The organism is Micromonospora sp. LOL_023 (assembly GCF_048060115.1).
Classification (GTDB): domain Bacteria; phylum Actinomycetota; class Actinomycetes; order Mycobacteriales; family Micromonosporaceae; genus Micromonospora_E.
Map to the genome: position 1 here is coordinate 57,278 of NZ_JBHMIM010000007.1, position 57,671 is coordinate 114,948.

The following is a 57,671-nucleotide window of genomic DNA, read 5'->3' on the forward strand; positions in this document are numbered from 1 at the left end:
AGACGGCTCGGTGGCCGTCGACCGGCGGGTCGAGCTGGTCCGCGGCCTGCTCACCGGTAAAGCCAAACCCGCCACCATCCGCCTGGCGGACCAGGCGGTGCGCGGCTTTGGTGGGCGTTCCGTCAGCGCCGGGCTCAGCCGCCTGGTGGAGCTGGCCGCGCAGCGGCGGGACCGGCAGGTCGCACACGTCACGGTCGCCGCCGCGCTCACCGAAGCACAGGAGCAGCGGTTGGGCGCGACCTTGACCGGAATGTACGGTCGAGAAGTCTCCGTCAAGTTGACGGTCGACCCGGCTGTTCTCGGCGGGATGAGCGTACGGATCGGATCAGACCTGTACGACGGCACCGTACGGCGCCGCCTCATCGACACTCGTAAGGCGCTTGCTGGGCGCTGACCCAAGTCCATGCCGTTCCGGGAACCTCCGGGCCACTAGACATAGAGGAAGCAGAGGATGGCCGAGCTGACCATCTCGTCGGACGAGATCCGTGGCGCACTAGAAAGCTACGTCTCCTCCTACACGCCGGAGCTGTCTCGCGAAGAGGTCGGCACCGTGGCGGACGCCGGGGACGGCATCGCCCACGTCGAGGGACTGCCCTCGGCGATGGCGAACGAACTGTTGGAATTCGAGGACGGCACGCTGGGCGTGGCGCTGAACCTCGACGTACGCGACATCGGTGTGGTCGTGCTGGGTGACTACGCCGGCATCGAGGAGGGTCAGCGGGTCAAGCGCACCGGCCGGGTGCTGTCCGTACCCGTCGGTGACGCCTTCCTCGGCCGCGTCGTGAGCGCCCTCGGCGAGCCGATCGACGGCCTCGGCGAGATCACCAACGACGGCTACCGCGAGCTGGAGCTGCAGGCGCCGAACGTGATGGCCCGGCAGTCGGTCACCGAGCCGCTGCAGACCGGGATCAAGGCGATCGACGCCATGACCCCGATCGGTCGCGGCCAGCGGCAGCTGATCATCGGCGACCGCAAGACCGGCAAGACCACCGTCGCGCTGGACACGATTCTCAACCAGCGCGCCAACTGGGAGTCCGGCGACCCGACCAAGCAGGTGCGCTGCATCTACGTGGCGATCGGCCAGAAGGCCTCCACCATCGCCTCGATCAAGGGCGTGCTGGAGGAGCACGGCGCGATGGAGTACACCACCATCGTCGCCTCGCCCGCCTCCGACCCGGCCGGCTTCAAGTACATCGCGCCGTACACCGGTTCCTCCATCGGGCAGCACTGGATGTACGCCGGCAAGCACGTGCTGATCGTCTTCGACGACCTGAGCAAGCAGGCCGAGGCGTACCGTGCCGTGTCGCTGCTGCTGCGCCGCCCGCCGGGCCGCGAGGCGTACCCGGGTGACGTCTTCTACCTGCACTCGCGGCTGCTGGAGCGCTGCGCGAAGCTCTCCGACGCCCTCGGTGCCGGTTCGATGACCGGCCTGCCGATCATCGAGACGAAGGCCAACGACATCTCGGCCTTCATCCCGACCAACGTCATCTCGATCACCGACGGCCAGATCTTCCTGGAGACCGACCTGTTCAACCAGGGTCAGCGCCCGGCGATCAACGTCGGTACCTCGGTCTCCCGGGTCGGTGGTGCCGCGCAGGTCAAGCCGATGCGTAAGGTCGCGGGCCGGCTGCGGCTGGACCTGGCCCAGTACCGCGAGCTGGAGGCGTTCTCCGCGCTCGCCTCCGACCTGGACAAGGCGTCGCGTAACCAGCTGGACCGCGGTGGTCGCCTGGTCGAGCTGCTCAAGCAGCCGAACTACTCGCCGTTCCCGGTGCAGGAGCAGGTCGTCTCGGTCTGGGCCGGCACCGAAGGCAAGCTCGACGACATCGCGGTCGGTGACGTCCGCCGGTTCGAGACCGAGTTCCTGGAGTACCTGCGGCACTCGTACGCCGGCACCCTGGACTCGATCGCCGCGTACAACTGGGACGACGAGATCACCACCACGCTCAGCGAAGCGGTCGAGAAGTTCAAGGAAATGTTCCTGTCCAAGGACCCCAGCCGGGTGGTCAACGAGGCACCGGCCGAGGCTCTGGAGGGCGAGCAGGAGCGGGAGACCGTGACCCGCTACACCAGCGCCCCGCCGAAGCAGTAGGAAGGCGGACAGATGCCGGCCCAGGTTCGGGTGCTTCGCCAGCGGATTCGCTCGGCGAAGTCGATGAAGAAGATCACCAAGGCGATGGAGCTCGTCGCGACGAGCCGAGTCGCGAAGGCGCAGGCGCGGGTGGCGGCCTCGCTGCCGTACGCCAACGCGATCACCGGTGTGCTCTCCGCGTTGGCCTCCAACGCCTCGGTCGACCACCCGCTGCTGACCGCGCGTCCGCAGGTCCGCCGGGCCGGGGTGCTGGTGATCACCAGCGACCGGGGCCTGGCCGGCGGGTACAGCACCAACGCGATCAAGACCGCCGAGTCGCTGATCACGCGGCTCAAGGACGACGGTAAGGAACCGGTGCTGTACGTCATCGGCCGCAAGGGTGTGTCGTACTACCGGTTCCGCAACCGGCCGATCGAGGCGAGCTGGACCGGTTTCTCCGAGCAGCCGGGCTTTTCTGACGCCCGCGAGGTCGGCGAGACGCTGATCACGGCGTTCCGGCACGGCTCGGACGACACCGACGGCGGCAGCGGTGCCGACGGGGTGCTCGGGGTGGACGAGCTGCACATCGTCTCCACCGAGTTCAAGTCGCTGATGACGCAGACGCCGGTGCCCCGGATCCTCGGCCCGATGGAGGTCGAGGAGCGTTCGATCGACGAGGCACCGCGTGGTGTGCTGCCGGCGTACGAGTTCGAGCCGAACGCCGAGGCGCTGCTCGACGCGTTGCTGCCGAAATACATCAACACCCGGATCTACGCGGCGCTGATCGAATCGGCGGCGAGTGAGTCGGCGGCCCGGCGGCGGGCGATGAAGAGCGCCACGGACAACGCCGAGGACATGATCGAGAAGTACACGCGGCTAATGAACTCGGCGCGTCAGGCCGGGATCACCCAGGAGATCAGCGAGATCGTCGGCGGCGCCAACGCGCTCGCGGCGGCGGGAAGTGAAGTGTGATGACTGCCTCTGTAGAAACCCAGGCAACCGGAGCGACCAGTACGGCTGCCGGCCGCGTGGTCCGGGTCATCGGCCCGGTCGTCGACGCCGAGTTCCCCCGCGAGGCGATGCCGGCGATCACCAACGCCCTGCACGTGGACGTCGCGCTGGCCGGCGGTGAGCGGACCCTGACCCTGGAGGTCGCCCAGCACCTCGGCGACAACGTGATCCGGGCGATCTCGATGCAGCCGACCGACGGTCTGGTCCGTGGCGCGGTGGTCCGCGACACCGGATCGCCGATCATGGTGCCGGTCGGTGATGGCGTCAAGGGCAAGGTTTTCAACACCATCGGTGAATGCCTCAATCTCGCCGAGGGCGAGACGCTGCAGGTCACCGAGCGTCGGTCGATCCACCAGAAGGCGCCGGCGTTCGCCGACCTGGAGCCGAAGACCGAGATGCTGGAGACCGGCATCAAGGTGCTCGACCTGCTCGCCCCGTACGTCAAGGGCGGCAAGATCGGGCTGTTCGGCGGTGCCGGCGTGGGCAAGACGGTGCTCATCCAGGAGATGATCATCCGGGTCGCCAACAACTTCGGCGGTACGTCGGTCTTCGCCGGCGTGGGGGAGCGGACCCGTGAGGGCAACGACCTCATCCACGAGATGACCGAGTCGGGCGTCATCGACAAGACCGCACTGGTCTTCGGCCAGATGGACGAGCCGCCGGGCACCCGGTTGCGGGTCGCGCTGGCGGCGCTGACCATGGCGGAGTACTTCCGCGACGTGCAGAAGCAGGAGGTGTTGCTCTTCATCGACAACATCTTCCGGTTCACCCAGGCCGGTTCCGAGGTCTCCACGCTGCTCGGCCGGATGCCGTCCGCGGTGGGCTACCAGCCCACCCTGGCCGACGAGATGGGCGAGCTGCAGGAGCGGATCACCTCCGTCAAGGGCCAGGCGATCACCTCGATGCAGGCGATCTACGTGCCCGCCGACGACTACACCGACCCGGCGCCGGCCACCACCTTCGCCCACCTGGACGCCACCACCAACCTGGAGCGGTCCATCTCCGACAAGGGCATCTACCCGGCGGTCGACCCGCTGGCGTCCTCGTCGCGGATCCTCGCCCCGGAGTTCGTCGGCCAGGAGCACTACGCGGTCGCCACCGAGGTGAAGCGGATCCTGCAGAAGTACAAGGACCTGCAGGACATCATCGCCATCCTCGGTATGGAGGAACTCTCCGAGGTCGACAAGATCACCGTTTCCCGGGCCCGGCGGATCGAGCGGTTCCTGTCGCAGAACACCTTCGCGGCCGAGGTCTTCACCGGCATCAAGGGTTCCTACGTGCCGGTCAAGGACACCATCGAGGCGTTCCGCAAGATCAGCGAAGGGGAGTACGACCACTTCCCCGAGCAGGCCTTCTTCATGTGCGGTGGGCTCGACGACCTGGAGCGCAACGCCCGCGAGCTGATGAAGGACGACTGACCGCCCCGGCTGTCGATCGCACCAGCATCCCGAGCGCCCCGCCACTGAGGCGGGGCGCTCGTCGCGTTCACCCCGGCGGGGGTACGGGCGCGGCGTTTGCGCCAGCCTGCCCCGGGTACCCGGCCGGCTCAGCGGGCGGACGGGGGTCGGGGCAATGGCGGAGCCGGACCGGACCACGGATCAGGCACCGATCCCGGCGACGGTGGGGCGACGGGCCAGGATGCGCCGCCGGCACCCGGAACGCAACGCGCTGCTCGCGGTACTCGTCGGGCTGTTGCTCATTTCGGCTGCGGTCGTGGTACTCAGCCGAACCGTGGTCGACCGCTACACCGCCACCGTCCCGGTCGCGGACCTGTTCGGCGACGGAAGTTCGGCTTCGGCGCCGCCGGGCAAGCTCACCGGGCCGGTCAATGTGCTGCTGGTCGGCATCGACCGGCCGGCCGACCAGCCGGAGCGGACACCCCGGGCGGACACCGTGCTGGTCGTACACATCCCGGCGGAACTGTCCCGGGCGTACCTGATCTCGCTGCCCCGCGATCTGCTGGTGGAGATCCCGGCTTTCGGCGTCAGCGGTCACCCCGGCGGAGTCGACCGGATCAACGCCGCGATGGCGTACGGCAGTCGGGTGCCCGGTGCCGGAAAGCCGGACCCGGTGGCCGGCTTCCAACTGCTCGCCGCCACGGTTTCCGCCCGTACCGGGATCGAGCAGTTCGACGCCGGGGTCATCGTCAACTTCGCCGGCCTGGAACGCCTGGTGGACGCGATCGGTGGGGTGCGGATGCACATCGACTCCGACGTCCGCTCCCGTCACCGGCAGCCCGATGGCCGGCTGCGGCCGAGCAACCCCGACGGGCCGGGTTATGCCGGTCCGCAGGCCGAGTACCGGCAGGGTGAGCATCGGCTCAGCGGCTGGCAGGCGCTGGACTATGTGCGGCAACGGGAGAGCCTGCCGGACGGTGACTACGGCCGGCAGCGCCACCAGCGTCAGCTGGTCCGGGCGCTGGCGGAGCAGGTGCTCACCCGGGATCTGATCACCGATCCGACCCGGTTGGGCGCGGTGCTGGAGGCGACCGGCGACGCGGTGGTGGTCGGCACTCGGGGGCGGTCGGTGCTCGACTTCGCGCTCGGGTTGCGTCGGCTGCGGGCCGACGGCATCGTCCTGCTCGACCTGCCCGGCACCGCCGTCGCCGATCCGGTCGGCGAGTATCTCGGCGAACGGTTCACCGACGACGCCGACGACTGCTTCGGCGCGCTGCGCGCCGGAACTCTCGACCAGTTCGTGCTAACCCGTCCTGAACTGGTCAATCGCGAAAGGTGACGTCAGGTCCGCCGGGCACCCGGCTGGGAGCACGGTGGCCGCCCCGACTAAACTCGGGTTTGTCCTCGCCACCAAAGGAGACAGCGTTGGCCAAGCAACTGCACGTCGAACTCGTCGCCGTCGAGCAGATGGTCTGGTCCGGCGAGGCCGAAATGGTGACCGCCCGGACGACCGAAGGTGAGCTCGGCGTACTGCCGGGCCACGCGCCCATGCTCGGCCAGCTCGCCGAGCCGGGCCAGGTGCGGATCACCCTGCCGGATCGGGAACAGATCGCCTACGACGTCGCCGGCGGTTTCCTCTCAGTGACCAGCCACGGCGTGACGATCCTCGCCGAGGAGGCCACTCCGGCCGCTCCCGCCACCGTTTCCGGCCACTGAGCGGGCCGCCGATGTCGACCATCGAATGGTTCGGGATCGGCGCCATTGCCCTGCTCACCGCGATCCTGGTGTTGATCATCCGGCGTGCCCTGATGGCCCGGGTGAGTGGCACCATCAAGCTCAACTTCCGGGTCTCGACCATGATGGACGGGCGTGGCTGGTCTGCGGGGTTCGGGCGATTCGTCGGCGATGAGCTCCGCTGGTACCGGATGTTCAGCTTCGCCCTGCGGCCCAAGCGGGTGCTCTCCCGCCGGGGCCTGGCGGTGGAGAGCCGCCGCAGCCCACGCGGGCAGGAGCGGTTCTCCCTGCCGCACGACTGGGTGATCCTGCGGTGCACCAGCCATCACGCACCGGTGGAGATCGCGATGGCCGAGTCGACTGTCACCGGCTTCAGCTCCTGGCTGGAGGCCGGTCTGCCGGGCGAGGACTCGCGCAGCCTGGCGGCCTAGGCTCGCCTCACCCTGGCGAGACAGCCCCGTCTCATCCTGGTGCGACGAGTTCGACCTCATAGCCGTAGCCGTCAATCAGGTAGCCGGCGTAGGTGTCCGGCCCGCCGGCGTACGGATGCCGCTCGGCGAACAACAGCGACCACCCGTGGCCCGGCGCTGCCGCGACCAGTTCGTCCACCCGTTGCCGGGACCCGGCGTGAAACGCCAGGTGGTTGAGGCCTGGCGCGCACCGGTCGTGCCGCTCGGCGGTGAGCGCCGGTGACTGCTCGACCACCAGGTACGTCTCGCCGTAGCGCCAGGACCGGCCGGCCGGCCAGCGCTGGTACGGCTGCCAGCCGAGTTCACCCAGCAGCCAGGACCAGCCCGGTTCAGCCCCGGCCAGATCGGGTACCCAGACCTCGACGTGATGCAGACCGGGCATCGTCGGGTGTCCTGGTCAGCGTCCGCCGCCGGGCACCCAGAGCACGTCGCCGCCCGGGTTCGCGGTTCTCGCCAGGATGAACAGCAAATCTGAGAGACGATTGAGATACTTTGCCGGAAGGGTGCTGGTTCGTTCAGGTTCGCGATTGATCAGCGCCCACGCCGCGCGCTCAGCCCGCCGGGCGACGGTGCGTGCCACGTGTAGCAGCGCGGCGCCAGAGGTGCCGCCAGGCAGGACGAAGGAGTCGAGCTTGGCCAGCCGCGAGTTGTACTCGTCGCACCACCCCTCCAGCCGGGTGACATACGCCTCGGTCACCCGCAGCGGCGGGTACGCCGGCTCCGGCTCGATGGGATTCGACAGATCGGCGCCGACGTCGAACAGGTCGTTCTGGATCTGCCCCAGCACGCTACTCAGGCTCTCGTCGAGCCCGCCGAGCGCGATCGCCACCCCGATGGCGGCGTTGCACTCGTCGACGTCGGCGTACGCGCAGATCCGTGGGTCGGTCTTGGCGACCTCTTCGTTGTTGCTCAGCCTGGTCGTGCCGGTGTCGCCGGCCTTGGTGTAGATGCGGGTGAGGTGGACGGCCATGAGTGACAGGGTACGGATTCTCGGCCGCACCGGCGGTGCCGGTGTCGAGGCCGACCTGGGTTTGTCAGCGGCGGCGGACGTGGGCCGCCCGGCTACCGCCGACGAAGCAGACCGCTTGGCCGCCGCCGTGGCGCGTCCCTCGGTCACCGACGCGGTGGCCGGGGAGCCGGCGCTGGTACCCCCGCCGACGGCCGGGGACGTCATCCGGGTGACCGGCGGGGCTCGGCTGGCCGGCACGGTGCCGGTCGAGGGCGCCAAGAACTCGGCGCTGAAACTGATGGCGGCGGCACTGCTGGCCCCCGGCCGGTCCGTGATCAGCAACGTGCCCCGGATCACCGACATCGCGATCATGGCCGAGGTGCTGCGCGGGCTCGGCTGCCAGGTCACCATCTGCGAACCGGACGCGACCGGGCCGGGGCACCTGGTGGCCGGCTCGCCACGGGCCAGTACCGTCGTCATCGACGTTCCGCCGGTGCCCGGCTGCGAACCCGACTACGAGTTGGTCCGCCGACTGCGGGCGTCGATCTGCGTACTCGGGCCGCTGCTGGCCCGCTGCGGGCGGGTCCGGGTGGCCCATCCCGGCGGCGACGCGATCGGCTCGCGCGGACTCGACATGCACGTCGGTGGGTTGGCCCGGATGGGCGCGGACATCACCGGTGAGGAGGGTCTCGTCGTCGCGTCGGCGTCCCGTGGGCTGCACGGCGCCACCATCTGGCTGGACTTTCCGAGCGTCGGCGCCACCGAGAACCTCGTCATGGCGGCGGTGCTGGCCGACGGGGTGACCGAGATCGACAACGCCGCCCGCGAACCGGAGATCGTCGACATCTGCGCCATGCTGACCGGGATGGGTGCCCAGATCGACGGCGCTGGCACCGCCACGTTGCGCATCGAAGGCGTGCCGGAGCTACGGCCGGTCGAGCACGCGACCATCGGTGACCGCATCGTCGGCGGGACCTGGGCCTTCGCCGCCGCGATGACCTGCGGCGACGTCACTGTACGCGGGGTCGATCCGTCGTTCCTGGAGGTCGCCCTGGACAAGGTGGCGACCGCCGGGGCCACCGTCGAGGCGAGCGGCGACGGCTTCCGGGTACGGATGGGCCGCCGTCCGCGAGCCGTGGACGTCGTCACGTTGCCGTTTCCCGGGTTCGCCACCGATCTGTTGCCGATGGCGATCGGGCTGGCGGCGGTCAGCGAGGGCGCGTCCCTGGTGACCGAGAACATCTTCGACGGGCGGTTCATGTTCGTCGAGGAGTTGCTCCGGCTCGGCGCCGACATCAGGACCGACGGCCACCACGCAGTGGTACGCGGCAGAGAACGGCTGGTCGGCGCGCCGGTGCGGGCCACGGACATCCGGGCCGGTGCCGGGCTGGTGATCGCCGGGCTCTGCGCCGACGGGGTAACCGAGATCGCCGACGTACACCACATCGACCGCGGCTACCCGAACTACGTGGCCGACCTGTGCTCGCTCGGCGTGCAGGTGGAGCGGTGCGGCGGATGACCTACGGGCCGGTGCGGTGGGTGACCTACGACACCGTCAAATTGGTGCGCCGGAGTTGCCCGGCCGCTGGGGTTACCGATCGTTAAGTCCCGCACGTTAGAGTGCTAGCCACTGGTTGCGCCCGCGTGGACGAGGAGATGCAGATGGCTGGTCGGCTGGCAGTGATCGGGGCCGGGTTGATGGGATCGGGCATCGCCCAGGTCGCCGCCCAGGCAGGCTGGCAGGTCACCCTGCGCGACCTCGACGACGCCGCCACCGCCCGGGGCGTGGACGGCATCCGGCGGTCGCTGGAGCGGTTCGCCGGCAAGGGGGCCATCAGCACCGACGACGTCGAGTCGGCGATGGGCCGGATCACCACCACCACCGATCTGGCGGCGGCCGGCGACGCGGACATCGTCGTCGAGGCGGTCTTCGAGCGGATCGAGATCAAACACGAGGTGTTCCGGGCGCTGGACAAGATCTGCAAGGCGGACGCCGTCCTGGCCACCAACACCTCAGCGATCCCGGTGACCCAGATCGCCGCCGTCACCGAACGCCCCGAGTCGGTGGTCGGCACGCACTTCTTCTCCCCGGTGCCGATGATGAAGCTCTGCGAGCTGGTACGCGGCTACAAGACCTCCGATGCGACACTGGCCACCGCGAAGGCGTTCGCCGAGGAGATCGGTAAGACCTGCGTGGTCGTCAACCGGGACATCGCCGGCTTCGTCACCACCCGGCTGATCTCCGCGCTCGTCGTCGAGGCGGTCAAGCTCGTCGAGTCCGGCGTGGTCTCCGCCGAGGACCTCGACACCGCCTGCAAGCTGGGCTTCGGGCACGCGATGGGTCCGCTGGCGACCGTCGACCTGACCGGCGCGGACGTGCTGCTGAACGCGTCGAAGAACATCTACGCGGACACCGCCGACGAGAAGTTCTTCCCGCCGGAGCTGTTGCAGCGCATGGTCACCGCCGGCGACCTGGGCCGCAAGACCGGTCAGGGTTTCTACAGCTACTGACCCGGTGATCCCACTCAGCTGGACATGGTTCCCCGGCTTTCGGCACGCGACCCCGTGCGGGCTGATGTCGGTCGGGGGAAGTTTCCATGATCGTTGCAGGGAAAGGGATCCAGTCCTTGATCATATTAGGACTGTCCTTTTTTGCTCCCACCGCTGAGGGAGAGTGCGGTGAGTGTTCGGCACCCGACAACTCGGTTGGCTCGAGGCATGAGCGTCGATACCTTGTGCTCAAGAGAGCGATGACGTTCGCTCTGTTGGCTATCCGAGGAGGAAGGTATGCGTAGAGCAACACGGGGGGCGCTCGGGGTGGTCGCGCTGGCGGTGACAGCCCTGGTCGCACCGGTCGCGACCAGCAGTGCCGCGCTGGCCCACGCACCCTGCGGCAGGACCGTCAGCGACCGCGACAGCAGCAGCTGGCCGACGGGTGCGGACGCCGTCCGGCACCGCAGCGGCTCCAGCACGTCGTGCGACATCAACGGCATCGCCTACTCGTCGCACCGGCTGGACTACCACTGCTACACGGTGGGCAACGACGGGTACACCTGGACGTACGTCCGCAACGACGCGACCGGCGTGCAGGGGTGGACCCGCGACGACCTGCTGCCCGGCTACGGGAGCTTCGTCTACTGCGGATTCTGATCCCGCCGAAGTCGGCACGACGACACTGATCCGGCGTTGAGTCCGGCTCACGATCGCGCGGCGCGGCACGGGCTCGACACTGGTGGCGGCACGACCATGTCGTACAGGGGTCGAATCGATCGCACCTGGCCATGCGGAACTTGTACGGATGCGTCAGCTCGCCATGACCGGATCATCGAACATCGGGCGGCCCGTCGGTGCACCGACGGGCCGTCTGCCGCACCCGGCCCGACTCACCGTCGGACCGGCGCGGCGGCGGGCAGGACGAGCGTGACTGTGGTGCCGACAGCCGGCTCGCTCGCCGCCGTGATCGCGCCGCCGTGATTGGTGACGATCTGCCGGGCGATCGCGAGCCCGAGTCCGCTGCCGCCGGAGGCCCGACCCCGCGCGTGATCCGCCCGCCAGAACCGGTCGAAGATGTGTGGCAGGTCCTGCGGCGAGATCCCGGTCCCGGTGTCGGTGACACTCACCCGACCGCCGTCCGGCTCGGGGCGCACGGTCAGGGTGACCGATCCACCAGGCTGCGTCGCCGCCACGGCGTTGCGGATCAGGTTGCCCAGCACCTGCCGGAGTCGGTCGGGGTCGCCTGTCACGTGCACCGGCCCTGTGGCGTCGACGCGCAGCGTCAGGCCGGCCGCCTCGGTGTGCGCCGCCTGGCTGACCCGGCAGGTCTCCGCGAGCTCTGCCAGGTCGACCTGCGTGAGGTGCAGGGCCATCGCTCCGGCCTCGGCCATGGCAAGGTCCTGCAGGTCGTCGACGATGCGTTGCTGCAGCAGCGCCTCCTCGTGCAGCGAGGCGATCAGCTCGGGGCTGGCCGGCAGCACGCCGTCCTTGACCGCCTCCAGGTACCCGCGCAAGTTCGCCAGGGGGGTACGAAGCTCGTGAGCCACGTCGGCGATCATCCGCCGCTGCCGATCCTCGCTGCGTTGCAGGGATTCGGCCATGTGGTTGAACGTGCGGCCCAGCTCGGCGAGTTCGTCGTTGCCCCGTACCGGTACCCGTTCGTCGAGCCTGCCCACTCCCAGGTGCCGTGCTGCCTGGGTCAGCGCGGCGATGGGGCGTAGCACCCGGCGGCTCAGCAACAGCGCGCTGAGTACCGCCGCAGCCGCCACGACCGCCGCGGTCAGCGAAACGGAGCCTCTGGGCAGCGTCGGCGGTTCCTCGTCCTGCGCGCCGACGTACACCTGCACCGGCTGCGGTGCGAACGCTGCGGTCTGGGCGACGAAGACCCGTTGCAGGCACTCGGACCGGCGATCGGCGGTCATGGCGACACAAGGGCGCACCAGCGTCACCATGTGCGCTCCCGTCGTGTCGGGTGGCGGTCGGACCGTGCTCTGGCAGTTCCGCGCCGCCGGGTGGTCCGGATCCGTCGCGACGGGCACCGGGACCCCCTGGCTCGACTCCCCGGTCGTGACAGCGATTCCGGCGGCGGTCAGACAGGCGAGGTCACGCAGCGCCTTTTCGTACTGCACCGTCACCGCGGTCATCGTCTTCGCCAGTCCCTCAGTGGTCGCGTCCGCCGGTAGCCGGATGACCGGCCGAGGGTCCACGAGGGTGGGCGGGCCGGCGGTGGGACGGGCCGGCCGCCCGGCCAGCACGTCGGAGTCGGCCAGAACTCCACCGGTGTCGCTCGCCACCCGGATCCGTTCGCCGGTGGCCGCAGAGAGCTCGCTCACCCGTGTCGCCACGCCGTCCCAGGAGCCGAGGCCGCCGTACTCGGTGAGGCCCGCCGTGATCAGGGCCAACTCGTCCTGGTCGGCCGTGACCGTCGCGGTGAACTCCCGCGAGGCCTGCCGCAAGGTCAGCCATCCCGTGGCCACGGTGGCGGTGACGGCGATGAGCATGGTCATCAGCAGCACCCGCAGCCGAAAGCTCATCCCGGCTGCTCCGGCATGCGGTAGCCACGGCCGTACACCGTCTGTACGTACACCGGCTCCGCCGGATCGTCCTCGATCTTGCGCCGCAGGTTCATCACGTGCGCGTCGACGGTCCGCTCCACGATGTACCGGTCGAAGCCGAACGCCCTGTCGATGATCTGCGCGCGGGTGAACACCCGGCCCGGTTGCGCGGCCAGCGCCCGCAGAATGCCGAACTCCTTGGGGGTCAGCGACACCAGCTCGCCCCGGACCCGGACCTCGAACCGCGCCGCGTCGATGATCAGATCGCCGACGGCGAAGACCTCCGGGTCGGCGGCATCACGCCCCGTACGGCGCAGCAGCACCCGCACCCGGGCCGCCAGTTGCCGTGGGCTGTACGGCTTCGTGACGTAGTCGTCGGCACCCAGATCGAGACCAAGGAGGATGTCCTCCTCGGTGCTCCGCGCGGTCAGCAGCATGATCGGTACGTCGGACTCGCCCCGCAGGATCCGACAGACGTCGAGACCATCCACGGTGGGCATCATGACGTCCAGGATGATCAGATCGGGCCTGTTGCCGCGGCACCGGTCGAGCGCGGTCTGGCCGTCGGTGACCACCTGCACGCTGTGGCCCTCGCGTTCGAGATAGACGCGCAGCAGATCCGACTGCTTCCGGTCGTCCTCCGCGATCAGTATCCGCGCGGCCACAGTCTCCCCTCTCAGTGTGCTGGCGGCGCTGCGCGGCGTCCATGCGCGAAGCGGACAGTTCTCACGGATGGTCGGGCGCAGGCGTCGATCAGTGGCGGGTCGTCCGTCCGCGACCGCCCACCCGCCATCATCGCCCGCCGGGCCGTCCGCGACCGCCCCGCAACACCCGCGGCACCGTACGCCGTCGGATCCGTATGGTCATCACACAGCTTCTTGACGGAATCTTCATAGCTCACGCCATAGCCTGACGCTGCTTCGTCACAGTCGTGGGACCGATTCAGGGAGAGGCTATCGTGCCGGTTTCGACAGCAGTACATGCGACGCTCGGCGCGGCGGCGTTGGTGTTCGCCCTCGCCGGTTGCGGCACGGACGCGGGGGAGCCGACGGTCGCCTCTGCGGGCGGTACCCCCACAGTCGTCACCAGCGGCGACGCGGTGACCGCGTACGTGGAGGACGTGCGCAGGTACGTCGCCTGCCTGCGCGAGGCGGGTGTGGAGGTCACCGACCCGGACGCCCGGGGGAAGTTCGAGTACGGCGGTGACGCTCGGGCGATGAAGAGCGACCCCACGTTCCTCGAGGCGCAGACCGCATGCGCCGATCTTCTCCCGGCGATGCCGGAAGGGCTGGAGGAGAAACCGGTCCTGACCTCTGAGGAGATCGAGGCGAAGCGCAGCTACGCGCGATGCATGCGGGAGAACCGGGTGAGCGACTTTCCCGATCCGGGACCGGACGGGCACTGGCCGGACGTCAACGACGGCCAGCCGGCCTGGGACCAGAACGACCCCGTGGTCAAGCGGGCTGAGACGGCGTGCGGTCCGATCATCGGGGCACCCGCCAGCCCGGGGCCGGGTGTTGGCTGACCCGGGGCGATCCGATCGGGCATGGTGAGAGGGAGATGCAGTGAGCGTGCCGCAGGATTCAAGCGTCGGTAGGCGACACCGCCAACGCCGGCTCCGGGCACTGGCGGTCTCAGGCGCGGGGGCACTGGTCCTGGTGGTGGCGGCCACCGCCACCGTCGGGTTGGGCACCGGCCGGTCCGAGGAACCGACCGTCGACCCCCGCGCCTATCAGACCGTCGCGGTCACCCGTGGCGATCTGGTGGAGTACCGGGTGCTCGACGGCGAGGTGGGGTACGGCGTACCCGTGCCGGTGCGCTGCGAGCTGACCGGCACTGTCACCTGGATCGCGCCGGGTGGGACCGTCGTGGGGCGCGGAAAGGAACTGCTGCGGGTCGACGATGAGCCGGTGGTCCTGCTGTACGGGCAACTGCCGATGTTCCGTCCACTCGCCGAGGCGACGACAGGCCGCGACGTCGAGCAGTTCGAGCGCAACCTGCGGGAGCTCGGCTACACCGGGTTCACCGTCGACGACACGTACACCGATGCCACGGCCCAGGCGGTGCGGCGCTGGCAGGACGACCTTGGCAGGGACGAGACCGGGCGGGTCGAGCTGGGTGAGGTGTTGTACGCGCCAGCCGAGGTGCGGATCGCCAGCCACTCGCTGCGGGTCGGCGCGCCCGTTCCCGCGGACGTGTTGACCTGGACCGGCACGACCCGCGTGATCACTACTGAGGTGGAGCCCGCCGACGCGGGCTGGGCCACGCCCGGAGCGGAGGTCACGGTCACCCTGCTGGACGGGCAGAGCATGCCCGCCTCGGTGGCCCGGGCCGGGGATGTAACGTCCGGGGCCGGCCCGGTGGGCGATGCGGCAGCGGGCGACGCCGCCGCCCGGCATTCGGTCACGGTGACCGTCCCGGACCACGAACTGCTGGTGGCCGTGGACGCCGGCACCGTCGAGGTGCGGCGGGTCGTCCGGGAACGCCGGGACGTGCTGACCGTGCCGGTCAGCGCGCTGCTCGCCCTCGCCGAAGGCGGGTACGGACTGGAAGTCGTCGATGGCGAGTCCGTCGAGATCGTCGTCGTCGAGGCGGGCATGTTCGCCGACGGGCGGGTCGAGGTGGCTGGCACCGGCGTCGCCGCCGGGATGACCGTACGGATTCCGCAGTGACCCCGGTGGCGCGGCTCGAAGGGGTCACCCGGACCTACCCCGGCGGGGTGACCGCGATCGAGGGGGTCGACCTCACCATCGCCGCCGGGGAACTGGTCGGCATCGTGGGCCCGTCAGGGTCCGGCAAGTCGACCATGTTGCACCTGCTCGGCACACTCGACCGTCCCTCTGCCGGGACAATCCGCATCAACGGGCACGACGTGGCGCGACTGTCCGACCGTGCGTTGTCGGCGCTGCGGGCCACCACGATCGGGTTCGTCTTCCAGCAGTTCCACCTCGCCACCGGCACACCGGTGCTGGACAACGTCGCCGACGGACTGCTCTACTCCGGCGTACCGTTGCTGCACCGACGGCGCAGAGCTGAGGCGGCACTCGTCCGGGTGGGGCTGGGACACCGGCTCGAGCACCTGCCGCACGAGCTGTCCGGCGGCGAGCGCCAACGAGTGGCGATCGCCCGCGCGGTCGTCGGCGAGCCGGCGCTGCTGCTCGCCGACGAGCCGACCGGAAATCTCGATTCGGCGTCCGGGGGCAGTGTGCTCGACCTGCTCAGAGAACTACACGGGGCGGGAACAACCGTCGTGGTGATCACACACGATCACGACATCGCGGCGCAGTTGCCACGCCGGGTCGAACTGCTCGACGGACACGTCGTGCGCGACAGCGTTCTGGAGGTGCAGCGGTGAGTGCCCCGCCCCGGACTCGCCGACTGCCGTTGGCGGACATCGTGCGGCTCGGTGCGGTCGGCCTGCGGTCGCGGCCGCTGCGGGTCTTCCTCTCGGCGCTGGGCATCGCCATCGGCATCGGCGCGATGGTCGCCGTGGTCGGCATCTCCACGTCCAGTCGCGCCGAGCTCGACCGCACGCTGGACAAGCTCGGCACGAACCTGTTGACTGTCAGCCCTGGCCGTACCGTCGCCGGCGACGACGCCAAGCTACCCAGGGATGCCACCCTCATGATCGGGCGGATCGGGCCGGTGCAGTCCGCCGCCGCCACCGGGCAGGTCGATGCGTACGTCTACCGCAACGAGTTCGTGCCGGTGGGGCAGACTAGCAGTGTCGAGGTGCTGGCCGCCGACCAGGACCTGCCGGCCACGATCGGGGCTACGGTGTACGCCGGGTCCTGGCTGACCCCGGCCACCGGCAGGTATCCGGCGGTGGTGTTGGGCCACCAGGCCGCGGCACGTCTCGACCTGGCGACGCCGGGCCTGCGGGTGTGGCTCGGGCAGCGGTGGTTCTCCGTGGTGGGTGTCCTCGGCCCAGTGCCGCTCGCACCGGAGCTGGACAGTGCCGCGTTGGTCGGTTGGCAGGCCGCTGAGACGTACCTCGGCTTCGATGGCCATCCCACCACCGTCTACGCGCGTGCGGTGGAAAGCCAGGTCGCCGCCGTACGGATGGTCCTCGGTCGCACGGCGAACCCGGCGGCACCCAACGAGGTGGCCGTCTCGCGGCCCTCGGACGCGCTGGTAGCCAAGCAGGCGACAGACGACGCGCTGACCGCCTTGCTGCTCGGGCTCGGCGCGGTCGCGCTCCTGGTCGGCGGTGTCGGCGTGGCGAATACGATGGTCATCTCGGTGATCGAGCGGCGTACCGAGATCGGGTTGCGCAGGTCGTTGGGCGCCACTCGGGGGCACATCCGGGTGCAGTTCCTCGCCGAGTCGCTGATCCTCTCGGCGATCGGTGGGGGTGGGGGGATCCTGCTCGGTGTGGTCGCCACCGGCGGGTATGCGCTGACGCAGGGGTGGCCGACCGTCGTACCGCCGTGGGCCACCGCCGGAGGCCTGGGCGTCACGCTGGTGATCGGGGCGCTGGCTGGGCTCTACCCTGCGCTGCGAGCCAGCCGGATGGCACCGGCACAGGCGCTCGCCGGAGCATGACCGGCGGATCGTGCGACGACACCGCGCCGAAGCTCGGCGGGCGGGCGGGTCGGCCCGAGGCTTGGGCGCGGTGTGTGCTCAGCCGTCGCGTCTGGTGGTCCAGCGGAAGGTCGTCATGCACAGCACCAGGCCGATGACGCACCAGATGGCGAGGACCAGCGCCACCCTGCCGAGCTCGAAGGAGCCGCCCGGCTCCTGGGTGCCGAAAGCCTCCGGCAGGAAGACCGAGCGCAGCCCCTGGCACATCCACTTGAGCGGGAAGAGCGCGGCGATCTGCTGCATCCAGCCGGGCAGGGCGGTGAAGACGAAGAAGACGCCGGAGGTGAACTGCAGCACCAGCGAGATCGGGGTGGCGACCGCCGACGCGCTGCGCCCGCTCCTCGCCAGCGACGAGAAGGCGATGCCGCAGAGCGTGCAGGCGGTGATGCCGAGCACCGACACCCAGGCCAGGGTGAACCACTTGAACGCCGTGTCCGGAAGTTGCAGGTCGAACAGCAGGGTCGCCATAGCCAGCAGGAGCACCGTTTCGGCGAAGCCGATCACCGCCACCATGATGACCTTGCCGGCGAAGTAGACCCACTTCGGCATCGGGGTGCCGCGCAGCCGCTTGAGCACACCCCGGTCCCGCTCGATCGGGATCTGGATGGCGAGGCTCTGGAAGCCGACGGTCATCAGCCCGGTGGCGATCATGCCGGTGATGAAGTACTGGGTGAACCGGACGCCGTCGGCGATCTCCCCGGTGAAGATCGACGCGAAGATCAGGATCATCAGGACCGGGAAGGCCATCGTGAAGACGACCGACTCGCGACTGCGCATGAACTGCTTGATCTCCAGCCGGCCCTGCCGCAGCCCGAGCCGCGCCGGACCGATTCGGCGGGCGGCCGGCACCGGGGCGCCTGGAACGGCGGTGCCGGCGCCCGCAGCAGTGGCAGCGTCCGCGGCGCCGCCGGTGGTCATGTTCATTTGTGTCCGATCATTCGCAGGTAGATGTCTTCGAGTGAAGGCCGGGTGACGGCCAGTCCGGGGACCTCGCCGTCGAAGCGCGCGGCCAGGTCGGCGACCAGTGCCGTCGGCGTCGCGCTCTCCTCGTGCCGCGTCGTTCCATCGGTGGTACGCCAGGAGACGGTGGCCAGCGCGTCGCGCCGCCCGCCCAGCTCAGCCGGCGGGGCGACCTCGACGAGCCGGCCGGCGGCGATCACCCCGACCCGGTCGGCGAGGGCTTCCGCCTCGTCAAGGTAGTGGGTGGTCAGCAGGATCGTGGTGCCGGCGGCAGCCAGCGCCCGGATCAGTTCCCAGAACTCGCGGCGGGCCTCGGGGTCGAAGCCGGTGGTGGGTTCGTCGAGGAAGAGCAGCTTGGGGCGGCCGACGATGCCCAGCGCCACGTCGAGGCGGCGCTTCTGCCCGCCGGAGAGCGTGTGGGTGCGGGCCCGTGCCTTGTCGGTCAGTCCGACCTGGTCGATCACCGCCGCCGGGTCGTCCGGAGCCGGGTAGAAGGCGGCGAAGTGGTCGACGACCTCGGTGACGGTCAACTCGTCGAACTCGCCGGTGCCCTGCAGCACGATCCCGACCTGGGAGCGCCAGTGCGGCGTACCCGGGTCGGGGTCGACGCCGAGCACTCGGACCTCGCCGGCGTCGCGGCGGCGGTAGCCCTCCAGGATCTCCACGGTGGTGGTCTTGCCGGCACCGTTCGGGCCGAGCAGGGCGAAGACCTCGCCACGGTGCACGGTGAGGTCGACCCCGTCCACCGCGACGTTGTCCCGGTACGCCTTGCGCAGTCCGCGTACCTCGATCGCTGGCGCGGCTGTCGCCTCGTCGGTCATCAGAGTCCTTCCGTGGATGCTCCGGCCGTCAGACCGGAGAGGAAACGAAACCCGTGCGGTGCCGTGCCGTGCCGTCGACGGTGACGGTGTCGCAGGACGGGGCGGTCGTCGGTGAAACAGGGAACCCGAGGGTGACCAGGGGAATCCCCGTTCCTTCAGAGCGGGGGAAGTCAAGGCTTCACTATCGCCCCTGCCGTGTGGGGTGCCGGCGCTGGGGTGTCGCGGTGGTGGCAGGCGTCGCTGGCGGGCTGGACCGCCGGGTTCGTCGGTGCTACGGTTCATTACGCGAGTAACGAACCAGCGAACCAGAGGTGCTCCCGTGTTCGATGATCGAAGTCCGATCTATCAGCAGATAGCCGACAAGATCAAAAACGACATCCTGAGCGGGGCCCTGCAGGAGGGCGAGCAGGTCATGTCCACCAACCAGTACGCCAGCTACTACCGGATCAACCCCGCCACCGCCGCCAAGGGCTTTCACCAGCTCATCGACGAAGGTGTGCTGTTCAAGAAGCGCGGCATCGGCATGTTCGTCAGCCCGAACGCCCGTCAGGCCCTGCGCGGCGAGCGTCGCGACCGGTTCTTCGCCGAGGTCGTCGACCCGATGGTGACCGAGGCCCGGATCATCGGCATCCCGCTCGCCGACGTCGTCGCCCGCATCCAGCAGACAGTCGCCCACGTGCAGGACACAGGGGAGGAGCAGAAGTGACCGGCCTCGGTATTTCCACCCGCGACCTCACGATCCGCTACGGCGACACGGTCGCCGTCGACTCGCTCGACCTGACCCTCGCGCCCGGCAAGATCTACGGACTGCTCGGCCGCAACGGCTCCGGCAAGACCAGCCTGCTCGCCGTACTCGCCGCGTTCCGGTCCGCCACCAGCGGGACGGTGCGGGTCGGCGGTGAGGACCCGTTCGAGAACGCGGCGATCATGTCGCAGATCGCGTTCGTCCGGGACAAGGTCGACGCCCAGGACAGCGACAAGGTCAGCTCCATCCTGGATCTCGCCGCGACGCTGCGGCCCAACTGGGACGCCGGGTACGCCGAGCGCCTGATCGAGCGCTTCGACCTGCCGCGGCGTAAGCGGCTCAGCGCGCTGAGCCGGGGCATGAAGTCGGCGCTCAGCGTCACCCTCGGCCTGGCCGCCCGGGCCCCGCTGACCATCTTCGACGAGGCCTACCTCGGCCTCGATGCCCCCAGCCGGTACGCCTTCTACGACGAGGTCCTCAACGACTACCTCGCCCACCCGCGCACCATCGTGCTCTCCACCCACCTGATCGAAGAGGTCGGTTCCCTGTTCGAAGAGGTGGTGATCGTGCACCGGGGTCGGCTGGTCGCCCACGAGGAGTCCGAGGCGCTGCGGACCCGGGGCACCGCGGTGACCGGCCCGGCCGCCGCCGTCGACGCGTTCGTCGCCGGGCGGACCGTGCTCGGCAGCCAGCAACTTGGCGGCACCCGATCCACCACCATCCTCGGTCCGCTCGACGACACCGACCGGGCCGCCGCCCGGACCACCGGGCTGGAGCTCGGCCCGGTCGGCCTGCAGGACCTGTTCGTCCACCTCACCGCCACCGCCGGCAGCGCCGAGATCGTCGACAAGGAGGCCGGGCGATGAACGCCACCACCTGGAAGGTCACCCGTACGCTGCTGCGCCGGTCCCTGCCGTTGGCCGGCTGGTACTGGGTGATCATCTACCTGGTCTGGGCCTTGGTCGTCAGCCTGATAGCGCGCTTCGGCACGGTCGAGGCGAGCATGTGGCAGAACATGGGCCTGCAGGCACCGCGCTGGTTCACCTTCGTTTTCGGCATCACCGCCATCGGTGCCTACCTGCCGATGTTCGTCGCCCAGGGCGTCACCCGGCGGGATGCGCTGATCGGTGCCTGGGGTTTCCTGGTGCCGTACGCCATCGGCTTCGCCACCCTGACGACCGCCGGGTTCGGCCTCGAACGTCTGACGCTCGATGTGTTCGGCCTGTTCGACGGACTGACCGAGCCGTACCTGGTCGGTTCGGTCGGTGACGCGGCGGCGATCTGGCTGGAGCACAGCCTGGTCAACCTGGGCTACATGGCGGCCGGTGCCCTGTGTGCGGTGGCCTACCACCAGCTCCATGCCTGGTGGGCGACGCTGCTGCTGCCGCTGGTGCTGCTGCCGGCGTTCGCGGTCGAGACCGCCTTCCGTACCGAATGGACCGGGGTCGGCTTCGCCAGGATGCTCGGCCTCGACGACGAGGCGCACCTCGGTACCGGTGCGGTGCTCGCCCTGCCTGCGCTGCTGGTCGCCGGTGCCGTCACCTGGCTGCTGGTCCGCCGGCTGCCGCTCAAGAAGATCACGGGGTGAGCGACGCCATGTCCGTCATCGAGATCGAGCACCTGCACAAGCGGTACGGCGACCTGGTCGCCGTCGACGACGTGTCGTTCACCGTCACGGAAGGGGAGATCTTCGGGATTCTCGGCCGCAACGGTGCCGGCAAGACCACCACGGTGGAGTGCGCACTCGGGCTGCGCCTGCCGGACCGGGGGAAGGTGCGGGTGCTCGGACTGGACCCGCAGCGCGACGGAGTGCGGCTACGCCGGCAACTCGGGGCGCAGCTGCAGGAGAGCCAGCTGCCGGAGCGGATGAAGGTGTGGGAGGCGCTGGAGCTCTACAGCTCCTTCTACCGCCAGCCGGCCGACTGGCGGGAACTGCTCGACCTGCTCGGCCTGTCGTCGCGGCACGATGCCCGGTTCGGCCAGCTTTCCGGCGGGCAGAAGCAGCGGCTGTCGGTCGCCCTGGCCCTGGTCGGGAATCCGAAGGTGGCGTTCCTCGACGAACTCACCACCGGGCTGGACCCGGCGGCCCGGCGCGACACCTGGGGACTGATCGAATCGGTCCGTAACCGCGGCGTCACCCTGGTGCTGGTCACCCACCTGATGGAGGAGGCGGAGCGGCTCTGCGACCGGGTCGCGGTGCTCGACGGTGGCCGGGTGATCGCCGTCGACACCCCGGCCGGGCTCGCCGCTGGGGTCGACGCCGGGCAGCGGATCCGGTTCGTCCCGGACCGGCCGCTGGACCTCGCCCTGCTGACCGAACTGCCGCAGGTCACCACCGCGACCGCCGACGGTCGGGAGGTTGTCGTCGAAGGCAGCGCCGGGCTGTTCTTCGCCGTCGCGGCAGCCCTGGCCCGGCACGGCGTCGTCCCGCGCGAGCTACGCCTGCAACAGTCCAGCCTGGACGATGCATTCCTCGCTCTCACCGGAGGTTCGAAGTGACCGCGCTGCGCCGGCTCACCGTGATGGAAGCGAAGTTGTTCATGCGCGACCCGGCGGCCGTGGTGATGGCGCTGGCCTTCCCGGTACTGCTGATCATCGTCCTCGGCGGGGTGATGCCGGGCTTCCGGACCGCCGTCGCGGAGTTCGCCGGCCTGCGCCCGATCGACATCTACCTGCCGGTGGTGGCCGCGCTGGCGGTCGCCACCGTCGCGATCAACTCGCTGCCGACGACGGTTGCCGGGTACCGGGAACGCGGCGTGCTGCGTCGCATGGCCACCACACCGGTCCGCCCGGCGAAACTGCTCGGTGCCCAACTGCTGGTCTCGGTGGCTGCCACGGCGCTCGCGGTCGGTCTGGCCGTCGTCGCGGCGGTCGTCGCGTTCCGGGTGCCGTTGCCCGAGCATCCGGTGAGCTTCCTGGGGGTTCTCCTGCTCGGTTCGGCGGCCACCTTCGCGGTCGGACTGCTGATCGCGGCGCTGGCGCCGACCGGACGGGCGGCGAACGCCATCGGCATGCTGGTCTACTTCCCGATGCTGTTCTTCGCCGGGGTCTGGACGCCCGGGCCGATGATGCCCGAGACGATCCGCCGGATCAGCGACCTCACGCCGCTCGGCGCGCTGAGCCAGACCATGCAGGCCAGCTGGGCCGGAGATGTCGTCCGTCCGCTGCACCTGCTGGTGATGGCCGGCTACCTGGCGGTGATCGGCACCCTGGCGGCCCGCTTGTTCCGCTGGCGGTGAACGGCCGCTGTCCGGCGAGCGCCGCTATCCGGCGAGCACCTCGGACAGAGTCGCCGGGGTCAGACCGCGCTCGCGCAGGCCGGCGAGGATGTACGGCAACGCCTCGTCGGTCATCGCCGCGTTCGCCTCGGTGACGTGCAGGACCACCACCGAGCCGGCCCGCACCTGGGACAGCACCGCCTCGACGATCGGCTGCCAGGCGGTGGCGAACGGGTCGCCGCTGATCACATCGCCGTCGACCACGGTCAGGCCGATCGGCGCCAGGGCGGCCAGCGCCGTCCCGTCGTGGCACAGCCCGGGGAAGCGGAAGTAGCGGGTCTGCCGGCCACCGTAGGGCTCGATGACGTCGAAGGTCTTCGCGACGTCGGCGGCCATCGCGTTGGCCGGCAGCTGCGGCAGGCCGTAGCAGTCGCTGGTGAAGGCGGCATGCCCGTACGTGTGGTTGGCCAGCTCGAACCGGGGGTTGCCGGCCAGCCGGCGGGTGAGGTCCGGATGCTCCTCGACCCACATCCCGGTGAGGAAGAAGGTCGCCGGGACCTGCTCACGTTCCAGCATCTCCACGATCGCCAGGTTGGCGTACGAGCGGACATCGCCACTGCGCAGGCTGTAACGCATCGCCTCGGTCATGTCCGCGTCGAAGGTCAACGCGACCAAATTTCCGCCGCGCGGCCCGTGGTCGACCACCGGCGGGCGGGTGCCCGGCCGGGTGGCTCCGGGACGATCGGCCGGGCCAGTGGCGGTCGGGGCGGGCCGTGCCGACGGGGTCGAACCGTCCGGTGCGACCGGGGCGGGACCGCCGTGCGCCGCCGGTGGATCGGCCGTCGCGTCGTCACCGGCGGAGACCAGGCCGAAGGTCATCGTGGCGACGCCCAGCACGGCGATGGTCGCGGCGGCGGTCGCCAGCGTGGCCGGCGACAGCCCCGGGCGTCGACGAGGTACGGGCTGCGGGCCTGCCGAACGCGAATCCACGGCGCAGATCGTCGCAGAAGTCGCGGGTCGCTTGCGAACCGGCGCTCGCGTACCCGCCCCTTCGGTCCGGGATCGGGTGCGATCAGCAGCCGCTGTCCGCCCGGTCAGACCCGGTATCCGGCAGCTCGGGCGGCTTTGCGCTCCCGGCGGCGTTCCCGGGCCCGGTGGACCAGCCAGGGACCCCCGATCACCAGCACGACCAGGAAGAACAGGACAAGGACCGGCAGCAGGATCGCGACGACCGACATCACCACGCTGGTCGCGTCCTCTGCGGTGCTCGCCACCGGTGCCCCGAGCCCGCCGGTGGCGGTGTTGATCACTGGTCGGATGGTCGACTTGAGCAGATGCACTCCGAGGGCGATCAGGACGCCGACCACTATCGGGATCCACTGGTTGGAGCTGAAGAACTCCCCCGGGTCGCTGACCGTCACCGTCTCCGACGACGAGCCGGCACCGAACGCCAGGCCACCCGCGGTCGGCCGGATCACGGTCTGCACCACGTCGTTGACGTGGTCGACCACCGGAATCTTGTCCGCGACCAACTCCACCGCGAGCAGGCCGGCGAGGATCGCCAGTACCCAGCCGTTGCTGATCCACTGCCAGCCGTCCGGCGGGGCGATCAGGCTGGTGTAGCGGGCCAGCACCCCCACGGTGAGCAGCGGAATGTACGCGTTGAGGCCGGCCGATGCGGCCAGCCCGGTCCCGGTCAGCAGTTCGAACACATCCACCAGGATCGCACCGCCGCGCCAGCCCTGCGCGGTACGCGTACCCCGCTGGCGTACCCTCGTCGGGTGCGGCTGGTGATTGCGCGTTGCTCGGTGGACTACGTCGGTCGGCTCTCGGCGCATCTGCCGCTGGCGACCCGACTGTTGATGGTCAAGGCGGACGGGTCGGTGTCGATCCACGCCGACGACCGGGCGTACAAGCCGTTGAACTGGATGAGCCCGCCGTGTCGGCTGCAGGAGGCGCCGGGCGTCTGGCGGGTGGTCAACAAGGCCGGCGAGGAGCTGCGGATCACCCTGGAGGAGATCTTCCAGGACACCTCGTACGACCTCGGCGTCGACCCCGGCCTGCGCAAGGACGGCGTGGAAGCGCACCTGCAGGAGTTGCTGGCCGCGAATCCGACCACCTTCGGCGACGAGTTCACCCTGGTACGCCGCGAGTACATGACCGCGATCGGCCCGGTCGACCTGCTGTGCCGCGACGGCTCGGCCACCGTCGCGATCGAGGTCAAGCGCCGTGGTGAGATCGACGGTGTCGAGCAGCTCACCCGCTACCTGGAGCTGCTCAACCGGGACCCGCTGCTCGCCCCGGTCGCTGGTATCTTCGCGGCTCAGGAGATCAGGCCGCAGGCCCGGGTGCTCGCCGCCGACCGGGGCATCCGCTGCGTGGTGGTCGACTACGACAAGCTGCGGGGGATCGTGCGCGACGAGCTCACGCTGTTCTGACAGTGATGTCGAGCCCCGGCCGTGTCGCTGACGACAGGACGACGTGCTGACGACCAGGACGACGTCGCTTCGAGGTATCTGAGGGGAGGCGCCCAATGGGTGTCCGTAACCAGCAACGCCGCGCCGCCAAGAAGAAGGCCAAGGAGCAGCGTCAGCGGCTGCGGGCCGAGTCGACGGGTACGACGTACCCCGGGTCTGGCGGCTTCGGCGCGCCCACCGAGGCCGACCGGGTCGAGGCGGTGTTGCGCCTGGCCGCCCACGCGGCGTCGCGGGATCTTCCCGACGAGCTCGACGACCGCGTCGCGGAGCTGGTGACCGCCGACGGCCGGGTGGTGGACCTGGTGCTGGGTTCCGCGTTCCAGCAGTGCGTCACCGCGCTGTGGCAGCACGGCTGGATGCCGGCCGACCTGCTGCGGGTCGTCCGCCGCGAGTACGGCAAGCGGGCGGTGACGCTGATCGCCGGGCAGGCCGAGACGCAACTGCGCGGCTACGCGGCGGCGACCGTGTCCGACCGCTGGCACAGCCAGCTACGGGAGCACGACATCGAGCCATGGTCGACCGACCGGCCGGACCAGCGACTCACTTCCTGGGCCGAGCGATCCAAACTAGACCGTTTCAGTGCGCTGATCCTCGCGGTGCGGGTGCTCACGCTGATGGTCGAGTTGCCGAGGCTGGAGCTGGTGGCGCCGCTGCCGGGCTCGGTCCGGCCCGGCGCGGCCGCCCCGGACCGGCACCGGCCGCCCGCCGGGTCCGATGCCGACGAGCGGCAGCTCGGGCGGATCCGGGCGCTGCTGGCCAAGGCCGAGTCCACCGAGTTCCCGGAGGAGGCCGAGGCGCTGTCGGCCAAGGCCCAGGAGCTGATGACCCGGTACAGCATCGACCACGCGCTGCTCGCCGCCGCGGACACGGCCGGCGACACGGCGCCACGTCCGATCGCCGTCCGGGTCGGTCTCGACGCCCCGTACGAGCAGGCCAAGGCGCTGCTGCTGCAGCAGGTCGCCGAGGCGAACCGGTGCCGGTCGGTATGGTCGGCCAAGCTCGGGTTCGCCACCGTGGTCGGCTTCGCCGGGGACTGCGAGTCGGTGGAGTTGCTGCACACCTCCCTGCTCGTGCAGGCCACCACCGCACTGGTACGCAACGGACCGCAGCGCGGCCGGGGCGGGCAGTCGACCACCCGGTCGTTCCGTCAGTCCTTCCTGGAGGCGTACGCGGTCCGGATCGGTCAGCGGCTGCAGTCGGTCGCCGACGATGCCGGCCGGGAGGCGGCCGAGCGTACCGGTGCCGCGCTGGTGCCGGTGCTGGCGGCCCGCGACGAGCAGGTCCGACAGGCCACCGAGCGGCTCTTCCCGGAACTCGGCGGCCGGACGATCTCCGGCAACAACCGGGACGGCTGGATCGCCGGTACCGCCGCCGCCGATCAGGCCAGCCTTGGTGCCCGCCAACCCATCGCCAACTGAGCCGGCGAGGTGCCACGGGTGCGGGCCGCCGGCTGCCGGCGTCAGTGCCGCCCGTAGCGCAGGCGGATCACCTTGACGATCCGGGCCACGTCGGCCGCGGTGCGCTCGAAGGTCATCGTCGGCAGCACCGACGGTGCCCGTCGCTGGGTGATCGCCTTCGCCCGCGCGAACTCCCGCAGGCCGTCCTCGCCGTGGATGCGGCCGAATCCGGAGTCGCCCATCCCGCCGAACGGCAGCTCGCTGAAGCCGACGAAGGTGAGCGCGGAGTTGACCGAGACCATGCCGCTGTGGATCCGGCGGGCGATCGCGATGGCCCGCCGCTTGCCGAAGACCGAGCCGCCCAGCCCGTACCGGCTGTCGTTGGTCCGCGCGAGCGCCTCGTCGATGGTGGACACCCGGTGGATGACGACGGTGGGGCCGAAGGTTTCCTCGTGGGCCGCGGCACAGTCGTGCGGCACGTCGACCAGCACCGTGGGGTGCACGAACGGCGGTCGCACCGCTGTCGCGCCGCCGAGCACCGCACGTGCGCCCCGGGCCAGCGCTTCGTCGATGTGTCGGCGGATCACCTCGATCTGGCCGGGCATGGTGATCGGCCCGAGATGGTCGCCCGGGTCCTCGCCGACGGTCAGTCGACCGGCCCGTTCCACCACAGCGGTGACGAACGCGTCGTAGACCGGGTCGAGTACGTACACCCGCTCGATGCCGATGCAGCTCTGCCCGGCGTTGGTCATCGACCCCCAGACGCAGGCCTCCGCCGCCGCCTCGATGTCGGCGTCGTCGTCAACGATCATCGCGTCCTTGCCGCCGGCCTCGATCAGCACCGGGGTGAGCGTTTCGGCGCAGGTCGCCATCACCTGGCGGCCGGTCCGGGTGGAGCCGGTGAACGCGACCTTGTCGACTCCGGACCGGCACAGGTCGGCGCCGACCTGGCCGGTGCCGTGCACGATCTGCAGTACGGGGCGTTCGTCGACGACCTCGGTGAACGTGTCGACCAGCCATTGGCCGGTCGCCGGGGTGTACTCGCTCGGTTTGAAGACCACGGCGTTGCCGGCGGCCAGCGCGTACGCGATGGAACCGACCGGGGTGACCACCGGGTAGTTCCACGGGCCGATAACCGCGACCACCCCGAGCGGTTGGTATTCGAGGTGACCGCTGAACTCGGCGGTGACCAGTCTGGTCCGGGTACGGCGTGGACCAAGCGACCGCTTGGCGTTGCGCGCGGCCCAGTCGATGTGCTCCACGGCGGCGGCGATCTCGACGACCGCGTCCGCGACCGGCTTGCCGCCCTCGCGGTTGATCAGATCGGCGAGCTCGGTCGTCTGTTCGGCGATCAGTGAACACCACCCCAGCAGCCGGCGTCGGCGTTCGGCGTGACCGAGACCGATCCACCAGCGGCCAGCGTCGCGCGCGGCGGCCGTGGCCGTCCGTGTCCGGTCGCCGCCGGCCACCGGGAAGCGACCCACCTCGACGCCGGTGGCCGGATGGGACGAGACCAGGAAACCGTCGTCGATCACCGGCTGGCCGGGGACGCGGATCGCTGCCATCTGGGCTCCTCCTCGGCCGCCGACCGGGTGGGGGTCGTCCGTTGGCCGTAAAGTCTAGACATGAAAGACACTTACAGGTAGCAAGCTTCGATTCATGGCAATGTATTGACAGCTCTGACCGGGTGTCGCCGCTGTTGTCCGGTTGTCGTAGGCGATCACCGAACCGGTGGCGCGGTGCTGGACCGGCCGGCGGCCAATACCGGACGAGGGACCGTACCCGTCGTCGGCACCGCCTGGCAGGCTGCATCCGGTGCGGCGCGCAACGCGTCGCCACCGAGGGAAAGGCGTTGCATCACCCGATGTCCGATCACCAGTCGTTGCTACCCCTGCTGCAGATGGTCAACGGACCCACGCCGGGAGCGACCTACCGACTTGTCCCGGGTAGCCGGGCGATCGGCCGGGCGATCGGCCAGGACGCCGGGCAGGACATCACCATCGACGACGGCAAGGTCAGCCGGTGTCATGCGGTGCTCGACGTCGCCGGCGGGCGCGTGGTGCTCACCGATCAGGCGTCGACCAACGGGACCTGGATCAACGACCTGCGCATCGAGCAGCCCACCGAACTGCGCGACGGCGACCGGATCCGCGTCGGCGGGATCGAACTGCGCTTCTATGACCCTTCGTCGGCGCTCACCGATCCGGTCGGCACCAGGATCCCCCGGTTGGCCACCGCGGCGTCGCCCGGTGAACCGATCCGGCCGACCACCGGGCTGCGTTCGCCGTTGCATGCCGCGCTGGGCGAGCCCACCCAGGCGATGCATCCCGCGCGCCGGCAGAGCATGCTGTTGATGGCCGGACTCGCGGGGGTGTTCCTGATGGGCTGGCTCACCTGGCTGGTAGTGGTGATCTCCTGAGGTTTAGCCTGCGTCAAGCACGCAGGTCGGCGTGCGGAACCTGGCCGGCGACGGACGGAGACGCAGATGGCGCGCGAGTTCAACACCGTGGGAGTGGTCGGACTCGGCACGATGGGGGCCGGGATCGTCGAGGTCTTCGCCCGTAACGGCGTCGACGTGATCGCGGTGGAGATCAACGAGTCGGCGCTGGACAGGGGCCGGGCGAACCTGGCCGCCTCCACCGACCGGGCCGTGGCCCGGGGCAAGCTCGACCCGGTCGACCGGGACGCCCTGCACAGCCGGGTCACCTTCGCGGTCGGCCTGCCCGCCCTGCGCGACGCCGACCTGGTCGTCGAGGCGGTCCCCGAACGGCTCGACCTCAAGCGGCGCCTGCTCGCCGAGCTCGACCAGGTGTGCGAACCGGCCGCGATCCTGGCGACCAACACCTCGTCGCTGAGCGTCACCGAGCTGGCGGTGGCGACCAGCCGCCCCGGGCAGGTGATCGGCCTGCACTTCTTCAACCCCGCGCCGGTGATGAAGCTCATCGAGGTGATCCGCACCGTCGTCACCGAACCCGACGTGGTCAGCGACGTCGAGGCGCTCTGCGCCCGGCTCGGCAAGGTCGGGGTGAGCATCGGGGACCGGGCCGGATTCATCGCCAACGCGCTGCTGTTCGGCTACCTCAACCAGGCGATCGGCCTTTACGACGCGCGGTACGCCGCCCGCGAGGACATCGACGCGGCCATGCGACTAGCCTGCCGACTGCCGATGGGCCCGCTGGCGCTACTCGACCTGATCGGGCTGGACACCGCGTACGAGGTGCTCGACACCATGTACCGCCGGGGCGGTCGGGACCGCCGGCACGCGCCGGCGCCGTTGCTACGGCAGATGGTCACCGCGGGCCTGCTGGGCCGCAAGTCCGGTCGGGGCTTCTACACCTACGAACGGCCGGGCTCGTCGCGGCTGACCCCGGACGGCCTCACCCCGCAGGCCGGTACGCTGACCGACAGCGGTGCCGGTCCGGTTCCGCGTACCGTCGGGGTGGTCGGCTCCGGTCCGACCGCGACCGGCCTGGCCGACCTCCTGCGCGGCGCCGGGTTCGAGGTGCTGTCTGTCGGGTACGACGCCGACCGGGACACCGTGGCACCGCTGGCCGACGTCGACCTGGTCGTCGAGGCGGTCCCGGACGATCTCGAGATCAAGAAGGCACTGTTCGCCGGCCTCGACGGGATCTGCAAACCTGGTGTGCCGCTGGTCACCACCACGTCGACGCTGCCGGTGATCGACATCGCGATGGCCACCGGGCGCCCGGCAGACGTGCTGGGCCTGCGGCTGCGTGGCCCGGCCCCGTTCAGCGAACTCGTCGAGGTGGTGCACACGATCCGGACCGCCCCGGCCACCGTGACCACCGCCCGCGCGCTCTGCGCCTCGCTCGGCAAGACCGCCGTGACCTGCGGCGACCGCGCCGGCGCGATCGTCGACGCGTTGCTGCTGCCGTACCTCAACGACGCCGTACGGATGCTGGAGGCCAGCTATTCGACGGCGGACGACATCGACGCGGCGATGAAGCTGGGCTGCGGCTACCCGGTCGGCCCGTTCGAGCTGCTGGACACCCTAGGGCTGGACGTCGCCCTGGACATCCTGCGGACGATCTACCGGGAGGCGCCGGAGCCGGGACTCGCTCCCGCCCCACTGCTGCGGCACATGGTCACCGCTGGGCGTCTCGGCCGCAGCACCGGGCAGGGCTTCCGCGCGCACCCCGACCGCTGACCGGGCGACCACGGCCGGCCTGCTGACCGGCCGGCTCCGCGACGTACCCTTCAGCTCATGAGTCCGCGCCGTAACCGTCCGGTCCGTCGGGACAGCGGGAGCCGATCCGGACACGGCACCGGCGGTCCGCCCGAGCCGGTCGATCAGGAGCGGGTACGCCGAGGCGTTGCCGCGGTGCAGTCGTGGAGCGACGGCGACTGGATGGTGCGCTCGGTGCCGGGGCCGGCGGCCACCAAGACGTACCGCTGCCCCGGATGCGTGCAGGAGATCCGCCCCGGGGTGCCGCACCTGGTGGCCTGGCCGGCGGACGGTCGCGGGGACCTGACCGACCGGCGGCACTGGCACCAGGGCTGCTGGCGGGCTCGGGAACAGCGTCGGCCGGCGATCGAACGGTCCCGATCGGCCCCGCGCCACGGCTGAGTCGCGGGCCACCTCCGGCGGCGGGCTCCGTGCGCCGTGATCGACCCGGTGGGAGACTGGTCCGGTGAGCGAGCCGATCCGATCCATGTCGATTCTGCCCGCCGAGCGCCGGGACATCGAGCTGCGTACCGCCGACGGGCTCACCCTGGTCGGCGAGCTCGCGGTGCCGGTCGACCGGCCGCCGGTCGCGACCCTGATCTGTCTGCATCCGTTGCCGACCCACGGCGGGATGATGGACAGCCACGTCTTCCGCAAGGCCGCCTGGCGGTTGCCGGCCCTGGCCGGTCTGGCGGTGCTGCGGTTCAACACCAGGGGCACCAGCAGCGTCCGGGGCACCAGCGAGGGCAGTTTCGACCACGCCGAGGGGGAGCGGTTCGACGTCGCGGCGGCGATCGAGTACGCCGAGTTCGCCGAGCTGCCCCGGATCTGGCTGCTCGGCTGGTCCTTCGGCACCGATCTGGCCCTGCGGCACGGCTGTGACCCGGCCGTCGAAGGGGCGATCCTGCTGTCCCCGCCACTGCGCTTCGCCACCGAGGCGGACCTGGCCCACTGGTCGGCGTCGGGCAAGCCGGTCACCGCGCTGGTGCCGGAGCTGGACGACTATCTGCGCCCGGCCGAGGCGGCCGAGCGGTTCGCCGCACTCGGCCAGGCCGAGGTGGTCGGTGTGCCGGGGGCCCGTCATCTCTGGGTGGGTCAGGTGGAGCGGGTGCTCGACGAAGTGGTCCGGCGGGTCGCGCCGCAGGTCCCGGTGCCGCTGCCGACCAGCTGGGCCGGCCCGATGTCCGCCGGTGACGCCAGCGCGTACGCCGACCGGACGGTGGCGGCGTTCGCCGACGTGCCGGTCTCCGGGCCGGCGCAACGCGTCGCCGACGAAGACTGACTGGCCCGGCGGTCGCTGAGGACGGCCGACTGGTGATGGTGGGTCGGTGCGTCGTCAGCCGGCGGTCCGCTGGAGCCGTTCGGTGGTCGGCCGTTCCTCGTCGACCGGCGGGTAGCCGGCCGCCCAGTCGGCCCTGGCCCGCCAGACACCGACCCAGTCGACTCCTCGGGAACGGTCCCGACCAAGGACGGTCTTGCCGATCGCCCGTAGGCCGACCCCGGCGGCCAACATCCCGACGGCGATCCGCGCCCGCAGCGGTGACCAGTGGCGTCTCAGGTAGGTGGCCTTGCCGCGGAGCAGCCGGATGCGCTGCCCGTCGGAGCTGGACGAGGCGCCGACCAGGTGCACGACCTGTGCGGTCGGGGTGAGCAACGGTCGGGCACCGAGCTCGCGGGCCCGGGCGCTCAGGTCGATGTCCTCGCTGTAGAGGAAGTACTGCGGGTCGAACCCGCCGAGCCGGCCGAAGAGCTCCCGCTCGATCAGCAGGATGCAGCCGGACAGCGCCGGGACCTCCCGTACGCTGCGCCGGTCGTAGTCCGGTAGCCCTTCGGGGTCCGCCCAGGCCCGTCCCCGGAACGCGGTCGACAGCCCGCTGGCGAACCCGAAGACGCTCCACAGGCTCGGCATACCCCAACAGGAGTAGTTGTCGTCGGTGCCGTCCGGGTGCAGGGTCCGTCCGGTGTACAGCCCGTGGCCGGGGTGCTGGTCGGCGAAGGTGACCAACTCGGTGACCGGATGCCCGACCGGCAGCGTGTCCGGGTTGAGGCAGAGCAGGTAGCGCCCGGAGCTGACCATCGCGCCACGGTTCACCCCTCGGCCGAAGCCGACGTTGGTGGTGAGCCGGACCAGGCGTACCTGCGGGAAGTGGGTGGCGATCGCGTCGGCCGAAACGTCGCCCGAGGCGTTGTCGACCACGACGACCTCGGCGGTGACCTGCGGGGTCAGGCTTGCGTACAGCTCGGTCAGGCAGCGTCGGATCAGCTCGCTGGTGTTGTACGAGACGATGATGATCGAGACGTCGGGGCGGCCGGTGGCCGCTTGCCAGTGCTGACCGGTCACGACCGCTTGCCAGTGCTGACCGGGTCGCTACGGCGGTCGCGCCGGCCGGCCCGGGGTGCCGGGATCCGGCGGGACAGCGGGGGTGCCGGGGTGGTCGCGCTGGTGGCACCGCCGGCCCGGAGCCGGGTCTGCACACTGCCGCCGAGCAGCTGTACGGCGAACGGCACGTCGTGCAGCAGGTACCGGCGCATCAGTCGCTGTGGCTCGCCGAGCAGCCGGTGCACCCACTCCAACCCGGTGCGCTGCATCCACCGGGGAGCCCTGCGGTGTACGCCGGCGACGAAGCCGATCGCCGCTCCGCAGCCCATGAACCAGGTCCGGGGCAACAGTGGGCGCAGCCGGGCGATGAGCCGCTCCTGTTTGGGGAAGCCGAGGCCGACGTAGACCAGGTCCGGCGCTGCGGCGACCACCTCGGCGCAGATCTGGTCGAGTTGCTCCTCGGAGGTGTCGAACCCGAACGGCGGGCTCAGTTCACCGGCGATGGCGAGCTGCGGAAACCGCGTCCGCAGTACCGAGGCGGCCTGAACGGCGGTACCTGGCTCGCCGCCGAGCAGGTAGACCGAGCGGCCGTGCTCGCCGAGTGCCCGGGACAGGCTCCAGATCAAGTCGGAGCCGGGCACCCGCGCCGGCAGCGGCTTGCCGCTGATTCGGCTGGCCCAGATCAGCGGCGCGCCGTCGGCGACCACCAAGGATGATGACTGTATGTAATTGAAGCATTCTTCTTCGCGACTGGCGCGACGAAGGATGTCCACATTTGGGGTTATTATCTGCCCGCCGCAGCCAGCCTCTAGGGCGTCCACCACGTGGTGAACGACTTCTTCCTCCCGGATCGGATCGAAGGCGACATTGCGGAGGGTAACCCGATGCCTGTCTGCGGTGACGGAATCCTGGTCCTGGGGCACACGGAGCACGCTACCCGGCGCTCTGGTCCGCCGGATGGTCCAATCGGTGTCAGCTAGGTGATAGTGAGGTTGTCCATTCGACCGGTTGTCGTATCCCCCGCAAATGGAACGATCGTGGCTGTGCAGATCACTGTCATCATGCCGGCCTTCAACGAAGAACAGGGGATCGGCGCTGTCTTGCGCGGTTTGACCGAATCCCCACACTTTGGGACGGACATCGACATCATCGTGGCGGCCAACGGCTGCACCGACGACACGGCGGGGGTGGCGCGCTCCTGCGGCGTACGAGTACTGGAGATCACCACTCCATCGAAAATCGCCGCGCTCAACGCCGCCGACGAGATCGCCACGGGTGACGTACGGATCTATCTGGACGCCGACATGGCCGTCCCAGTGGAGTTGCTGCGGGAGTTGGCGGCGGCGATAGCCGAGCCCGGTGTCGAGGCGGCGGCGCCGCGTCCGGTGATAGATGCGGCGGACAGCAGTTGGCCGGTGCGGGCCTACTACCGGATCAACGCCCGACTTCCGGTCTTCAAGGGGCGGCTATTCGGCCGAGGGCTGATCGCCCTCTCCGCCGCCGCCCGTGCGCGATTCACCCATTTTCCGGACATTATCGCAGACGACATGTTCCTGGACGCAGTGGTGCGCTCGACCGAGAAGCGCGATGTCGACCTGCCCGTACGGGTGGTCGCGCCGCGCCGTACCGGCGAGTTGGTCCGGCGGGTGGCCAGATCCCGGGCAGGCAATGCGGAATTCTGGCATTTCGTCCGGACCGATCCACGCGGCGCGGAGTTGGCGCTGGATCCGGTACCCGGATCGAGTCCCTGGTCCTGGTTGAGCCGGGTTGTTGGTACTTCCCCGGGCCTGTTTCCGGCAGCGTTCTGTTACGTGGCAATCACTGTTGCCGCAGAATTGAAGCGACGTTCTCCTGGGTGGAACGTGCGGACCGGATGGGGGCGGCCGGGTGGTGGCGACCCGGGCCGGAACACTGGTGACAATGATCCACAGTCGGCGGTGGAGACTTCGGGGGGCGGTCGCGGGTCGCGTTCGTGATCCCTGTTCGTCGATATGGGAAGCGAGTGGACCTCGCTATTCGCGATGTTCGGCTGACTGACCTCTGTCCTGCCGGCTTGTCATAAGAGAGCATTAAGTTCCTTGGGAAGGTCTGTGGGCTGGGTTACCGTCAGCCTCGGTCCCGAAGGGGTGGTGCGGTTCGCTGCCTACGCTCGGGGCGGGGAGTGCCTGGGGGAGATCCACCAAACGTAATACCGACACGGACCATGTCCCGAGAGGTGAGCATCTCGTGGTGAGCAAGGATTCTTTCGAGACGAGCGGGGGGCGGGGCGATTCGTTCCCGGAATCGTCGATGAGTAGTTCGCCCGATTTACCCGGAGCGCCGCGCGCCCGCCGTGCGGTCGCCGAGTCTGGTCGTGGCCGCCGCAGGGTGCTGCGCCGGCCGACCGGTCGGCGTGGCCGCCTGGTGATGATCGGCGCGGTTCTCCTGAGCTTCCTCGCCACCGCCACCGTCGTCACCGCTTCCGCCGCCGATCAGCAGGTCAACGGCTACACCCTGTTCGCTGAGACGGACGTCTCCAAGGTGGCGGTCGACCCGGACACCCGGCCGGTGGAGCTCGGCGTGCGGTTCACGTCCGACAGCGCCGGTGTGATCACCGCGGTGCGGTTCCTCAAGGCCAAGGGCGACCGCAGCGCCCACCGGGTCAGCGTGTGGAACGCCGCGGGCGAGCAGCTCGCCACCACCATGCCGAAGCGGGAGTCCCGCTCCGGCTGGCAGCACGTCACCCTGCCGGAGCCGGTCGAGATCGAGGCGGGCGAGACCTACGTCGTCTCGTACCACACCGCTCGCTACCGGGCCACGCAGCGTTACTTCGAGCGGCAGATCACGTCGGGTCCGCTCAGCGCGGTCGGGACGGCCGGCGTGTACGCCTACGGGTCCGGTGGATTCCCCGAGCAGACCTGGAAGTCCAGCAACTACTGGGTCGACCTCGCCTTCGAGCCGGCGCAGGAGGGCGGCCAGCCGGAGCCCACCACGGGCCCGACCGCCTCCCCGTCCGCGTCTGCGACCCCGTCAGCGTCCCCGTCGGCGAGCCCGACCGGTACGCCGACCGCCGGCCCGTCGCCGTCGCCCACCGGCGGCGGTACTCCGGCTGTGCTCGACTTGCCCCGGGTGCCCTGGGAGGGCGGCCCCGCGTTCTACGCGAACTTCCCGCAGGCGAGGGCTTCCGGCTGGACCGATCCGTCGTACTTCCCGATCGGCGTCTGGTACGAGGGCGTCTACACCCAGCAGGACATCGACCGTGACAAGGGCGCCGGGCTGAACACCTACGTCATGCTGACCGACCAGTCGGACGTCTCGCTGATCAGGCGCAACGACATGTACGCCTTCATCCCGCAGCCGTTCAGCAACCGGGGCAACGAGAGCGTCGGCTGGGTCATCGGCGACGAAGCCGACATGTGGGGTGGGCCGGGCAACGGGACCTGGACGGGCAACTATCCCGGTCAGGGCCCGATCTGCACCTCCAGCCGGGACGGCTGTGGGCTCGACGTGATGAAGAAGGAGTCGGCCACCGTCCCGGCCAACGACCAGGGCCTGCGCTACGCCAACTACGGCAAGGGCGTGATGTTCTGGCAGTCCGACTCCGACGCGAGCAAGTTCGTCAACGGGTTCAGCTCGGTGGTCTCCAACGACATCTACTGGTACACCGACCCACACGTCTGCACCGCTCCTGCGGAGGGCCCGGCGTACGGCGTGAACAAGGACAACTGTCGCAGGGCCGCCAACTACGGACTCACCATGCAGCGGATGCGTGAACTGGACGCGATGGACGGCAAGCGGCAGCCGGTGTGGGCCTTCGTCGAGGTCGGGCACCCGTTCACCGAGGACTGGGCCCCGACCATCAACGGGGACCAGATCGCCGGCGCGGTGATGAACTCGGTGATCAACGAGGCCCGGGGTATCCAGTACTTCAACCACAACTTCGGTGGCCCCTGCATCTCGCAGCACGTGCTGCGCGAGAAGTGCGGTGACGCTGTGCGACCGGCCGTGACCGAGGTGAACAAGCAGGTGACCAGCCTTGCGCCGGTGCTCAACACCCAGTCCTACCAGTGGGAGTTCAACAACGGCCTGGACACCATGCTGAAGGCGCACGACGGTTCGTTCTACGTCTTCGCGATGCTCGGCAAGGACACCGCGACCGGGGCGCACTCGCTCGCGCTGCCGCCGGGGGTGAACGGCGCGCAGGCCGAGGTGCTCTTCGAGAACCGGACCGTCCCGATCGGCGGAGGTGCGATTCAGGACACCTTCGCCCAAGAGTTCACGTACCACATCTACAAGATCACGCCGTAAGGATCGATCTCATGGGCCGGACGGACGCCTGCGGCATCCGTCCGGCCCATCTCGTGCCACGACCGGGCTGGGGGCGACCGTGTCACGTTGGCGACTCTCGGGCACAGTCGGTCATCCGGTGAGGCGTAACGGGCCAAATGTCCGTAACGATGGGCCTCCCGGCGGGCTTGCGCGGTCAGGGTGCCCGACTGGAGACTGGAGCCACCGGCGGGGTGTGATCGGTAACGCCGCTCCTGCCTGCTTCGCGGCTGGCCATACGATGGACGACGAGCGCCCCGACCTCGCCACCCGATGGAAGGACAGCAGTGGACTTTTGGGATCTCACCAAACTGCTGTTTCGGCGCTGGTACTTCGCCGTACCGCTGTTGGTGATCTCGGTCGCGGCCGCCGGGTGGACCCGGACGAGCGTCGAACCGGACTACATTTCGACATCCTATGTCCAGCTGATCCCGCCCACGGCCGCCACCACCGCGCCTGACGAGGACACCCCCAGCACCCCCCGGAATCCCTGGTTGGAGCTCGGTCTGGGCTCACTGAGCCGGGCCGCCGCGCTGACGGTGCAGGATCAGGCGGTGCTCAAGCAGCTCGACGCGGCCGGCTTCAGTGAGAACGTCGCCATCACCCTCGACAACCAGCAGCCGATCATGACCATCGAGGTGATCGGGGCGTCCGAGGTCCAGGCCACCGAGACGACCGAGGAGGTCGTGCGTCGGTTGGAGGCGAGCGTCGTCGGCCTGCAGTCGGACTACGGGGCGAGCGAGGAAAGCTTCATCACCACCCGTCGCCTGGACCGGGGCGACAACATCCAGGAAGCCAACTCGAAGGTCAACCGGGCGATGATCGCGGTCGCCGGTGTGGGCGTCCTGCTCAGCGCGGCGATCACCATCGCCGTCGATGGCTTGTTGCGCCGTCGTCGGCCACGGCCAGCGGCCGCCGCGCCAGCCAACGTCGGCTCGGACGAGACGATGAAACTGCCGTCCGGCACGGCGAAGCAGTCGAACGGCCCGTCGACGGGGCGGCAGACGGTCAACGGCGCAGCCGCGCGCCCCGGCCCGGCGTCAGGCGAGACGGTGGCCGGGCACTCCGGGAATCAGCAGCAGAACCACGGCAACCAGCATTCGTCCCGCCCTCGCCCCGGTGAACGCGACGGCGCGACGCACTCCGCCGGCGGTGGCGTCTACAGCTCGGGCAGCGTCTCGCAGATGCGTCAGGACGAGCTGCGCAGGCTGGGCGATCCGCAGTCCGGCGGCGCACCCTCCGGCAACGCGCAGTCCGGCAGCGCGCAGTCCGGCAGCGCGCAGTCCGGCAGCGCGCAGTCCGGCAACGCGCGGATGGGCAGCGCCCCGATGGCCGGCACCGGGCCGCTGGGCGGTCAGGTGCCGATCACCGGCCTGATGAACAGTTCCGCGGGCCAGCGGCCGTCCGGCGAACGGACGACGGGCAAGGGCACTGAACCAGCGGACCGCGGGCCGGCCCAGCCGCCGTCCGTGTCGAACGACGAAACCGCAGTGATCAGTGTCGTCCGGGACGACGCGACGATAATCCTGCCCAAGCCAGCCGTGGACCGCGAATCCTGGACCCAGTCGGAGGCGTCCGAGAACGGGAGCCGGACCAGGTGAGTGGGAGCGGGATCCGGTGACCCAGTCCGGGCTGCACCCGGCGGATCTGGAGCCATCATGGGTCGGTGAGCGGACGTACGTGACGCGCCGCCGGCTGACTCTGATCGACGCGCCGGTGCTGTTGTCACTCATGGTGTGTCTGCTGACCTTGATTCCGTCGCATCTGATCCTGCCGGGAATGACCGATCTGGGGCGCCCGGCGTTGATCGTCGCGACCCTCATGTGGTTCTGGTGGATGACCGCTCGGCTCAACTCACGGCTGGTGCTGACCGGCCCGCAGCCGATGCGGTGGGCGGTGCTGGGGTTCCTGCTGTCGATGTTGCTGTCGTACGCCATCGGATTCCTCCGCGGTCTCACGACCATGGAGGCGAACTCCGCGGACCGGTGGATGCTCACCGCGGCGGCGATCTCCGGAGTCATCCTGTTGACCGCCGACGGGATGCCCAACTGGCAGCGGCTCGACGGCGTGCTGCGGGTCTTCGTCTACTGCTGCGCCTTCGTCGCCGTGGTGGGTCTGCTCCAGGCCTTCCTCTACTTCGACCTGACCCAGTACATGCGGGTGCCGGGGTTGGAGATGAAAGGCTGGATCGTCGGCCTGGAGATCCGTGGTGGCGGTGTGCGGGTGCCCAGCACGACGTTCCACTACATCGAGTTCAGCCTGATGATGGCGATGGCCCTGCCGTTCGCCATCCATTTCACTCGATTCTCGGAGACGCCACGGCAGCGGCAACTGTTCGGATTCCTGGCGCTGCTCATCGCTGCGGCCATCCCGGCCACGATGTCCAGGACGGGATTCGTGGCGCTCGCCCTCGTGCTGCTGGTCCTCATGCCCGTCTGGGGATGGCGGCTGCGGTACAACATGATGGCGCTCGGGTTCGCGATGTTCGCCGCTCTGGCGGTGGTGAAGCCATCCATCGTCACCACGATCAGCGATATGTTCCTCGGTGCGAGCACCGATCCGAGCATTACATCTCGCACGGACCGGTACGAAATGGTCGGCTACTACTTCTCGCAGCGGCCGTGGTTCGGCCGGGGGACCGGCACCTGGGTGTCCCCGCAGTACCAGTACCTGGACAACCAGTGGCTAGCCTTTGCGCTCACCAACGGGGTGGTCGGGGTGGCCGTGCTCGCCGCGTTGCACATCACAGCGATCATCGTCGCCCTGCAGGCCCGCAAAAGGTCCACGTCGGAGCGTGACCGCCACCTCTGCACCGTTCTCGTCGCGGTCCAGGTGGTCGCGATCGCGGCGGGCTTCACCTTCGACTCGTTGAGCTTCAGCACCTACGCCACGGCGATGTCGTTCCTGGTGGGCATGTGCGGGGCGGTGTGGCGGCTCAGTCATCCGGCGCTGATGGTCCGTACGTCGACCCCACGTTCGTTCGGGGCCTGATGTCCTGATTCGTCGGGCAAGCAGTTCGCTCGGCTCGCTGCGTCGGACGTCGCGCTATGGCGTCGGCGTTTTCGCGTAGGCGTGCGGTCACCGATCCGACATCTCAAAGATTATCTATGCATTAACTGCTTGAGTGCGGGTCATTACGTATCAGGTCTGGTCGCCTGTCCGAATGGTTGATGGCTGAGGGGTCCGGGTCGCGCCAAGGGTCGGATGCATGCCTGGTTGTGAGCTTGACTCACGCTGGTAACGTCGGCGCTGCCGTAGCTGGGGGAGGCACGCGGTATCGCGTTGGGCGGGCTCCTGAAGGGATGTTCAGTGAAGGCGGTCATTCCTCGACTGGTCGAGCGTGTCAGTCGGCAAATCCTGGTCGTGGCAACATCCATTGTCTTGATGGCGACGCTGGTGATCGCGATGCCGGCGGCATCCGCGTCTACCGATCCCTGCGCGCCGCCGGTGAACCTGATCGCGTGTGAGAACAGTAAGCCGGGCACCCCCAGCTCGGTGTGGGACATCTGGCAGGTCGGCGACCCGAGTATCCAGGGATTCGCCACCGACATCAGTGTGAACGTCGGTGACCAGGTCGGGTTCAAGGTGCAGACCGACGCCGCCGCGTACACCGTCAAGGTGTACCGGTTGGGCTGGTACGGCGGCGACGGTGCCCGCGAGTGGGCGACTCTCACTCCGCCGCTGCCGCTACCGGACAACTCGGCCGAGGATTGCGTGCGCGCCACCGATACCCAGATCTTCGACTGCGGAGCGTGGGAGACCGGTGCGACCTGGAACGTGCCGGTGAACGCCGTTTCCGGTGTCTACATTGCCCGGCTCATCCGCTCCGATACCGGCGGTGACAGTCACATTCCGTTCATTGTTCGCGACGACACGAGTACTTCCAAGATGGTCTTTCAGACCTCCGACACCACCTGGCAGGCGTACAACCGCTACGGCGGTGCGGACTTCTACTCGGGCGAGTCTCCCGCGCGGCGTGCGTACAAGCTCAGCTACAACCGCCCGTTCGCCACTCGCGGTCAGGCACAAGGTCGGGACTTTCTCTTCTCCAACGAGTATCCGATGATCCGCTTCATGGAGCGCAACGGCTACGACGTCAGCTACATCAGTGGACTGGACGCCGACCTTCGCGGTGAGTTGCTGCTCAACCACCAGGTGTACGTCTCCGTCGGGCATGACGAGTACTGGTCGCCGACGCAGCGCAGCAATGTCGAGGCGGCCCGTGACGCCGGCGTCCACCTGGCCTTCTTCACTGGCAACGAGGTCTACTGGAAGGTCCGCTGGGAGGACAGCGTCGACGGCAACGGCACGCCGTACCGCACGTTGGTCTGCTACAAGGAGACCTGGGACAACGCACGGATCGACCCGTCCGACGAGTGGACCGGTGTCTGGCGGGATCCACGCTTCCCCACCGGCGAGGTGCGAGAGCCGGAGAATGCTCTGGTCGGCAACCTGTACATGGCCAACAACACCGACCTGGCCATGCAGGTGCCGGCGGAGCAGGGCCAGCTGCGGTTCTGGCGGGAGACTGGAGTGGCCGAGCTGGCGCCCGGGCAGACCGCCACCCTCGCGCCGCACACCGTCGGCTACGAGTCGAACGAGGATCTGGACAACGGCTTCCGGCCGGAGGGCACCTTCCGGCTCTCCACCACCACCGGATACACCCCCGAGTACCTGGTCGGCTACGGTCCGTTGAGTAAGGCGGGTGACACCACCCACCACATGACGATGTACCGGGCACCGAGTGGTGCGCTGGTCTTCGGTGCCGGCACGATCCAGTGGGCCTGGGGCCTCGACGCCGAACACGACGGCGGATCCGGCGCGCCGGCCGACCCGGCGATCCAGCAGGCCACGGTCAACCTCTTCGCCGACATGGGCGTGCAGCCGACCACCCCGATGGCCACGATCGTGGTCACCGGGGCGTCCACCGACACGCTGGCGCCGACCGTCACGGTCACCGGGCCGGCCGACGGCGCCGGGGTCAGCCACGGCGAGCCGGTCGTCATCACCGGCACCGCCAGCGACGCCGGCGGTGGCCTGGTCGCCGGAGTGGAGGTCTCCACCGACGGCGGCGACACCTGGCACCCGGCGACGACCGGCACCCACTCGTGGAGCTACGAGTTCCTGGCTTTCGACACCTCGTCGCAGGTGGTACTGGCCCGGGCGGTGGACGACAGCGGCAACATCGGGGAGCCCTCCGATCCGATCACCCTGTCCGTGACCGGGCCGTACTCGCTGTTCGGCCAGACGGTGCCCGGCACCCCGGCCTTCGTGGAGCGTGCCGGCAACGGGGATCCGCTTGACCCTCAGCCGGCTGTCGAGGTCGGGGTGCGATTCACCCCGCAGATCGACGGGCTGATCACCGGTCTGCGGTTCTACAAGGGCGAAGGCAACGACGGCGAGCACCGCGGCACCCTCTGGAGCAACGGCGGTTCGGTGCTGGCCACCGCCGTTTTCACCGACGAGACCGACACCGGCGTGCAGCGGGTGAGCTTCCCGTCGCCGGTTCCGGTCTCCGCCGGCACGAGCTACGTCGCGTCCTACTTCGCGCCGGAGGGCCGCTATGCCAGCGACGACGGGTTCTTTCTCTACGATGACCACGTCTCCGGTCCGTTGGTGGCACCGCAGACCCAGCCGACGGTCGGCAACGGGCTCTACCGCTACGGCGCCGGGTTCCCGAACGAGTCGTGGAACGGTGCCAACTACTACGTCGACGTGACGTTCGTGACCGCCGATGCCGCGCCGCCGGTCGTCTCGTCAACCGTGCCGACGCCACAGGCGGCCAACGTGCCGACCGAGGTGAACCCGGCGGTCGTCTTCTCCAAGCCGGTCGACGAGACCAGCATCGACTTCGACCTGGTCGACGCCGACGACAACCCGGTGCCGGGTACGGTCAGCTACGACGACGAGACCCGGCGGGCCACCTTCACCCCGGCGGTGCCGCTGGCCGACACGACCACGTACACCGCTACGGTGACGGCCAGTGACACCGACGACATCGCGATGGCGGCGCCGTACTCCTGGTCGTTCACGTCGGAATTCTCCGACCTGGTGGTGACGCTGTTCGACACCGAGGTGACGCCCCTGACGACGGCCTCCGGAGAGAATCTCCCGGTCGAGGTGGGCGTCAAGTTCACGCCGTCGGTGGACGGGCAGATCATGGGGATGCGGTTCTACCGGGGCCCGGGGAACACCGGTAGCCAGGTGGGCCGGTTGTGGCCGGCGGGTGGTGGTACGCCGTTGGCGCAGGTGACGTTCCCGGAAGGCGGCGGCACCGGTTGGCAGTCGGCGGCGTTCGCCGAGCCGGTGGCGGTGACGGCGGGTACGACGTACGTGTTGTCGTACTACGCGCCGAACGGCAACTACTCCTTCGACTCCGGGTTCTTCGGTTCCGCGTACAGTCGCGGTCCGCTGAGCGCTCCGGCGGAGGACAACGGCGTCTACCGGTACGGATCGGGCGGCGCGTTCCCGACCGAGACGTACGGGGCGGCGAACTACTGGGTCGATCCGTACTTCCTGCCGAGCGAGGCGGGCCCGACGCCGACGCCGTCGCCGACCGGCGGACCGGACTCCGGCGGACCGACCGTCTCGGCGACCACCCCGACGGCCGGCGCGACCGGCACCATCGTGGACGTCGTCGTCGGCGCGGTGTTCGACGTCGACGTCGACGAGACGTCGGTGGAGTTCGAGCTGCGGGACGCCGACTCCGAGCTGGTCACCGGCACCGTCGGCTACGACGAGTCGACCCGGCTGGCGAGCTTCACCCCCGACGCCCCGTTGCGGTCACTGCACACGTACACGGCTTCGGTGCGGGCCAGCGTCGGCTCCGCAGCCATGCCGGAGCCCCACTCCTGGTCGTTCGGTACGACGTACGGCGAAGACGTGGTGACCATGTTCGAGCCGAACGCGGTGCCGCAGCAGTCCTCGTCCGGCGACGGCAACGCGGTCGAGGTGGGCGTCAAGTTCACGCCGTCGGTGGACGGGCAGATCGTGGGGATGCGGTTCTACCGGGGTCCGGGGAACACCGGTAGCCAGGTGGGCCGGTTGTGGCCGGCGGGTGGTGGTACGCCGTTGGCGCAGGTGACGTTCCCGGAAGGCGGCGGCACTGGTTGGCAGTCGGCGGCGTTCGCCGAGCCGGTGGTGGTGACGGCGGGTACGACGTACGTGTTGTCGTACTACGCGCCGAACGGCAACTACTCGTACGACTCGGGGTTCTTCGGTTCCGCGTACAGTCGCGGTCCGCTGAGCGCTCCGGCGGAGGACAACGGTGTCTACCGGTACGGCTCCGGTGGCGGATTCCCGGACAATACCTACAATGCGGCGAACTACTGGGTCGATCCGCTGCTGATTGCGGACACGGGAGGGGGCGATTCCGAGCCGGAGCCGACCCCGTCCCCGGGTGATCCGGAGACCTCGCCGAGCCCGTCGCCGAGCGGTTCGCCGTCGCCGGGAGCGTCGTCGGAGCCGATTCCGAGTGGCTCGCCGTCACCGACCCCGGATCCGGAGCCGAGCCCGAGTGATCCCCCGGCACCGCCGGTGAGCATCTTCGGCCCGGACGACGTGCCGGCCGCCGTGAACTGGGCGGACACCGACGCCGTCGAGGTAGGTGTGCGATTCCGCTCTGATGCGGCCGGGAACGTCACCGGTGTCCGCTTCTACAAGGGGCCGGCGAACACCGGCACCCATCGTGGTTCGCTGTGGTCGGCGGAGGGCGTGCGATTGGCGAGCGCGGTGTTCACCGACGAGACCGAGTCCGGCTGGCAGACCGTGACGTTCGACCAGCCGGTGCCGATTCTGGCGAACACCACCTATGTGGCCTCTTACCACACATCGGTCGGCCAGTACGCGGTCACCGCGAACCAGTTCGCGGAGACGGAGCTCGACCGCTCCCCGCTGCACGTGCTGGTCGGCGGCGGTGCCTACCATTACGACCCGTACGGCTGGGTGTACCCCGGCCACTCGGTCAACCACAATTACTGGGTGGATGTCGTGTTCACGCCTAACTCTTGAGGTCAGTCACGGCGAAGCCGTTGAATCATCGGCAGGGCGGCTTCGCCGTGACTGAAAGGGACATTTGTGCGCATCCTCACTTGCCTGCACACGATGGAGATCGGCGGCAGCCAGATCAACGCCATCGAGATCGCGGCCACCGTCGCCGCACTCGGGCACGAGGTGATCATTTACGGGCCGGACGGCGAACTGCGCGCCATGGTCGAGCAGTGGGGGCTGGAGTTCATCGAGGCCCCGCCGAAAGGTGAGGCACCGTCGCCGCGAAACGTGGCATCGATCGCCGACGTGGTGCGCCGACGTGCCGTCGATCTGGTCCACGCCTACGAGTGGGCACCGACACTGGAGGCCGCCTACGGCGCGTACCTGCGGCAAGGGGTCCCGCTGGTGGTCACCGTGCTGTCGATGGAGGTGCCCGCCTGGGTGCCCCGGCACCTGCCGCTGATCGTCGGCACCGAGCAGCTCGCCACCGAGGAGCGGCCACACCGGGCCGAGGTGCACGTGATCGAACCGCCGATCGACACCGCGGCAAATGCTCCGGTGGCCGACCCGGCACCAGCCCGACGCGGCCTCGGGCTGGCCGACGACGAGATCGCCATCGTCTCGGTCTCCCGCCTGGTGCCGGAGCTGAAGCTGGAAGGTCTGCTCGCCGCGACGCGGGCGATGGCCCAGCTCGACCCGGCGCTTCGGATGCGGCTGCTGATCGTCGGCGACGGCGAGTCACGGGCCGAGATCCAGCAGACCGCCGACAAGACCAACGCCGACCTCGGGTTCGACGCCGTCCGGCTCACCGGCGCCATGCTCGACCCACGCGACGCGTACGCCGCCGCCGACATCGTGATCGGCATGGGTTCGTCCGCGCTACGGGCGATGGCCTTCGGCAAACCGGTTGTGGTCCAGGGCGAGCAGGGATTCTGGCTGCCCCTCACCCCACAGACGCTGCCGGTCTTTCTCGACCAGGGCTTCTACGGGCTGGGCGACGGCAGCGACGGGACCGACCGGGTGGCCGCCGCGCTCAGCGAGTTGGGCGCCGCCGAGCCGCAGCACCGCGCGGAGCTCGGCGAGTTCGGCCGCCGTACCGTGGTCGACCGGTTCAGCCTGGCGGCGGCCGGCCGGCGCCAGGCCGACATCTACCAGCAGGCGATGGATCGGCGGCTGAACCTGCCGCGCCGCGCTGGTGCCCTCGCCCACCCCACCGCGCACCTGCTCAACTTCAAGGCGCACCTGGCCCGGCAGCGCTTCACCGCTGGTCGGACCCCCGCCGGGACCGGCAATGACAGCTGACCCCACGGCCCCGGCTCCGCTCGGTGGCCGGGTGAAGCGTGCCCTGGCGTGGAGCACGCTGAACAGCATCGCCCTGCGGTTCGGCAGCCTCGGGGTGGGCATCCTGCTCGCCCGGCTGCTCGCGCCGGAGGAGTTCGGTGTGTTCGCGGTCGCGCTGACCGTCCAGACGATCGTCATCTCCCTGGCCGACCTGGGGATGAGCGCCGACATCATCCGGCACGGGGTGCAGGGCCGGGCCGGCACGGTGACGACGATCTCGACGGTAGCGGGGGTGTTGCTGGCGAGCGGGATGTTCCTGGCCGCCTGGCCGGTGGCCGCCGCGATGGGTAGTCCGCAGGCCACCCCGGTCGTCCAGGTGATGTCGCTGACGCTGGTGCTCAGCGGGCTGTCCGTGGTGCCGTACGCGGTGATGCAGCGGGAGTTCCGCCAGCGGGCCCAGTTGGGCCTGGACGGGGCCAGCCTGGTGCTCAGCACGGTGGTGACGGTCGGCCTGGTGCTGCTCGGGATGGGCGCGATGGCGCTGGCCATCTCCCGGGTGTTGGCCCAGTCGATGGTGACCGTGCTGCAGTTCCTGCTCACCCGGTCGCGTCCCAGGTTCGGATTCGACCCGTCGGTGGCCCGTAGCCTGCTCCGGTTCGGTGTGCCGCTGGCCGGTGCGAACGTGTTGTCCTGGGTGGTGATGAACGTCGGCCACCTCACTGTCGGCGCCACCGCCGGAGCGGTGATGCTCGGCCTCTACACGTTGGCGTTCAACATCTCGACCTGGCCGATGAGCGCACTCGGGGTCGCGATCCGGGCGGTGGCGCTGCCGGCGTTCGCCACCGTCACCGATCCCCGCCGCAAGGCCGCCGGATTCGTTTCGGCGGCCGCGTTGACCTGGAGCCTCGCCCTGCTGGTCGGGGTGCTGCTGTCCGGGCTGGCCAGCGTCGTCGTGCCGCTGTTGTACGGGCAGCGGTGGTCGATGGCGGCCGACGCCCTGGCTGGGCTGGCCTTCTTCGGCGCCTTCCGGGTGCTGTTCGACCTGGTGGCGACCTTCCTCATCGCCGTGGGCGCGAGCCGGGCGTTGTTCGTGGCCCAGGTGGTCTGGCTGGCCGCGCTCTTTCCGGCGGTCGTCTTCGGCGTGCGCTGGTACGGGTTGGCCGGTGCGGGCGTCGGGCATGCGCTGGTCTGTGCCCTGATCATCCTGCCGATGTACGCGATCGCGTTGCGGCGTCACGGCGTACGGCTGTGGTCGTTGACCGGCGCGTTGGTCCTGCCATTGGTCGTCGCGGTGCCGGCGGTGGTGCTCGGGTTGTTCGTGGTCCGTTCCCTGCCGGGTGCCCTGTGGCAGCTGCTGGGTGGCGGCACGGTGATGACCGTGGCGTTCGTCGGTCCGCTGCTGCCCTGGTTGCGACGCCGCCTGCGGGAGCTGAAGGACGCCGGCCAGACCGCTGGCGAGCCGGCAGCACCGACCGCTGCGGCGGCTCCGTCCGGTCCGACCGGCGCGGCGCCGGCCACCGTTTCCGAGCCGGCCGGTTCAGCGGATCCGGCCGGACCGCCGACTCCACTCGTCACTGCGACCAGAGCCTGAAAGAAGGTAGACGTTCCGATGCGATCCCGTCGTCCGTTGCTGCCCAGGACCCGAGTACCGGCACCGGCACCGGCCGGCGTCGCGGCCCGTACGCCGCGTGTCTCGGTGATCACCCCGGCCTACAACTACGGTCACTTCCTGCCCGAGACCGTCGGCAGCGCTCTTGGCCAGCAGGGTGTCGAGGTGGAGCTGATCGTCGTCGACGACCGTTCCACCGATGACACGCCGCAGGTGCTGGCCGAGCTTGGGCGCGACGAGCCCCGGTTGGTGGTCGTGCGCAACGAGACCAACCACGGACCGTGTGACGCCTTCAACGACGGGCTGGCGTTGGCGACGGGCGAGTTCATCGTCCGACTCGACGCCGACGACCTGCTGACCCCGGGTTCGCTGGCCCGCGCGGTGCAGCTGTTCGACCGGTTTCCGGAGGTCGGCCTGGTCTACGGTCATCCGGTGCACTTCCACGGTGCGGTGCCGACCGACTTCCGACCCGATGTCAGCGCCTGGACGATCTGGTCCGGCGAGGACTGGATCGCGCAACGGTGCCGGCTCGGCGTCAACTGCATCACCACTCCGGAGGCCGTGGTGCGGGCGAGCGTCTACCAGGAGATCGGGCCGTGGGACAACCGGATGCGGCTGGCCTGTGACCTTGGTGCCTGGTTGCGGGTCGCGGCGGTTTCCGACGTCGGCCGGGTCGACGGGGCGGATCAGGCCTGGCACCGGGAGCACCAGTCCAGCATCAGCGTCACCGACGGTGGCCGCCGGGTCGATTTGATCGAACGCCGGATCGCCTTCGACACGTTGTTCGAAGGGCCCGGCGGCAAGCTGGCCCGAGCGGCCGAACTGCACGACTCGGCCCGGCGGGCGCTGGCCACCGAGGCGCTCGAGTCGGCCTGTCACGCGTACGACCGCGGGCTGACCGGCCACGAGCCGGTCGACTGGTACGTGGAGTTCGCGCAGGAGACCTATCCCCGGGCCCGGCAGTTGCCGCAGTGGCGTGGGCTGCTGCGGCGGCGACGGGTCGGGGCCCGGCTGGCCCCGTTGGTGCCCGGGTTCGCGGCGAGCGTCGTGCGCCGTCGGCTCCGCAACGACGCCCGTCACCGGGTCTGGACCCGGCACGGCGTCTGACGGTTCAGCCGGCGGCGAGCAGCGGTGGGTAGAAGGCGGCGAGGTCGTCGCGCAGCCCGGCGACCGTGTATCGCCGCCGGATCGCCTCCGAGGCGACGCCCGCCCGCTTGGCCAGGGCCGCCGGCTCGGTCAGCCAGGTCGTGCAGGCGTCCTCGACGGCTCGGGCGTAGCCGAGCAGATCGCCGTCGGGGACCGGTGAACAGTGCGTCGGGTCGAAGAACTCCCGCCCGGCGAGGCCGGGATAGCCGACGACGTACGCGCCGGCGGCCATCGCCTCGGCCGGCGGCATGCCGAAACCCTCCCGGTCGCTGAAGCTCAGGAAGATGGCGCAGCCGCGCATGATCTCGGCGGTCTGCTGCTCGGTACGCCCGGCGATCAGCGTGAGGTCCCAGCCGTCCAGCACGCCCCGGGAGCGCAGGATGTGCAGGAGGTGGTCACGTTCGTCGGCCCGGCGGTGCCCGACGTAGGCGATCTGCTGTCGCCGTGGCCAGGGCCCGGGAGTGAACACCTGCGGATCCACGACGTTTCGGGTGAGGTGCACCGGGATGCCGGGGAAGGCGTACCGCAGCAGGTCCACGTTGTCGTCGGAGACGGCCAGCAGCGCTGTCATGGCGGGCAGGTCGGCGTACGGTGCGCCCGGACCGGTCTCGGCGTACGGGATGTGGTCGAAGGTGTCGTAGGCGCGTTGGTTGAACACGACGATCCGCGGCCCGGCGGGAGCGGCGGCCAGTCCGGGGCCGTACCACTCGGGGACCACCAGGATGTCGCGTGGGCCGAGGACGGTGTCAGCGGCCCCGACGACCGGGGTCTGGTTGGCGAACCAGGTGCAGCGGAACGTCGGATCCTTGTGCAGTACGTGGGCCCGGACGCCCATCTCGTTGAGCAGGTCGACGTGTCGGTAGATGACGCGTACCCCGCCGCTGGGTCGGGAGTTGTCCGGGGCGAGGTAGTAGACCGCTGGCGTCGTGGCCTGGGTGGTCGTCGTCTGATAGGCCGGGAGCTGCCGGCGGTGGATTTCCGCGGCGGTGAGCCGGGACCGGACGAAGCCCTTGGCCTGGCCGGCGAGACGGTTGATCACGGGAGAGCTCCGCACGGCGAGGGGTGACATGTGCCGCAGGGATCGTACCTGACCTGGCCAAGGCTGGTTGGACTACTGTCGGTTGCCGGACATCGACCCGGGGAACACGGATTGTAGTGAACAAATCGGACGGTTGCCGGAGTGGGGCCGCTGCTAGCATCGGTTGCTGCGCCCCGTGTTTGTCTGACTACCGACGGTTTGAGAGAGGTGTCCGTGTCTGTGCCCCAGGCTGCCGCCGCCGGGAACCGGCGGCCCGCCCGCCGGCTGGCGCTGATCGCCCTGCTCCTGGTGATCGGTCTGCTCGTCGTCGCTGGCGCCATCCGGTTGATCGGCCAGGTGACCGGCGGGTCGGCCGCCGCACGGATCGCGCCCGGCACCGCCGCCACCGCCGGAGGTACCGGGGCCAGTCTGCGACCGGTCGACGGCGGCGCCGACTTCTACTCCCGGTTCTCGCCGTCGCTGCCGGCCGACCCCGGGTTCTTCCCCATCGGGGTCTGGCTGGAGAGCGTCACCGATCCGGCGGACACCGTCAAGGACAAGGAGATCGGGCTCAACACGTACGTCGAGATGACCGGCACCACCAACCTGGACCTGGTCCGCGCCGCCGGGATGCACACGATCACCAGCCCGATCGGCGAACACGGCGAGGAGACCGGCGGTTGGCTGATCTCCGACGAAGCGGACATGTGGGCCGGGCCCGGCGACGACCCGTGGACCGGCAACTTCCCCGGCCAGGGTGACATCTGCCAGCCGGCCGACGGCCAGTGCGGGTACACCGTGCAGCAGGACATCCTGCGGCGGCTGCCGGACGACCAGCGGTTGCGGATGGCCAACTACGGCAAGGGCATCGCCTTCTGGCAGAGCGACGAGCAGGCGGCCCAGTTCGTCAACGATTTCTCCGACGTGGTCTCGGTCGACACCTACTGGTTCACCGACCGTGGCATCTGCGGACACAGCGAAGGCGGCCGGTTCTTCGACCCGGACCAGCTGACCATGGTGGACGGCGCCAAACGGCTGCCCGCCGAGCTCTGCCACCGGGCCGCGAACTACGGCCGCACCATCGACCGGGTGCGGGCCCTGGTTTCGCCGGCCGGCAGCAAACCGGTCTGGAGTTTCGTCGAGGTCGGCCGGCCGTTCAACGAGGAGCACTACCCGACGATCAAACCGGAGGAGGTCGTCGCGGCGGTCTGGAGCAGCCTGATCCACGGTGCCCGGGGCATCGTCTACTTCAACCACAGCTTCAGCGGCCCGTGCCTGACCCAGCACGCGTTACGGGAACCCTGCTACGCCCCGGTCCGGGCCGCCGTCGCGGACGCCAACGAACGGATCACCCGGCTCGCCCCGGTGCTCAACGCGCCGCACGCCGACGGCGTCGCCACCGTCTCCGCCGGGGTGGACCTCAGCACCAAGTGGCACGACGGGCACTTCTACCTGATTGCCGGATCGGCCGGTGGTAGCGTCGCCGAGGCGACGTTCACCGTGCCGTGCGTCGGCGACGCCCGGATCACCGTGCTCGATGAGGAACGCACCCTGTCGGCCGACGGCGGCACCTTCACCGACTCGTTCATCGACGGCAACGCCGTGCACGTCTACCGGGTCGACGGCGGGTCCAGCTGCGGCGCCTACTGACCGGACTCGGCCAACGCGGCCAGCGCCGCCCGGCGCACCGGGAACGGAGTTCGTGACTTCGCCGAGACCATCACCGCGACGTCGTCCGGCCGCAGCCGACCGAGGAAACGGATGATCGACGCCTCGTCGAGTGGTGTCTCGTCCCAGTAGGCGTGGCAGCGGCTGTCCGTCGCGGTGAACGCCTGCGCGGCGGGACCACCGAGCACCTCGTCGACGAAGACGCCGTACAGCGTCCACTCGGAGAAGTGCAGCTGCGACCCGACAGCGTCCACCCACCGCTGGCCGGTGACCGACTCGATCCGTTGCAGCATGGCCCGCACGACGACCGGATCCCAGGCCAACAGCGACGAGACATAGTCGGTGTACGGCGGGGGTGCCGCCGGGACGCCGAGCAACGTACGGGCCACCTCGTGCCACCGTACGTGCCGGGGCAGCCGCTGATCGATCTCGGCGGGCTGGCGGTAGAAACGCACCACGCCGTCGCGGCGGAACGTCGCCGCGGAGAACTGCCGGACGAACTCGATGTCCGAGTCGACCAGGACCACCACGTCGGCCGGGATCCGCGCGGTCGCCGCGAGCTTGATCACCTGCTGGAGAATCCAGCCCCGCAGCGGCGGAAACGGCCGTCGCAGGTTCACCGAGTACTTCGTGCCCGGCAGCGGGCGCACCGACCGGGGCAGGAACTCGGCCTCGTCGTGCAGCACCGTCCGTTCCCCACGCAACTCGCCGAAGCGGGGCAGGTCCGCCCGGGGCACGATGATGTGATGGCGTACCGACGCAGGGGAGTGCGCCAGAACGGAGCGGTGCAGCGCCGCACACAACTCGAAGTCCGGGCCGAAGCTCGGGGTGACCACGGCAAGCTCAGTCAAGGTGCCCTCCAGGGCGGGAACGTCGACACGGGATAGCAACAGGGTGCCCGCTCAGCGGCGTCACCGGACCACCACCGGTGACCAGGCGTCGTGCACCAGAACCTGCGGTGCGCCGGAGCCGTCCGCCGGCACCCGCCACACGTCGCTGGTCGCCGCCCCGGTGTCGTCGATGCGGGGCAGCCCGTAGACGACCTGACCGTCGTCGAGCCATTCGACCTGGTCGTCGACGCTGCGGGTCTCGGCCAGCAGCGTCTCGCTGCCGGTCGCCAGGTCGTACACGGCGAGCCGCCACTGTCCAGGCGGCAGGTCGCCACGTTTCTTGAACACCACCCGGGTCCGGTCCGGCGACAGCGACGGGCACTCGGCGTCCGCACGCAGCGCGTCGACCCGGCGGTCAGCGATGCTCCCTTCGACCAACCAGGTCCGGCCACCGGAAGCGGCGGTGGCGTAGAACCGGTCGTCGTCGGCGAAGGTGACCCCCCACAGGTTCTTGTCGACCGCGGTGAGCAGCCGGCCGTCGACGTAGAGGGAGAACTCCTCGATGTCGCCGACGACCTCGCCACCGGTCCGGCTGATCACCGTACGGGTGGAGAAGTCACCCGGATTGGCGTAGGAGTCGCCGGAGACGAACGAGGTGGTGGCGGCGAGCGTCCCGTCGCGCGACAGCCGCGCCCGCGACGGGATCCCGGTCAACGGCAGGTCCAGCTTCGGGGCGAACCCGGCGTCCAGCAGCCGCGCCCGGTAGACGGTGAGCAGGCCGCGCTCGGCGGACAGACAGATGGTTTCCGCCCGGGTCGCGTACACCCGCTCACAGGACGCGTCGGTCAGCGCCCGCGGCCCGTCCGGATCGGACAGCGGCGTCATCGCGACCTTGCCGTAGCCGGTGCCGAGCGCGGTGGAGCGGAACATCAGATGCGGCTCGGCGCGGACCGCCGTCGGGTCGTCGCGGACCGGCACCGGGCTCGCGGCGGCCCGCACCTGGGCCTGCGACTGGCGTACCTGCCACACGTAGCCGCCGGCACCGAACGCCGACAGCAGTACGACGGCGACCAGTACGATCAGCCGGGCCCGTAGTCCCATCAGGACTCACCGCCCGTGCGGCTGTCCGGTGTGGCGGCGGCCGGAACCTCCACGGCCGGTTCGGCGTCCACGCGGCGCAGCAGCCACCAGGCGAACGGGATGCCGGCGGCCAACGCCCCGGCGAAGACCAGCACCGCCGTCGCCGACCCGGTCACACTCCACAACAGGCCAAAGGTGACCGACGACACGAACCTGGACAGCACCACCATCGTCTGCGCGGCGGCGATGCCGCTGCCCCGGGCACCCGCCGGCACCAGCTTGGCGACCAGCGCGGGCAGTACCCCGTCGGTGGCGGCGTAGAAGACGCCGAGCAGCAGCAGCACCGAGACGGTCAGCCCGAGGCCGCCGCCGGGCGCGGCGGCCAGCAGGTAGCAGGCGAGCAGCGCGCCGTGCCCGGCCACCATCACCCTGGCCCGGCCTACCCGGTCGGCCAGCCGTCCCATCGGCACCGCCAGCAGCAGGTACGCCACGTTGGTGCCGACGAACAGCAGCGGAAAGTACAGCGCGGCGAAATCGTCGCGGTCCTGCAACGTCAGGTAGAGGAAACCGTCGCCGACGGTCACCAGGCCGAGCAGGCCGGCGGCGATCAGCGGCCGGCGCAGCCGGGCCCCGGTCACCTCGGTGACCATCCGCCGTACGCCGAGCCGGGCCGCACCGACCGCGGTCGGCAGGTTCGGCACGAACAGCACCAGCACCGCCACTCCGACCAGCGCGAACGCGAACGACACTCCGAACACCGAGTCGTAGCTGCCCGGGACCGCGGCCAACAGGGCGAACGCGACCAGCGGGCCGAGCGCGGCACCGAAGGTGTCCAGCGCCCGGTGCACCCCGAACGCCCGCCCCAGCGTCGCCGGATCCGACGACGCGGCGATCAACGCGTCCCGGGGCGCGGTCCGCAGCCCCTTACCGAGCCGGTCGGTGGTGATCACCGCCGTGATCGCGGCGAAGCCCTGGGCCGGCAGCATCGCGATCCGGCTCAGCGCCGACGCACCGTAGCCGGCAACCGCCACCCACTTCGGCCGCCCGCCCCGGTCCCCGGCGTACCCACCGGCGATCCGGACCAGGGCGCTGACCCCCTGGTAGATACCGTCGAGGAAGCCGTACGCCACCGGGCTCAGCCCGACCACCGCCGTCAGGTACAGCGGCAACACCGAGGCGACCATCTCCGAGGAGACGTCGGTGAGCAGGCTGACCGTGCCGAGCAGCAGCACGGTGCTGGAGACCCGCCGGCCGACCGTCCGGCCCGCGGTGTCCGAGCCGGGCCGGTCGCGCAGGGTGACGTACACCGGTCGACTCGCTCAGCCTGCCAGCGCGGCGGCCAGCGCTTCGACGACCCGGTCCTGCTGTGCGGCGGTCAGCTGCGGGTAGATCGGCAGCGACAGCAGCTCCGGCGCGGTCGACTCGGCGTGCGGGAACGCCCCGGCCGGGTAGCCCAGGTCGGCGAAGGCCGGCGTCAGGTGCACCGGGACCGGGTAGTGGATGGCGGCACCGACGCCGGCGGCGTTCAACGAGGCCAGGACCGCGTCGCGGCGGACGGCACCGCCCGGCACCCGTACGCAGTAGATGTGCCACACGTGCTCGTTGCCGGCCAGCGTCACCGGGCGGACCACGTCCAGCCCGGCCAGCAGCTCGTCGTAGCGTTCGGCGATCGCCCGGCGCCGGGCGTTCCAGTCGGCCAGCCGAGCCAGCTTGGCGCGCAGCACCACCGCCTGCAACCCGTCGAGCCGGCTGTTCATCCCGACCACCTCGTGCACGTACTTGCGGACGCTGCCGTGCGCCGACATCCGCCGGATGTCGGCGGCCAGCTGCCCGTCGCCGGTGATCACCGCACCGGCATCGCCGTACGCGCCGAGGTTCTTGCCCGGGTAGAAGCTGGTCGCGGCGATCCCGTCGGCACCGGCACCGGCACCGTGCCGGGTGGCTCCCTGACACTGCGCGGCGTCCTCGACGATCGCGATGTCCCGCCCGGCCAACCCGGCACGCAGCAGCCGCACATCGGCGAGCTGGCCGTAGAGGTGCACCGGGGCGATCGCCCGGGTGGCCGGGGTGATGGCCGCCAGCGCCGCCGCCACGTCGATCAGGTACGTCGCCGGGTCGCAGTCGACCAGCACCACCCGGGCGCCGGCCCGGGCGACCGCCTCGGCGGTGGCGATGAAGGTGTTGGCCGGCAGGATCACCTCGTTGCCCGGGCCCACTCCGACCGCCCGCATGGCCAGCTCCAGCGCGTCGGTGCCGTTGGCCACCCCGACGCAGTGCGGTACCCCGCTGAACGCGGCGTACTCGGCTTCGAAGGCGGCCACCTCGGCCCCGCCGATGAACGCCGTGTCGGCGATGACCCGCTTGAAACCGGCGTCGACCTCCTCGGCCACCTCGGCATGGGCGGCGGCCAGGTCAACCAGGGGAATGCTGCTCACGCGTGACTCCTCGACTGCGATTCGATGTGCGCTCCGACGATGGGTTCCACCTGCGGCTCGCCCGGGTGATCGACCGGGCGCAGGAAACGGGCCGGACTGCCGACCCACACCTGCCCGGCGGGCACGTCCCGCAGCACCACCGAGCCCATGCCCAGCTGTGACCAGGCACCGACAGTGATGCCCTCGCGCAGCAGCGTGCCGGCGCCGACGTAGACGCCTTCGCCGAGCACCACCCCGCCGCCGAGACGCACCCCGGAGGCGATGGTGGCGAAGGATTCGACGACGTCGTCGTGGGTCAGCACCACCTGCGGCATGACCGCGACGTGCGCGCCGACGGCCACCTCGGCGGTCAGATCCACCCCGGCCAGCAGTACGCTGCCCGGCCCGACGGTGCAGCCGGCGCCGACCCTGGCCGCCGGGTGCACGATGGTGGCGTACCGCTGCGGCGGCAGGGCGAACCGGTGCACCAGCCGTTGTCGGGACCGGTAGTTGTGCGGGTTGCCGACGCAGACCACCACGGCCGCGTCGGGCAGCCGGTGGATCAGGTCGGTGCCGCCGAGCACCGGTACGCCGACCCGCTGGGTGCCGTGCAGCGTCGGGTCGTCGTCGAGGAAGCCGAGCAGCCGCCAGGCCGGGGTGGCCGCGTTGACCGCGACGATCGCGGCGGCGGTTTCCCGGGCGAACCCGCCGGCGCCGACGATCAGCAGGTCCCTCATCGGCCGGCCAGTTTGCGCAGCACCGCGACGATGTGGTCCTGGTCGTCCTCGGTGATCAGGTGGTGCAGCGGCAGGATCAACGAGTCCCGGGTCAGCCGCTCGGTCACCGGCAGCGGGGCCGGGGTGGCGTGGGCGTAGGCCGGCTCCAGGTGGGCGGCCATGATGCCGCGCCGCGCCGACACCCCGGCAGCGGCCAACTCGGTCAG

52 protein-coding genes (2 of these 52 running past the window's edge) are annotated in these 57,671 nt (G+C 70.1%); 34 read left to right on the forward strand and 18 right to left on the reverse strand.

All coding sequences use genetic code 11. The annotated features are described in order from the left end of the window. The 7 genes from ACFHVL_RS05790 to ACFHVL_RS05820 form a co-directional block, all read left to right on the forward strand. A protein-coding gene (locus ACFHVL_RS05790) for a F0F1 ATP synthase subunit delta (protein ID WP_416626025.1) crosses the window boundary here: on the forward strand, positions 1-394 show its 3' end. 431 nt of this gene lie to the left of the window's left edge; 394 of the gene's 825 nt are visible here — the last part of the coding sequence; the start codon falls outside the window, past its left edge; it ends in the stop codon at positions 392-394. A gap of 57 nt (positions 395-451) precedes the next feature. Continuing rightward, positions 452-2,092 carry a F0F1 ATP synthase subunit alpha gene (gene atpA / locus ACFHVL_RS05795; RefSeq protein ID WP_416626026.1) on the forward strand — a complete coding sequence of 547 codons (1,641 nt, stop codon included), beginning with the start codon at positions 452-454 and terminating at the stop codon, positions 2,090-2,092. 12 nt (positions 2,093-2,104) lie between these two features. After that, positions 2,105-3,043, forward strand: a complete 939-nt coding sequence (locus ACFHVL_RS05800) for a F0F1 ATP synthase subunit gamma (RefSeq protein WP_416626027.1) — start codon at positions 2,105-2,107, stop codon at positions 3,041-3,043. Further along, complete coding sequence (gene atpD / locus ACFHVL_RS05805; protein ID WP_416626028.1) at positions 3,043-4,500, forward strand: F0F1 ATP synthase subunit beta; 1,458 nt, start codon at positions 3,043-3,045, stop codon at positions 4,498-4,500. The genes ACFHVL_RS05800 and atpD overlap by 1 nt, the downstream gene beginning before the upstream one ends. Before the next feature lie 154 nt (positions 4,501-4,654). Beyond that, positions 4,655-5,818, forward strand: a complete 1,164-nt coding sequence (locus ACFHVL_RS05810; RefSeq protein WP_416626029.1) for an LCP family protein — start codon at positions 4,655-4,657, stop codon at positions 5,816-5,818. A gap of 86 nt (positions 5,819-5,904) precedes the next feature. Beyond that, positions 5,905-6,195, forward strand: a complete 291-nt coding sequence (locus tag ACFHVL_RS05815) for a F0F1 ATP synthase subunit epsilon (protein ID WP_416626030.1) — start codon at positions 5,905-5,907, stop codon at positions 6,193-6,195. A gap of 11 nt (positions 6,196-6,206) precedes the next feature. Continuing rightward, on the forward strand, positions 6,207-6,644 hold the full coding sequence (locus ACFHVL_RS05820; protein WP_416626031.1) for a DUF2550 domain-containing protein: 438 nt from the start codon (positions 6,207-6,209) through the stop codon (positions 6,642-6,644). A gap of 31 nt (positions 6,645-6,675) precedes the next feature. On the opposite strand, the gene ACFHVL_RS05825 is transcribed toward ACFHVL_RS05820, so the two are convergent. Continuing rightward, positions 6,676-7,065: a VOC family protein gene (locus ACFHVL_RS05825; RefSeq protein ID WP_416626032.1), complete on the reverse strand. Its 390-nt coding sequence runs from the start codon at positions 7,063-7,065 to the stop codon at positions 6,676-6,678. A 15-nt stretch (positions 7,066-7,080) separates the two neighbouring features. Continuing rightward, positions 7,081-7,653, reverse strand: coding sequence for a cob(I)yrinic acid a,c-diamide adenosyltransferase (locus ACFHVL_RS05830; protein ID WP_416626033.1), 573 nt, complete (start codon positions 7,651-7,653; stop codon positions 7,081-7,083). A gap of 115 nt (positions 7,654-7,768) precedes the next feature. Between ACFHVL_RS05830 and murA the strand changes: the two genes are divergently transcribed. The 3 genes from murA to ACFHVL_RS05845 all read left to right on the forward strand — a co-directional run bounded on the left by murA (position 7,769) and on the right by ACFHVL_RS05845 (position 10,782). Beyond that, complete coding sequence (gene murA / locus ACFHVL_RS05835) at positions 7,769-9,151, forward strand: UDP-N-acetylglucosamine 1-carboxyvinyltransferase (RefSeq protein WP_416626104.1); 1,383 nt, start codon at positions 7,769-7,771, stop codon at positions 9,149-9,151. A 143-nt stretch (positions 9,152-9,294) separates the two neighbouring features. Continuing rightward, complete coding sequence (locus ACFHVL_RS05840; protein WP_416626034.1) at positions 9,295-10,143, forward strand: 3-hydroxyacyl-CoA dehydrogenase family protein; 849 nt, start codon at positions 9,295-9,297, stop codon at positions 10,141-10,143. A 276-nt stretch (positions 10,144-10,419) separates the two neighbouring features. Next, positions 10,420-10,782 carry a hypothetical protein gene (locus ACFHVL_RS05845; RefSeq protein ID WP_416626035.1) on the forward strand — a complete coding sequence of 121 codons (363 nt, stop codon included), beginning with the start codon at positions 10,420-10,422 and terminating at the stop codon, positions 10,780-10,782. Positions 10,783-11,015: 233 nt separating this feature from the next. On the opposite strand, the gene ACFHVL_RS05850 is transcribed toward ACFHVL_RS05845, so the two are convergent. Both ACFHVL_RS05850 and ACFHVL_RS05855 read right to left on the reverse strand, forming a co-directional pair. After that, entirely contained in the window at positions 11,016-12,659 is a 1,644-nt protein-coding gene (locus ACFHVL_RS05850; protein WP_416626036.1) for a sensor histidine kinase, read from the reverse strand. Beyond that, positions 12,656-13,345, reverse strand: a complete 690-nt coding sequence (locus tag ACFHVL_RS05855; RefSeq protein WP_416626037.1) for a response regulator transcription factor — start codon at positions 13,343-13,345, stop codon at positions 12,656-12,658. Before ACFHVL_RS05855 ends, ACFHVL_RS05850 begins: the two co-directional genes overlap by 4 nt. A 293-nt stretch (positions 13,346-13,638) precedes the next feature. Between ACFHVL_RS05855 and ACFHVL_RS05860 the strand changes: the two genes are divergently transcribed. Genes ACFHVL_RS05860 through ACFHVL_RS05875 form a run of 4 tightly spaced genes read left to right on the forward strand, consistent with a single transcriptional unit; the run spans position 13,639 to position 17,225 of the window. Further along, positions 13,639-14,205 (forward strand): hypothetical protein, encoded by a 567-nt coding sequence (locus ACFHVL_RS05860; protein WP_416626038.1) that lies wholly within the window; start codon positions 13,639-13,641, stop codon positions 14,203-14,205. 46 nt (positions 14,206-14,251) lie between these two features. Beyond that, on the forward strand, positions 14,252-15,352 hold the full coding sequence (locus ACFHVL_RS05865) for a peptidoglycan-binding protein (RefSeq protein ID WP_416626039.1): 1,101 nt from the start codon (positions 14,252-14,254) through the stop codon (positions 15,350-15,352). A 5-nt stretch (positions 15,353-15,357) separates the two neighbouring features. Then, positions 15,358-16,035: an ABC transporter ATP-binding protein gene (locus ACFHVL_RS05870; protein ID WP_416626105.1), complete on the forward strand. Its 678-nt coding sequence runs from the start codon at positions 15,358-15,360 to the stop codon at positions 16,033-16,035. After that, positions 16,032-17,225 (forward strand): ABC transporter permease, encoded by a 1,194-nt coding sequence (locus tag ACFHVL_RS05875; RefSeq protein ID WP_416626040.1) that lies wholly within the window; start codon positions 16,032-16,034, stop codon positions 17,223-17,225. Before ACFHVL_RS05870 ends, ACFHVL_RS05875 begins: the two co-directional genes overlap by 4 nt. 78 nt (positions 17,226-17,303) lie before the next feature. On the opposite strand, the gene ACFHVL_RS05880 is transcribed toward ACFHVL_RS05875, so the two are convergent. Continuing rightward, positions 17,304-18,188, reverse strand: a complete 885-nt coding sequence (locus ACFHVL_RS05880) for an ABC transporter permease (RefSeq protein WP_416626041.1) — start codon at positions 18,186-18,188, stop codon at positions 17,304-17,306. Next, positions 18,185-19,045, reverse strand: coding sequence for an ABC transporter ATP-binding protein (locus tag ACFHVL_RS05885; RefSeq protein WP_416626042.1), 861 nt, complete (start codon positions 19,043-19,045; stop codon positions 18,185-18,187). The genes ACFHVL_RS05880 and ACFHVL_RS05885 overlap by 4 nt, the downstream gene beginning before the upstream one ends. Positions 19,046-19,364: 319 nt before the next feature. On the opposite strand from ACFHVL_RS05885, the gene ACFHVL_RS05890 reads away from it, so the two are divergent. From ACFHVL_RS05890 to ACFHVL_RS05910, 5 genes are read left to right on the forward strand one after another with little or no spacing between them, the layout of a single operon-like run. Beyond that, entirely contained in the window at positions 19,365-19,751 is a 387-nt protein-coding gene (locus ACFHVL_RS05890) for a GntR family transcriptional regulator (protein WP_416626043.1), read from the forward strand. Further along, the gene (locus tag ACFHVL_RS05895) at positions 19,748-20,656 is read left to right on the forward strand and encodes an ATP-binding cassette domain-containing protein (RefSeq protein WP_416626044.1); all 909 of its coding nucleotides are present in this window, start codon (positions 19,748-19,750) and stop codon (positions 20,654-20,656) included. The genes ACFHVL_RS05890 and ACFHVL_RS05895 overlap by 4 nt, the downstream gene beginning before the upstream one ends. Beyond that, a complete protein-coding gene (locus ACFHVL_RS05900) occupies positions 20,653-21,378 on the forward strand; it encodes a hypothetical protein (RefSeq protein WP_416626045.1) in 726 nt (241 codons plus the stop codon). The genes ACFHVL_RS05895 and ACFHVL_RS05900 overlap by 4 nt, the downstream gene beginning before the upstream one ends. A gap of 8 nt (positions 21,379-21,386) precedes the next feature. After that, the gene (locus ACFHVL_RS05905) at positions 21,387-22,289 is read left to right on the forward strand and encodes an ABC transporter ATP-binding protein (protein ID WP_416626106.1); all 903 of its coding nucleotides are present in this window, start codon (positions 21,387-21,389) and stop codon (positions 22,287-22,289) included. Next, positions 22,286-23,029, forward strand: coding sequence for an ABC transporter permease (locus ACFHVL_RS05910; RefSeq protein ID WP_416626046.1), 744 nt, complete (start codon positions 22,286-22,288; stop codon positions 23,027-23,029). Before ACFHVL_RS05905 ends, ACFHVL_RS05910 begins: the two co-directional genes overlap by 4 nt. 24 nt (positions 23,030-23,053) lie before the next feature. Here the strand turns inward: ACFHVL_RS05910 and ACFHVL_RS05915 are convergent, their stop codons facing one another. Both ACFHVL_RS05915 and ACFHVL_RS05920 read right to left on the reverse strand, forming a co-directional pair. Beyond that, entirely contained in the window at positions 23,054-23,998 is a 945-nt protein-coding gene (locus tag ACFHVL_RS05915; protein WP_416626047.1) for a polysaccharide deacetylase family protein, read from the reverse strand. A gap of 104 nt (positions 23,999-24,102) precedes the next feature. Beyond that, positions 24,103-24,720, reverse strand: a complete 618-nt coding sequence (locus tag ACFHVL_RS05920) for a DUF4126 domain-containing protein (RefSeq protein WP_416626107.1) — start codon at positions 24,718-24,720, stop codon at positions 24,103-24,105. A 69-nt stretch (positions 24,721-24,789) separates the two neighbouring features. On the opposite strand from ACFHVL_RS05920, the gene nucS reads away from it, so the two are divergent. Continuing rightward, positions 24,790-25,446 carry an endonuclease NucS gene (gene nucS / locus ACFHVL_RS05925; protein WP_416626048.1) on the forward strand — a complete coding sequence of 219 codons (657 nt, stop codon included), beginning with the start codon at positions 24,790-24,792 and terminating at the stop codon, positions 25,444-25,446. A 95-nt stretch (positions 25,447-25,541) separates the two neighbouring features. Then, a complete protein-coding gene (locus ACFHVL_RS05930) occupies positions 25,542-26,903 on the forward strand; it encodes a DUF2786 domain-containing protein (protein ID WP_416626049.1) in 1,362 nt (453 codons plus the stop codon). A gap of 41 nt (positions 26,904-26,944) precedes the next feature. On the opposite strand, the gene ACFHVL_RS05935 is transcribed toward ACFHVL_RS05930, so the two are convergent. Continuing rightward, complete coding sequence (locus ACFHVL_RS05935; RefSeq protein WP_416626050.1) at positions 26,945-28,447, reverse strand: aldehyde dehydrogenase family protein; 1,503 nt, start codon at positions 28,445-28,447, stop codon at positions 26,945-26,947. A 299-nt stretch (positions 28,448-28,746) separates the two neighbouring features. Here ACFHVL_RS05935 and ACFHVL_RS05940 point away from each other — a divergent pair, with 299 nt between their 5' ends. The 4 genes from ACFHVL_RS05940 to ACFHVL_RS05955 all read left to right on the forward strand — a co-directional run bounded on the left by ACFHVL_RS05940 (position 28,747) and on the right by ACFHVL_RS05955 (position 32,350). Then, positions 28,747-29,301 carry an FHA domain-containing protein gene (locus tag ACFHVL_RS05940; RefSeq protein WP_416626051.1) on the forward strand — a complete coding sequence of 185 codons (555 nt, stop codon included), beginning with the start codon at positions 28,747-28,749 and terminating at the stop codon, positions 29,299-29,301. Positions 29,302-29,367: 66 nt separating this feature from the next. Further along, positions 29,368-31,050 (forward strand): 3-hydroxyacyl-CoA dehydrogenase family protein, encoded by a 1,683-nt coding sequence (locus ACFHVL_RS05945; protein WP_416626052.1) that lies wholly within the window; start codon positions 29,368-29,370, stop codon positions 31,048-31,050. A gap of 57 nt (positions 31,051-31,107) precedes the next feature. Beyond that, complete coding sequence (locus tag ACFHVL_RS05950) at positions 31,108-31,470, forward strand: hypothetical protein (RefSeq protein WP_416626053.1); 363 nt, start codon at positions 31,108-31,110, stop codon at positions 31,468-31,470. Between the two features lie 64 nt (positions 31,471-31,534). Further along, entirely contained in the window at positions 31,535-32,350 is an 816-nt protein-coding gene (locus tag ACFHVL_RS05955) for an alpha/beta hydrolase (protein WP_416626054.1), read from the forward strand. A 54-nt stretch (positions 32,351-32,404) separates the two neighbouring features. Here ACFHVL_RS05955 and ACFHVL_RS05960 read toward each other — a convergent pair whose 3' ends face one another. Together ACFHVL_RS05960 and ACFHVL_RS05965 are read right to left on the reverse strand one after the other, a co-directional pair. Beyond that, positions 32,405-33,409: a glycosyltransferase family 2 protein gene (locus tag ACFHVL_RS05960; protein ID WP_416626055.1), complete on the reverse strand. Its 1,005-nt coding sequence runs from the start codon at positions 33,407-33,409 to the stop codon at positions 32,405-32,407. Beyond that, positions 33,406-34,515 (reverse strand): WecB/TagA/CpsF family glycosyltransferase, encoded by a 1,110-nt coding sequence (locus ACFHVL_RS05965; RefSeq protein WP_416626056.1) that lies wholly within the window; start codon positions 34,513-34,515, stop codon positions 33,406-33,408. The genes ACFHVL_RS05960 and ACFHVL_RS05965 overlap by 4 nt, the downstream gene beginning before the upstream one ends. Between ACFHVL_RS05965 and ACFHVL_RS05970 the strand changes: the two genes are divergently transcribed. The 8 genes from ACFHVL_RS05970 (at position 34,432) to ACFHVL_RS06005 (ending at position 49,679) form a co-directional block, all read left to right on the forward strand. Beyond that, complete coding sequence (locus tag ACFHVL_RS05970) at positions 34,432-35,364, forward strand: glycosyltransferase family 2 protein (RefSeq protein WP_416626057.1); 933 nt, start codon at positions 34,432-34,434, stop codon at positions 35,362-35,364. The genes ACFHVL_RS05965 and ACFHVL_RS05970 overlap by 84 nt on opposite strands. Before the next feature lie 313 nt (positions 35,365-35,677). Continuing rightward, entirely contained in the window at positions 35,678-37,675 is a 1,998-nt protein-coding gene (locus ACFHVL_RS05975) for a DUF4082 domain-containing protein (protein WP_416626058.1), read from the forward strand. Between the two features lie 305 nt (positions 37,676-37,980). Beyond that, entirely contained in the window at positions 37,981-39,294 is a 1,314-nt protein-coding gene (locus ACFHVL_RS05980) for a hypothetical protein (protein WP_416626059.1), read from the forward strand. 16 nt (positions 39,295-39,310) lie between these two features. Further along, positions 39,311-40,684, forward strand: a complete 1,374-nt coding sequence (locus ACFHVL_RS05985) for an O-antigen ligase family protein (RefSeq protein ID WP_416626060.1) — start codon at positions 39,311-39,313, stop codon at positions 40,682-40,684. A gap of 393 nt (positions 40,685-41,077) precedes the next feature. Continuing rightward, on the forward strand, positions 41,078-45,703 hold the full coding sequence (locus ACFHVL_RS05990) for a DUF4082 domain-containing protein (protein WP_416626061.1): 4,626 nt from the start codon (positions 41,078-41,080) through the stop codon (positions 45,701-45,703). Between the two features lie 66 nt (positions 45,704-45,769). Next, positions 45,770-46,984, forward strand: a complete 1,215-nt coding sequence (locus ACFHVL_RS05995) for a glycosyltransferase family 4 protein (RefSeq protein ID WP_416626062.1) — start codon at positions 45,770-45,772, stop codon at positions 46,982-46,984. Further along, a complete protein-coding gene (locus tag ACFHVL_RS06000) occupies positions 46,974-48,554 on the forward strand; it encodes a lipopolysaccharide biosynthesis protein (protein WP_416626063.1) in 1,581 nt (526 codons plus the stop codon). Before ACFHVL_RS05995 ends, ACFHVL_RS06000 begins: the two co-directional genes overlap by 11 nt. 18 nt (positions 48,555-48,572) lie before the next feature. Next, entirely contained in the window at positions 48,573-49,679 is a 1,107-nt protein-coding gene (locus tag ACFHVL_RS06005) for a glycosyltransferase family 2 protein (protein WP_416626064.1), read from the forward strand. 4 nt (positions 49,680-49,683) lie between these two features. On the opposite strand, the gene ACFHVL_RS06010 is transcribed toward ACFHVL_RS06005, so the two are convergent. After that, positions 49,684-50,757, reverse strand: a complete 1,074-nt coding sequence (locus tag ACFHVL_RS06010) for a glycosyltransferase (protein WP_416626065.1) — start codon at positions 50,755-50,757, stop codon at positions 49,684-49,686. Between the two features lie 213 nt (positions 50,758-50,970). Here ACFHVL_RS06010 and ACFHVL_RS06015 point away from each other — a divergent pair, with 213 nt between their 5' ends. After that, entirely contained in the window at positions 50,971-52,386 is a 1,416-nt protein-coding gene (locus tag ACFHVL_RS06015) for a hypothetical protein (protein WP_416626066.1), read from the forward strand. On the opposite strand, the gene ACFHVL_RS06020 is transcribed toward ACFHVL_RS06015, so the two are convergent. The 6 genes in view from ACFHVL_RS06020 to ACFHVL_RS06045 are tightly spaced (at most 60 nt apart) and all read right to left on the reverse strand, a layout consistent with a single transcriptional unit that may run on beyond the window. Next, on the reverse strand, positions 52,380-53,255 hold the full coding sequence (locus ACFHVL_RS06020; protein ID WP_416626067.1) for a DUF6492 family protein: 876 nt from the start codon (positions 53,253-53,255) through the stop codon (positions 52,380-52,382). The two genes, ACFHVL_RS06015 and ACFHVL_RS06020, sit on opposite strands and share 7 nt — an antisense overlap. Positions 53,256-53,315: 60 nt before the next feature. Further along, positions 53,316-54,335 carry a hypothetical protein gene (locus tag ACFHVL_RS06025; protein ID WP_416626068.1) on the reverse strand — a complete coding sequence of 340 codons (1,020 nt, stop codon included), beginning with the start codon at positions 54,333-54,335 and terminating at the stop codon, positions 53,316-53,318. Next, positions 54,335-55,621 carry an MFS transporter gene (locus tag ACFHVL_RS06030; protein ID WP_416626069.1) on the reverse strand — a complete coding sequence of 429 codons (1,287 nt, stop codon included), beginning with the start codon at positions 55,619-55,621 and terminating at the stop codon, positions 54,335-54,337. The genes ACFHVL_RS06025 and ACFHVL_RS06030 overlap by 1 nt, the downstream gene beginning before the upstream one ends. Positions 55,622-55,633: 12 nt before the next feature. After that, positions 55,634-56,749, reverse strand: coding sequence for a DegT/DnrJ/EryC1/StrS family aminotransferase (locus ACFHVL_RS06035; RefSeq protein WP_416626070.1), 1,116 nt, complete (start codon positions 56,747-56,749; stop codon positions 55,634-55,636). Continuing rightward, positions 56,746-57,465 (reverse strand): NeuD/PglB/VioB family sugar acetyltransferase, encoded by a 720-nt coding sequence (locus ACFHVL_RS06040; RefSeq protein ID WP_416626071.1) that lies wholly within the window; start codon positions 57,463-57,465, stop codon positions 56,746-56,748. Before ACFHVL_RS06040 ends, ACFHVL_RS06035 begins: the two co-directional genes overlap by 4 nt. Beyond that, a protein-coding gene (locus ACFHVL_RS06045) for a DegT/DnrJ/EryC1/StrS family aminotransferase (protein ID WP_416626072.1) crosses the window boundary here: on the reverse strand, positions 57,462-57,671 show its end. The gene runs 936 nt beyond the window's last position; only the last 210 of its 1,146 coding nucleotides appear in the window; the start codon falls outside the window, past its right edge; the stop codon is at positions 57,462-57,464. The genes ACFHVL_RS06040 and ACFHVL_RS06045 overlap by 4 nt, the downstream gene beginning before the upstream one ends.

Bases quoted from the DNA above. Each gene is read 5' to 3' on its own strand.
- atpA (WP_416626026.1), top strand. From the start codon at position 452: ATGGCCGAGCTGACCATCTCGTCGGACGAGATCCGTGGCGCACTAGAA.
- ACFHVL_RS05800 (WP_416626027.1), top strand. From the start codon at position 2,105: ATGCCGGCCCAGGTTCGGGTGCTTCGCCAGCGGATTCGCTCGGCGAAG.
- atpD (WP_416626028.1), top strand. From the start codon at position 3,043: ATGACTGCCTCTGTAGAAACCCAGGCAACCGGAGCGACCAGTACGGCT.
- ACFHVL_RS05810 (WP_416626029.1), top strand. From the start codon at position 4,655: ATGGCGGAGCCGGACCGGACCACGGATCAGGCACCGATCCCGGCGACG.
- ACFHVL_RS05820 (WP_416626031.1), top strand. From the start codon at position 6,207: ATGTCGACCATCGAATGGTTCGGGATCGGCGCCATTGCCCTGCTCACC.
- ACFHVL_RS05825 (WP_416626032.1), bottom strand. From the start codon at position 7,065: ATGCCCGGTCTGCATCACGTCGAGGTCTGGGTACCCGATCTGGCCGGG.
- ACFHVL_RS05830 (WP_416626033.1), bottom strand. From the start codon at position 7,653: ATGGCCGTCCACCTCACCCGCATCTACACCAAGGCCGGCGACACCGGC.
- ACFHVL_RS05840 (WP_416626034.1), top strand. From the start codon at position 9,295: ATGGCTGGTCGGCTGGCAGTGATCGGGGCCGGGTTGATGGGATCGGGC.
- ACFHVL_RS05845 (WP_416626035.1), top strand. From the start codon at position 10,420: ATGCGTAGAGCAACACGGGGGGCGCTCGGGGTGGTCGCGCTGGCGGTG.
- ACFHVL_RS05850 (WP_416626036.1), bottom strand. From the start codon at position 12,659: ATGAGCTTTCGGCTGCGGGTGCTGCTGATGACCATGCTCATCGCCGTC.
- ACFHVL_RS05880 (WP_416626041.1), bottom strand. From the start codon at position 18,188: ATGAACATGACCACCGGCGGCGCCGCGGACGCTGCCACTGCTGCGGGC.
- ACFHVL_RS05885 (WP_416626042.1), bottom strand. From the start codon at position 19,045: ATGACCGACGAGGCGACAGCCGCGCCAGCGATCGAGGTACGCGGACTG.
- ACFHVL_RS05900 (WP_416626045.1), top strand. From the start codon at position 20,653: ATGAACGCCACCACCTGGAAGGTCACCCGTACGCTGCTGCGCCGGTCC.
- ACFHVL_RS05905 (WP_416626106.1), top strand. From the start codon at position 21,387: ATGTCCGTCATCGAGATCGAGCACCTGCACAAGCGGTACGGCGACCTG.
- ACFHVL_RS05930 (WP_416626049.1), top strand. From the start codon at position 25,542: ATGGGTGTCCGTAACCAGCAACGCCGCGCCGCCAAGAAGAAGGCCAAG.
- ACFHVL_RS05935 (WP_416626050.1), bottom strand. From the start codon at position 28,447: ATGGCAGCGATCCGCGTCCCCGGCCAGCCGGTGATCGACGACGGTTTC.
- ACFHVL_RS05940 (WP_416626051.1), top strand. From the start codon at position 28,747: ATGTCCGATCACCAGTCGTTGCTACCCCTGCTGCAGATGGTCAACGGA.
- ACFHVL_RS05945 (WP_416626052.1), top strand. From the start codon at position 29,368: ATGGCGCGCGAGTTCAACACCGTGGGAGTGGTCGGACTCGGCACGATG.
- ACFHVL_RS05950 (WP_416626053.1), top strand. From the start codon at position 31,108: ATGAGTCCGCGCCGTAACCGTCCGGTCCGTCGGGACAGCGGGAGCCGA.
- ACFHVL_RS05975 (WP_416626058.1), top strand. From the start codon at position 35,678: ATGAGTAGTTCGCCCGATTTACCCGGAGCGCCGCGCGCCCGCCGTGCG.
- ACFHVL_RS05990 (WP_416626061.1), top strand. From the start codon at position 41,078: ATGGCGACGCTGGTGATCGCGATGCCGGCGGCATCCGCGTCTACCGAT.
- ACFHVL_RS06000 (WP_416626063.1), top strand. From the start codon at position 46,974: ATGACAGCTGACCCCACGGCCCCGGCTCCGCTCGGTGGCCGGGTGAAG.
- ACFHVL_RS06005 (WP_416626064.1), top strand. From the start codon at position 48,573: ATGCGATCCCGTCGTCCGTTGCTGCCCAGGACCCGAGTACCGGCACCG.
- ACFHVL_RS06025 (WP_416626068.1), bottom strand. From the start codon at position 54,335: ATGGGACTACGGGCCCGGCTGATCGTACTGGTCGCCGTCGTACTGCTG.
- ACFHVL_RS06040 (WP_416626071.1), bottom strand. From the start codon at position 57,465: ATGAGGGACCTGCTGATCGTCGGCGCCGGCGGGTTCGCCCGGGAAACC.